The following is a 56,698-nucleotide window of genomic DNA, read 5'->3' as shown; positions in this document are numbered from 1 at the left end:
TGCCGACACCGGAGTCCTCCGTCCGAGGGGTGGTGACAGGCGCCCAGTCCTCACCGACCACACCGTTGTCCAGCACACGAATGCGCCCGTGTCCTTGGGAGACCTCCTGCCCTGGAAGGTCGATCAGATGGGGGGATTCGAAGACGGCTTCTGGAGCGAAGAGGTCGGAGGCGAGCAGGACGGTGTTCGCGGCGGCATAACGACCGAGGCGCTCGGCCAGTTCGGTGCGCCACCTGTCGGCCGACTCCGATGAGACCTTCGGAACTCGGTCGTCCAGCGCCAGGCTGAAACGTCCCAGGATGTCACGCACCAGTACGGTGTCATACCCCTGGGCCGCCGTCGCTCTGGCCACGGCCAGGGCGACGGGCCAGGCATCGTCAAAACGGACGGTGGTGTCAGGGGTGGTCACTGGATGGCTCCGGTAATGAGCGCCTGCTGATGCAGGGTGAGGATCTGCGTGGCGGCTGCCTTGCGCTGGGTCATGATTGTCGTGCTGAGCGATGGGGCCTTCAGATAACGGTCGGCGACGTCCCAACTGGCGAAGGGGGCGGAAGAGGTCAGCACAGCACCAAGTGTGCTACCTGTCCGGCCTCGGAGCAGAGTCGCCACGTCGGACCAGATGCCGGGCAGGTGGCCGTGCCTCGTATGGTTGCCACCGGTGTCAACGGTCCATGGGTAGTGGGAGGGTCTGCCTCTGGCGTCGATCATCGTGGCGTTGAGGTAGCGCAGGAGAAGGCTCTTCAGCGCGCACTCCACCGCGAATCCGTAGTGATGGTCGGCGTTGGGGAGCCGTTTGTCGTCATGCAGGTAGACCGCGTCCCGGTAGTGGCGCAGAGCGGCGTGAGCGTAGTCGTCTTGGGCAGAGGACGGGGGCACGCTCGGATCTTATTCACTGTTTTCGCAGGGCAGAGATGTTTGCCCTGGGGGAGGTGACACCTGGCGGGATGGCCGATATAGGACGTTCCCGGGAAATTCGGGAAAAACCAGTGGGTTGTGGGTACTCCCTTGGGGAGTGTGATTCGGCCCTCGCGGTTGGATCGTGCGCAAAAGGCGCGGCGGCATTTGCTGGGGAAGTGCTTGCCGCCGCGCCCCCGTCGTCCTAGGGCCTGTTTTGCGGATCTCTACGCCTACCGCGGTCGTCCAGGCGGCCCCCCGCCGCGTTGTCGCCCCACCCCATGAAAACGCTCCGCAGGCTCCGCGTTTGCCGCGGGGGCCCGGGGAGAATCTGTCGCCCATAACTCCGTTATGAGCTCCCCCTCCGCCTCGCGGGGCATCCACCTGGACGATCCTCGCCACGGCGAAGATCCACAAAACAGGCCCTAGCTCCCCGGCGTCGTCCGCAGTCTGATCGCGTCGAGTTGCTCATCGGCCATGGCGGGGACGGAGAGCGGGCGGGCGGTCTCGGCGCGCAGGCCGTCGAGGAAGAACGACAGGCAACGCCGCCAGGCCTGGGGCGCGACCCCCATCGACTCGCGGATCACCTGGGACATGGCCCAGACCAGCAGGGGCAGGTCCCGCATCTCGAAGTCCGCGCGCAGCGTGCCGCTCTCCTTGGCGCGTTCGACGACCTGACCGGCGAGTTCGAAACCTTGGTGGCAGGAGGCGAGCACCCCCTCGCTCAGCGGCAGCCGCCGGGCCATCGCGTCGTTCAGCCCCTGGTCCTCGGCCTGGAGCGCGAACAGCCCCTCAAGGAAGCCGGTGAAGCCGCGCCACGGGTCGGGGTCGGCCATCGCCGCCGCGGCGATGCGTTCCAGGGCGGCCAGCCGTTCGGGGAGGATCGCGTCGAAGAACGCCTCCCGGGTGGGGAAGTGGTTGTAGAGCGTGCCGATGCTGACCTCGGCCCTGCGGGCGATCTCCTCAAGCGGCGCGTCGAGCCCGCGCTCGCCGAACACCTGCTTGGCGGCTGCCAGCAACCTGTCGCGGTTGCGTACGGCGTCGGCACGCAGCGGCCTCGCCGGCCGGGCTTGAAGCGCCATGTGTCGTCAGTCCCCTCGAAGCGCGGATCCCACGAAAAGTCGAGGGAAGCCTCGATTTCATGGTACCTTCGCAAGAAATTGAGGCTTCCCTCAACTTCTAACCTGAGGGTTCCCTCAACCTGTCTGGGGAAGGAAGGCGCAGCCATGTCCGCTTCACGTGGAGTCGCGGTCGTCATCGGAGTGGGGCCCGGTCTCGGCATGTCCATCGCGCACCGGCTCGGCCGCGAGGGCCACCCCGTCGTCCTGGTGTCCAGAAGCGACGCCAGACACGCCGGATATGTCTCCTCGCTCGCCGACGCCGGGATCAGGGCCGAGGCGTTCGCCGCCGACGTGCGCGACCACGACCGCCTGCTGTCCGTCCTGGACACGGTCGTCGAACGGCACGGTCCCGTCGGGATGGTCTACTACGGGCCGGGTTCGACCGACCCCGAGTCCCACCCCGTCCCGATCCTCCAGGCCGGGCCGGAGGACGTCCGGCGGGCGATGGAGTGGGCCTACCCCGCCGTCGAGGTGGCCCGGCGAGTCCTGCCCGGCATGATCGAACGCGGTGAGGGCGGCCTGCTGTTCGCCACCGGGCTCAGCGCCGTCATGCCGATGCCCGCCCTCGGCAACCTGGCGATCCTGTCGGCGGCCCTGCGCACCTACGCGGTGACCCTCAACGCGGCCCTGACCGAGACGGGGGTCTACGCGGGCTGCCTGGTCATCGGCGGTGTCGTCGAACGCGGCGACATCCACGGGATGGTCTCCTCCCAGCCGGAGCGGTACGGCCCCGTGGCGGGCATGACCCTCGACCCCGAGGCGCTCGCCGACGCCGCCTGGGAGATGTACGCGACCCGGGGCCGCGCCGAGGCGACCTTCAGCGTCTTCGGCTGACGGGAACCGCCCGGCGGGGGACACTTTGCCTACGCCACGGGGCCGTACCGGGGCGGGCACGGCGACGACGGGGGAGCGCGATGGCGGTTCAGGTGGCGGTCTGCGGTCCCGGCGACTGCACGCCCCAGGAGGAGGCCGACGCGCGCGAGGTCGGCAGGCTGCTGGCCGAGCGGGGCGCGGTGGTGGTCTGCGGCGGCTACGGAGGCGTGATGGCCGCCGTCGCGGCGGGGGCGCGGTCGGCCGGTGGGACGGTCGTCGGCATCCTGTCCAGGGCCGACCGGTGGCAGGCCAACCCCGACCTGAGCGTCGTGATCCCCACCGGCCTCGGCGAGGCGCGCAACGCCGTCGTCGTCAACTCGGGGGACGCCGTGATCGTCGTCGGCGGCTCGTGGGGCACGCTGTCCGAGCTGGCCCTGACCATGCGCGGGGGACGCGCCCCGGTGGTCCAGCTCGGCGGCTGGCGCGTCCTCGACCGCGACGGCGCCCCGCTGCCCGGCGTACGGCACGCCACCTCACCCGGGCAGGCCCTTGAGCTGACCGGGTTGTGGCCGTGAGGGTTCCTACGGAGTGAAGGGGAACCGGATGTCGCCGGGCTGCAGGAAGGGCATCTTCTTCTGCAGCGCCTGTTCGAGCTGCTGGACGCAGTCCTGCTGCGCGGCGACGGTGCCCGCTCCCGCGCGGCAGTTGGCGTAGGCCGAGAGCTCGTCACTGAGATAGAGCTGCATCGCCGCCATCGACAGGGAGATCGGCAGCGCCAGGGCCGACAGGACGATCCCGGCGACGGCCGTACCGGTCGGCTTGGAGACCGAACGCAGGGCGGGGATCGCACGGATCGAGACGACCAGCGCGAATATCGACATGACAAGGCCGGCGAGAGGGAGCAGGAACGTCATCACCACGGAGGCGAACGCGAGCCACAGCGCCCTGCGCCCCGCGCTTTCCGCAGGCCGTGCCTGGACGGGTGACGTCAACGGACCTCCTTGCGTCGTACGAGCGCACAGGCCGATACCCTTGCAGCGGCGTGAGTCCCGTCCGAAAGGAGTGCGTCGGTGTCATCCCAGGCCGCTCGGCTTGTGGTCCTCGTATCCGGTTCTGGAACCAACCTACAGGCCCTGCTGGACGCTTCGGCCGATGAGGCGTACGGGGCCCGGATCGTCGCGGTCGGAGCCGACCGGCACGGCATCGAAGGACTGGCCCGCGCCGAGCGCGCGGGAGTGCCGACCTTCGTGGAGCGGCTGCCCGACCACGAGGACCGGGCCGCGTGGGACAGGGCGATCGCCGAGAGGATCGCCGAGCACCGGCCCGACCTGGTGATCCTCGCCGGGTTCATGAAGATCCTCGGTGAGCCGTCCACGACCTCCTTCACCATGGTCAACACCCATCCCGCGCTGCTGCCGTCCTTCCCCGGCGCCCACGGTGTCCGCGACGCCCTCGCCTACGGCGTCCGCGTCACCGGCTGCACGGTGATCCTGGCCGACGCCGGGGTGGACAGCGGGCCGATCGTCGCCCAGGAGGCGGTGGCCGTGCTCGACGGCGACGACGAGGAGACGCTGCACGAGCGCATCAAGGTCGTCGAGCGGAGGCTGCTCGTCGAGACCGTCGGCAGGCTGGCCCGGGAGGGCTGGACGGTGACCGGACGGACCGTACGTCTCGGACGATCTGGCGGATGAGCCGGACGGCCGGAAAATCTGAACAAAACAGGAGGACCACGAAGTGACCCGCATCGCCATCAGGCGCGCGTTGATCGCGGTGTATGACAAGAGCGGGCTGGAGGAGCTGGCCCGCGGACTCGACGCCGCAGGCGTGGAGATCGTCTCCACCGGCGGCACCGCCGCGACGATCGCCTCGTTCGGTGTTCCCGTCACCCCGGTCGAGTCGCTCACCGGGTTCCCCGAGTGCCTGGACGGCCGCGTCAAGACCCTGCACCCGAGGGTGCACGCGGGCCTGCTGGCCGACAGCGGCAACCCGGCCCACGTCAAGCAGCTCGAAGAGCTGGAGATCGAGCCGTTCGAGCTCGTCGTGGTCAACCTGTACCCGTTCCAGGAGACCGTCGCCTCCGGTGCCTCCGACGCCGAGTGCGTCGAGCAGATCGACATCGGCGGTCCCGCGATGATCCGCGCCGCGGCCAAGAACCACGGCACCGCCGCGGTCGTGGTGGACCCGGCCGTCTACGGCGACGTGCTCGCCGCGGTCGCGGCCGGCGGTTTCACCGTCACCGAGCGCCGTCGTCTCGCCGCCTCCGCCTACGCCCACACCGCCGCCTACGACACGGCGGTCGCCTCCTGGTTCGCCAACGTCTACGCCGCGGAGGAGGGCGCCTGGCCCACCTACATGGGCGCGGCCTGGACGCTCAGGACGCCGCTGCGCTACGGCGAGAACCCGCACCAGGGCGCGGCCCTCTACTCCGGTCAGCGGGACGGCCTGGCCAACGCCGAGCAGCTGCACGGCAAGGAGATGTCGTACAACAACTACCTCGACGCCGACGCCGCCTGGCGGGCCGCGTGGGACTTCGCCGAGCCCGCCGTCGCGATCATCAAGCACCAGAACCCCTGCGGCATCGCGGTCGGCGCCGACGTCGCCGAGGCGCACCGCAAGGCGCACGCCTGCGACCCGGTCTCCGCCTACGGCGGGGTGATCGCGGTCAACGGGGAGGTCACCGAGGAGCTCGCCGGGCAGATCGCCGAGGTGTTCACCGAGGTCGTGGTGGCCCCGTCGTTCACTCCCGAGGCGCTGACGCTGCTCACCGCGAAGAAGAGCATCCGTCTGCTGGCCTGCCCGAAGGGGCCGGACAACAAGGCCGAGTTCCGCCGGATCGACGGCGGCCTGCTGGTGCAGACGACCGACAGGGTGGACGCCCCCGGTGACGACCCCGCCACCTGGGAGCTCAAGGCGGGGGCGGCGGCCTCGCCGGAGGTCCTGGCCGACCTGGCCTTCGCCTGGCGGGCCAGCCGTTCGGTGAAGTCGAACGCGATCCTGCTGGCCTCCGGCGGCGCGAGCGTCGGCGTCGGCATGGGGCAGGTCAACCGGGTCGACTCGGCACGGCTGGCCGTCGCCCGCGCCGGTGAGCGCGCCAAGGGGTCGGTCGCGGCCTCCGACGCGTACTTCCCGTTCGCTGACGGCCTCGAACTGCTCGTCGCCGCCGGGATCACCGCGGTCGTCGAGCCGGGCGGTTCCATCCGCGACCCCGAGGTGATCGCCGCGGCCGAGGCCGCCGGGATCACGCTCTACTTCACCGGCACCCGGCACTTCTTCCACTAGTCTCAAGATCTTCCCAGGTCGTACGGCTGCCGCCATCCGTGGGGCAGCCGTGCACCAGAGACAGGAACGTGGCGGGACGGACAGGATTTTTCGGCTAAAAAGGGTTTAAAGCCCGGTTAAGGTGAAGCATCTCGTCCATCGCGCCCGTGGAGACTCCCATGCCCCTTCTCGGCTCCTTCCTGAACGCCTTCGTGATCATGAATGGGTTCTGGCAGAGCCCCGTGCTCCTCGTCATCGTGGCCCTCGGGGCCGCCTACCTGGGAGCCAAGGCTGTGGAGTACATCCCCTTCACCCGCCGCATCATCGAGCGCAGGCAAGCGAGCCGCGGCTGAACTTCATGGAAGGATTGGCGCCATGAGCGCGCAGATTCTGGACGGCAAGGCCACCGCGGCCAAGATCAAGGCAGACCTCGCGGCCAGGGTGGCCGTGCTGAGGGAGCGTGGCGTCACCCCGGGCCTGGGCACCGTCCTGGTCGGCGACGACCCCGGCAGCCAGATCTACGTGGCGGGAAAGCACCGTGACTGCGCCGAGGTCGGCATCTCCTCCATCCGCAGGGACCTGCCCGCCACCGCGACGCAGGCCGAGGTCGAGGCCGTCATCGACGAGCTCAACGCCTCGCCCGAGTGCACCGGCTACATCGTCCAGCTCCCGCTTCCCCGGCACCTGGACGCCCTGGCCCTGATCGAGCGGATGGACCCGGCGAAGGACGCCGACGGCCTGCACCCGATCAACCTGGGCCGTCTCGTGCACATGGTCGACGCGCCGCTGCCCTGCACCCCGCACGGCATCGTCCTGCTGCTGCGGGAGTACGGCGTGCCGCTCAAGGGCGCCGAGGTCGCCGTGGTCGGGCGCGGCATCACCGTGGGCCGTTCCCTGGGCCTGCTGCTGACCCGCAGGTCGGAGAACGCGACCGTCACCCTGTGCCACACCGGCACCCAGGACCTGGCCGCCCACGTCAGGCGCGCCGACATCGTCGTCGCCGCCGCGGGTGTGCCCCACCTGATCACCGCCGACATGGTCAAGCCCGGCGCCGCCGTACTCGACGTCGGGGTCTCCCGGGTCGACGGGAAGATCGCCGGTGACGTCGCCCCCGAGGTCGGCGAGGTCGCGGGCTTCCTGACCCCCAACCCCGGCGGTGTCGGCCCGATGACCAGGGCGCTGCTGCTCAGCAACGTCGTCGAGGCCGCGGAACGTCAGGTCCAGGGCACCCAGGGCCCACTGTGACGACGTGGCCCCGCACGTCGCCGACCCGCGCGAGCGCCTGCCGTTCGACGACGTGGTCGCGTCGCCGGTGCCGCACCACCTGGAGGACCGGGGGCCGGCCGAACTGCGGCGGGTGCTCGGGCCCGGCGGCCGGCTGATCGCGTCGACCACCCCTTCGTGGCCTACACGATCCAGGGCCCCCGGCCCGACCACCTCGCGACCACCGGCTACTCCTTCGACCGGACGCTCGGCGGGCGGACCGTCCCGATGGGGTTCCGGCGCAAACCGTTGCACGCGGTGACCGAGGCCTTCACGAACGCCGGGTTCCGGCTCTCCGTCATTCGGTGAGCCGCAGCCCGGCCCGGCCGCCCGTGAGCTGTTCCCCGAAGGCTTCCACTTCTTCGTCGCCGAGGTGCCGGGCTCCGGCGAACAGCCGGTCACGGGTTCGGTTCGGAACCGCACGGCTGTGGCGCGGCCTCGGGGGTGTGGTTCGCACGCGGCCTGGCCACCAGCGCGTACGCCAGCCAGGAGCCGATGCGGGCCAGGGCGATTCCGCCGGTCATCGCGATGGCGCCGGCGCCGCCGAGCGAGGCCAGCGGGGCGAACAGGGCGCCGAACAGGAAGCCCGTGCTGCCGAGCAACGCGGCGGCCGTGCCCGCGTTGGCCGGATGACGGACCAGCGCGAGCGCCGTCGCGTTCGGTGAGGCCAGTCCGCCCGACATGATCGTGAAGAACAGCGAGGTCAGGAACACCCAGAGCGGCGCGTGCAGCGCCGCGGCGACGGCCGTACCGACACCGGTCACGACGGCGACCAGCGCCTCGGGCACGAGCAGCCGCTCCGGTGTGAAGCGGCGCAGGAGCAGGGCGTTGAACCAGCCGCCCAGGATCAGGCCGACCGAGTTGATCCCGAAGATCAGGGAGAACACCTGCGGGCTCACGCCGTAGCCGTCCTCGATCACGAACGCGCTGAACGAGATGTAGATGAACAGCGCGATGCTGCCGATGCTCGACCCCAGGGTGCAGCCGACGAACAGCCGGTCGCCCGCCACCGCGGAGAAGCCCTCCCGTACCCGGGCCATGCCCCCCGAGTGGCGGTGCTCGGGGCGGAGCGTCTCGGGCAGGGTGAACGCCACGAGCAGCAGCACCGCGGAGATCGCGGCCAGGAAGACGAACAGGCCGCGCCAGTCGACGACGTACAGCAGCTGCCCGCCGATGACCGGGGCGACGATCGGTGCGAATCCGCCGATCAGCATCAGCAGCGACATGATGCGGGCCATCTGCCGGCCCTCGTACAGGTCGCGGACCATGGCCTCGACCACGACCATCCCGGCCGATCCGGCCAGTCCCTGCACCAGGCGCAGCACGATGAGCGTCTCGATCGACGGCGCCGCCGCGCACAGCAACGACGCCGCCGTGTACGTCACCACCCCGGCGAACAGCGGGCGCCTGCGGCCGATCCGGTCGCTGAGCGGGCCGATGAACAGCTGGCCGACGGCCAGGCCGATCATGCAGGCCGAGATGCTCCACTGGGCGGCGCCGTCGGAGGCCCCGAGCTGGCGGGCCAGCACGGGCAACGCGGGCAGGTAGAGGTCGATCGACAGCGGGCCGAACGTCGACAGTGCTCCGAGGGTGAAGAGCAGCCTGCGGGTCCGGGCGATCGGAGGCGGGACGGCCGGTGGGCCGTCCGCGCTCACGTGTGACCCACCGGGTGGCCTCGCCTGGACGCGGTCACCGGGTGGCTTTCCCCCGAATGTGTGCCTGCGCTCACCGGCGCGACCGCCGCTGTCGTCGCTGCTGGTCGAGCAGCATCCTCGCCCGAGGATCGACGAAGGCGCGCAGCGCCGAACCGGTGAGGTTCAGCAGGAACACGAACAGGGCGATGGTCAGGCCGGGGAAGATCACCATGGTCGGGTGGGTCTGCAGGTAGGTACGCCCGTCGGCGACCATGTTTCCCCAGGTGGCGGTAGGTGGTGAGATGCCGAGACCGAGGAAGCTGAGCGAACCGTCGATGAGCATGGCGCCCGCCGACAGCAGCACGCACTGCACGACGGCCAGCGGCAGGGTGTTCGGCAGGATGTGCACGCCCAGGGTCTTCCACGGCCCCATGCCGGACACCCTGGCCGCCTTCACGTAGGTGCGGGTGGTCAGGCCGAGCACACGGCTGCGGATGATCCGGGCCGTGTACGGGGTGAAGATGATCGTCACGGCGAGCAGTTCGCTCATCATGCCGGGACCGACCACGACCGCGAACACGATCGCCAGGATGATCGACGGGAACGCCATCCAGGCGTCCACGACCCGCATGATCACCGTGCCCGCCCGCGCGAAGTAGCCCGCGACCAGGCCGATGAACGTGCCGAGCCCGACCGAGCACAGCGTGATCAGCATGGTCATCCCGATGGAGACCCGACCGGCGGAGGCCCACCTGGCGAACAGGTCGCGGCCGTACTTGTCGGTGCCCATCAGGTGTTCACCCGACGGCGGCAGCAACCGGTTCACCGGGTCGGCGGCGTTCGGGTCGGGCAGGAACGGCGGGAGCACCATGACCACCAGGGTGATCAGGATCAGCAGCCCGCCCGTCACGATCAGCGTGGGGTTTCGCCGGACGAACGAGCGGACCCGGGTGGGGGCTGTCACGGTCGGCGCGGTGGCGAGGTCGGCGGTCACGACACCCGCACCTTCGGGTCGATCAGCGCGTAGGCGAGATCGACCAGCAGGTTCATCAGCACGAACAGGAACGCGATGAACATGACACCCCCCTGGATGAGCGGGAAGTCCCGGGCGTAGACGGCGCCGAGCAGTGTGGTGCCGAGGCCCGGGATGATGAAGATGCTCTCGATCACCACCACGCCGCCGATCAGCGAGGCGAAGTTCAGGCCCACCGTGGTGAGGACCGGCAGCATGGAGTTGGGCAGCACGTGCTTCAGCATGATCCGCCGTTCGCCGACGCCCTTGGCCCGCGCGGTACGCAGGTAGAGCTGGGTCAGCTCACCGAGCACGCTCTCCTCCATGGTGATGGTGAGGAAGGCGGTCTGCCCGACGACGAGCACCGCGACCGGCAACGCCAGCTGGGTGATCGCGGTCGCCGGGTCCTCGAACAGCGGGGTGTAGCCGCCGGTCGGGAACCAGCCGAAGGTGAGCGCGAACAGGTAGACCGCCAGTAGCGCGAGCCAGAACTCCGGCAGGGCCAGCCCGAACTGGGTGGCCCGGTTGACGAGCCGGGCCACCCGGTTGTGCGGCGCCACAGTGACCCAGGTGACGATCAGCACGGTGAGGATGAAGCTGATCACCGTGCTCAGGATGGCCAGGGTCAGCGTGGGTGCGATGTTGTCGAAGATCATCTGCAGGACCGGGAGGTTGTACTTGATCGACGTACCGAAGTCACCGCTCAGCACGTTGCCCAGCCAGTGCAGATACTGCTCGTACAGCGGTCCGGTCAGGCCGAGGTCCTGGCGAAGCCGTTCGAGTTGCTCCGGGCTGGCCTTGGTGCCCAGGAGCACCGCGGCCGGGTCACCCGGGATCGAGCGCAGCAGGAAGAACAGTGCGGTGCCGACCACGAACAGCACGATCACCAGATCGCGCAACCGGCGCAGAATGACCCCCAGCATCAGGTGCTACCTCGCCAGCCAGGTGTTGGCGAACTCCAGGCCCCAGCCGTCATAGCCCTGCACCTTCGGGTTGTAGGCCACGTAGGACCTGGCGTGGTAGAGCGTCAGCGTGGGCAGGTTCTGCGAGGTGAACTCCTGGATCTTGTCGATCGCCTGCTTCTGCTCCTCCGGCGTCTTGGCCGCGTTGTACGCGGTCAGCAGGGGCGCGAGCTTGTCCCTCGGGTAACCCATGTTGTCCATGCCCTGGACGTTGTCGCTGTAGGACGGGACGGGCGGGTTGGCGTCGTCCATCAGCGCGAGCACGTCCCAGCTGTTCGGCTGGTTGTTCTTGCGGCCGATCAGGGTGGCGAAGTCGTAGCTCTCGACGGTCGCGTTGATCCCGATCTTCTTCAGCGAGTCCTGGATGATGACCAGGGCGTCCTTGAACTGCGGGAACTCGTCCGTGGTGATCATGCGGATGGTCTGGCCGGGGCGCAGGCCCGCGGCGGCGAACATCTGCTTGGCCTTCTCCGGGTCGTGCTGGTCCCACTTGGCCTTGCCGGCCTCGGAGTACATGGCCTTGTTGGTCTGGGTGGCGAACGCGCCGTTGCTGGGCAGCACCAGGTCGGGCACGCCCTGCGAGTCCATGATCGCCTTCTTGTCGACGAGCATGTTCATCGCGTCCCTGGCCTCGGGCTTGGAGAAGATCGAGCCGGAGTTGTGGTTGAGCGCGATGTACTGGACGTTCGCGGCGCCCTCGACGCCGATCTTGAGGTTGGGGTTCTGCTTGATCTGGTCGTACTGGTCGTAGGACGGCTCGGAGACGTCGAGCAGCCCGGTCTGCAGGCTGTTGAACGCGGCGTCGCGGTCGGCGATCACCTTGTAGGTGATGGTGTCCAGGTAGGCGCCCTTGGCTCCGGCGTACCCGCTGGACTCACCGGCCGGCGGCTTGTACTTGTCGTTGCGCTCCAGCACGATCTCCTGGCCCGCCGTCCAGGTCTTCAGCTTGTACGGCCCGGTGCCGATCGAGTGGTCCTGGGGGATTCCGGTGGCTCCGGCGGCGGCCACGTCGGCGGCCCTGCGGATGCCGCTGCCGTGGCTGGAGGCCATGAGGGCGACGAGGTTGAACGGCGCCTTCATGGAGAACACCACGGTGCCCTCGTCGGGCGCGGTGATCTCCTTGAGCACCGGCTTGAGCGAGCCCGCGTAGCTGCCCTTCTCCACCCAGTAGCGCATGGAGGCCACCACGTCCGCCGAGGTCAGCGGCGAGCCGTCGGAGAACTGGACGCCCTTGCGCAGGGTGAAGGTGTAGGTCAGGCCGTCATCACTCTTCTTGTAAGATTCGGCCAGCACGGGCTGGGGCTGGTAGTTGGCGTCGATGGCGACCAGAGACTCGAAGATCTCGTGCCCGAGATAGCTGGTTCCTGCGTTGCTGTTCTGCACCGTGTCCAGCGATCCAGGGTCCTGGGCGAGGCGGACGGTCAGGTTGCCGCCTCGCGCGGGCTGTCCCGCGTCGCTCTGTGCAGCCGGGGTGGCCGGGGTGGATGGGGACTTTGTGGCAGTGCCGCAAGCCGAGAGCAAGAGCCCTGCCGTGACGAGGGCGATGATCTTGGGTTTGCGACGTTGTCCGGTGCGATCCATTGCGGCTCCTCGCGCCTGTTTCCGCGGGTCGGTGGCGGAGAACGTAACCCGGCCCGCCCGTCCAAGATAGGCGTCGATGTCGGCTTTTATGTCACTCATGCGAAATCAGCCAACCTGTGCCCATGAGTGTGGACAGACGCCGTTCCCGATCGGCACACTGTGCCCACAGCCTTGTTAAGCGGCAGCTTTGAGGTGCAGAATCCCCGACCCGAGGTCAGGTTGGCCGACGGAAAGGATGACACCCATGTCACTACTCGAGATAGACCGCCTCTCCGTTGGAGTACTTTCCGACGAGGTGACCACCGACCTGGTCCACGAACTCACCCTCAGCCTTGATTCCGGACAGACCCTGTGCGTCGTCGGCGAGTCCGGCAGCGGCAAGACCGTCACCGTGCTGTCCATCATCCGCCTGCTGGAGTTCGTCGCCCCGGTGCGGACCACCGGCGCGGTCCGGCTCGACGACGTCGACCTGACCTCACTGAACGCGACGCAGATGCGGTCGTTCCGCGGCCGGCGGATCGGAATGGTGTTCCAGGAGGCGCTCGACTCGCTGAACCCGGCGCAGCGGATCGGTGTGCAGCTCGGCGAGGCCTACTGGTCGGCCGACGCCGCCTCACGTCGTGGTGACCTTCGTGCGCAGGGGCAGGCCAGGGCGCTTGAGCTGCTGGGGGAGGTGGGGTTCCCCGACCCCGAGCGGGTGGCGAACCTGTACCCGCACCAGCTCTCCGGCGGGATGCAGCAGCGGGTGATGATCGCCATGGCGCTGATGTCCAGCCCTGATCTTCTGCTGGCCGACGAGCCCACGACCGCGTTGGACGTGACCACCCAGGCCGAGATCCTGCGCCTGTTCCGTACGGTGCAGCAGGAACACCAGATGGCGTGCGTGTTCATCACCCACGACATGGGTGTGGCGGCGGAGATCGCCGACCGGATCGCGGTGATGTACGCGGGCCGCCTGGTCGAGGTCGGGCCCGCGGCGGAGGTGCTCAGCTCGCCCAGGCACCGCTACACGCGGGCCCTGGTCGAGTGCGTGCCGCAGGTGGGTGTGCGCCACACCCGGGGCATGCCGTCCATCGTCGGCTCCGTCCCCGAGGCGGGCGCCAAGCTCCCCGGCTGCCGGTTCGCCCCACGCTGCTCGCACGCGGGGGACCGCTGCCGCTCCGAGGAACCGCCGCTGGCCCTCGTCACCGTTCCGGTGGAGGAGGTCAAGCGTGTGGAGCGTTCCGAAACGGCCGTGGTGGAGCGGCAGGCCGAGGTCGCCTGCTGGAACCCCGGCGCCGGCCCGGTCGCCCTGCCCCCGCCCGTCGTCACGGCCACCGAGGCCGGGGCCGAGGCGCGGACCGAACCGCTCCTGGTGATCGACGACGTCCGCCGGGAGTTCGTCACCCGCAGCGGCCGCGCCGGCGGCCTGCTGAGGCTGCGCCGCCGCGAGCGCATGCCCGCCGTCGACGGGGTCAGCCTGGACATCCGGCCGGGCGAGTTCTTCGGTCTGGTCGGCGAGTCGGGCAGCGGCAAGACGACCCTCGGGCAGATCGTCTCGGCACTCGACCACCCTACCGAGGGCACGATCACCGTGGACGGCCAGCGGCACACCTCACGTGGCCTGGAAGGCGACGTCAGGGCCTTCCGCCGTACCGTGCAGCTGGTCTTCCAGGACCCGCAGAGCTCGCTGGACCCGCGCCACACCGTGGGCCGGATCATCGCCGAGCCGCTGCGCGAGCTGACCGACCTGCGCGGCGCCGACCTGCGCCGCCGGGTGGAGCGCCTGATCGACGAGGTCGGCCTGCCCAAGGCGATCATCGACAAGCTCCCCGGGCAGATCTCCGGCGGGCAGCGCCAGCGGGTCGCCATCGCGCGTGCCCTCGCCCCCGAGCCCCGGCTCATCGTGGCCGACGAGCCCACCTCCGCGCTCGACGTCTCGGTGCAGGGACAGGTGATGAACCTCCTGCTGGACCTGCGCCGCGAGCACAACCTGAGCTACCTGTTCATCACCCACAACCTGAGCCTGATCCTCTCGGTCGCCGACCGGGTCGGGGTGATGAAGAACGGCAGGCTGATCGAGGTCGCCACCCCCGAGAAGCTCGCCACGGAGCCGCAGCACGACTACACCCGTACCCTGCTGGCGGCCAACCCGGGCATCACCCCCTCTTCCCCGGCTTCGCCGGAAGCCTCCCCGGCTTCGCCGGAAGCCTCCCCGGCTTCGCCGGAAGCCTCCTCGGTTTCACCGGAAGCCGAGGGCACCGCAAGTTCGCGTCAGTGACACTGGGAGCCGCCATGCCGTCTGTGTCGTCCATCTCGTCTGTGTCATCCACCTCGGTCTCTCCCGTCTCGTTCCCGACCCACAGCTTCGACGACCCCCTCATCGGCGACGGGGCCCCCGGTTTCGCCATCGGGTCGTTCGCCGACCTGGCGCCCTGGTCGTCCGCGCCCTACCCGCACCGGCACGAGTTCTACGAACTGGTGTGCGTGACCGGCGGCACGGGCACCCACGTGATCGACTTCGTGCCGTACAAGGTCACCCCGATGACGATGTACTTCGTCGCCCCAGGTCAGGTGCAGTTCTGGGAGGGCCACACCCCTCTTGAGGGATACATCGTCACCTTCGTCGAGGAGTTCCTGGTTCCCCAGTACGGGGACCGGGTCTCCCCGCGTCGGTCCCTGGCGCTCGACCCGCTGGGCACCGGGCACGCCCTGCACCTGGCCCCCGAGGAGGTCGAGCCGGTCACCACGCTGCTGGCCGCGCTGGTCAGGGAGTACCAGCGTCCCGGCGGCACCGACGTCTCGGTGCTCCAGGCGTACCTGCACATCCTGCTGGTCGAGATGCGCAGGTTCAGCCGGGGCGCGGACGTCCGTACCGTCGAGGAGGACAGCGGCACCGCGCTGGCCCGCCGCTACCTGCGGCTGGTGAGCGAGGAACTGCCGTACGAGCAGAGTGTCAGCGGCTACGCCAGCCGGATCGGGGTGACCCCCAAGCACCTGGCGGACGTGGTCAAACGCACCACGGGCAAGCGGCCCGCGGAGATCATCCGGGCCGCGCTGACCGTCGAGGCCAAGCGGCTGCTCAGGCACACCGACCTGACCGTCGCCCAGGTCTCCCAGCGGTTGCTGTTCGACAACCCGTCGTACTTCGGCCGCTTCTTCAAGCGCGAGACCGGAACGAGCCCGGGAGAGTTCCGCAGGCGCGCCGGCGCCGCGGATTACCTCCGTTCAGTGACAGGGCCGCCGACCTGACGAGCTATATGTGCCGCGACCTGCTGCCTAGCGTTAAGTCATGGAATCCTCAGTTGTGGGCATTAGGGCGCGGTTCGCCGAACGCCGCGTCGAGCAGCTACGTTCGTTGATCACCGAGGACCTGGTGACCGCGTGGATCCACGATCCTGAGGCGGTTCACCGGGAGCCGCTGAGTCTGCTGGCGAACTTCCTCGGCCAGCGGGCCGCGACCGAGCGCCTGTCCGTCTACGAACAGACCAGGCGCGAGGTCTGGCGGCTGGTCCGCCCTCCGGCGCGGCGCGGCGAGACCTACCGGCTCGCCGACCGGCGGGAGTTCACCAGCCTCAACGAGGCACGTGAGGCGGGCCTGCGGCGCGAGCTGTTCGACGTCTTCGGCTGGGGAGAGCCCTCACAGGACGCGATCGACGGGCCGGAGCTGCGGCACGAGGGACCGGTCCTGCTCGGTTACGCCGACCGGGTGAGCGCGGCCCCCGGCGACCGGATCACGTTCATGGTCAGCGCCGAACAGGTCGCCGAGTACACCACCGAACTGGTCCGGGTGCGGCACACCGACGACAACCCGGAAAGCCCCGGTGTCCGGATCGAGCAGGTGCCCGACGTCTGGCAGGGCCGCCACACCGGCCGGGAACAGCGGGTACGGCTCGGCTCGCACATCGCCGTCCGCGACCCGCACGGCGCGACCACGGGCGCGGACGGCTTCACCGTCGCCGCCTACATCTACCCGACCTGCGTGACAGGCAGGCCGCAGGTCGTGGTGTCCCGCTGGGAGGAGGGCCCGCGTGGTTACGCGCTCGGCCTGGACGAGACCGGACGGCTGACCCTCTGGCTCGGCGACGGCTCCGGCGAGAGCGCGGTCCACGCCGAGACCCCCCTCCCCCTGCACCGCTGGTACGGCGTCGCCGCCTCCTACGACCCGGAGACCGGGCGCGCCACACTGGTCGCCCGGCCGCTGGTGACCGGGGTGAACAGCCGGGTGAGCCCGATCGTGGTCGACGACCGGCCCCAGGTGACCGAGCAGGACGTCGAGGGCGGTTTCGCCCCGGCCGAGCACGGTGACCTGCTGTTCGCGGCCCGCACCCCCGAGGACGACCACTACAACGGCAAGATCGAACGGCCCGGCGTGTGGCCGTACCCGCTGGCCAGGGCCGCGCTGGTGGTCGCGGTCTCCGACGACCACGACGCCCCGCTGCGCTGGTCCTTCGAGCCGGGGGAGACCGCGGCGTCGCTGGTCGTGCCGTGCGTCGGTCGTCCCGGCCTGGACGGCAGGCTGGTGAACCTGCCGGTGCGCGGGGTGACCGGGCGTCACTTCACCGGCCGGATCGAGCACTACGCCGCCGACCCGCGCGGATACGCCGCGATCCACTTCCACGAGGACTCCCTCGCCGACGCCGGATGGGAGCCGAGCCACGAGTTCACCGTCCCCGACGACCTGCCGAGCGGCGTCTACGCCCTGCAGGTCACGGCGGCCGACGGCTCCTGCGAGCGGGGCATCCCGTTCGTGGTGCGTCCCCGCCCGGGAACCTCCACCGGCAGGCTCGCCCTGCTCCTGCCGACCGCGACCTACCTGGCCTACTCCAACGAGCGCGGCCTCGGCCACGTGCCGGTCGTCCCCGACGGCACGGTGTTCCTCGAACACCGCTACGACCTGGGGCACTCGGCCTACGCGAGGTACACCGACGGCAGCGGCGTGAGCTACATCTCGTGGAGCCGCCCGATCCTCACCCTGGCGCCGGGCTTCCGCGTCCACCTGTCGCCGTTCATGCTGGCCTCCGACCTGTATTTCCTGGACTGGCTCACCGAGCTCGGCTACTCCTTCGACGTCATCACCGACCACGACCTGCACGCCGAGGGCGTGGACCTGCTGCGCCCCTACGCCGGGGTGATCAGCGGCAGCCACCCGGAGTACGCCACCGAGCAGATGATCGACGCCATCGAGACGTACGTCGACGGCGGCGGCAACTTCGCCTACCTGGGCGGCAACGGCTACTACTGGGTGGTCTCCTTCCACCCCGAGCTGCCGCACGTGATGGAGCTGCGCCGCGGTGAGAACGGCACCAGGAGCTGGCAGGCCCAGACCGGCGAGCACCACCACGCCACCACCGGTGAGCGCGGCGGCCTGTGGATGAACCGCAGCCGCCCGCCGCAGAAGGTGTTCGGCGTCGGCTTCAGCGCCCAGGGCAGCGGCCCCTCCGGCCGCTACCGGATCGGCCCCGACGCCGTGCCGGAGGACCTGAAGCACCTGCTGGACGGCGTGCCCGAGGTGTTCGGCGACTCCGGGCTGGACGGCGGAGGCTCGGCCGGCGGCGAGATCGACCGCTACGACCTCTCGCTGGGCAGCCCGCCCGAGGCGGTCGTGCTGGCCACCTCAGAGGGACTGCTCGACGGCTACCAGTTCGCCGTGGAGGAGCTGAGCGGCACGCACCCGGGCCACGGCGGATCGGAGGATCCCGAGGTCCGCTCCGACATCGTCTACTTCCACACCCGTGGCGGCGGCTCCGTGTTCGCCACGGGCTCGATCTCCTACAGCGGTGGGCTTTCGGCCCACGGCTACGACAACGGGATCTCCAGGATCACCCGCAACGTTCTCGACCACTGGCTGGGTAAGAAGAATGATTGAGTCGCTCTCGGTCGACCGGATGGTCGCCATCCCGATGCGGGACGGCACCGTCCTGCGCGCCGACATCTACCGTCCGGTCGGGCAGCGCTGCCCCGCCCTGATCTTCCGCACGCCGTACGACCGCACGGGCCTGGGCATGTACGGCACGCTCGCCCTGCGGGCGGCCTCCAGCGGCTTCGCCGTCGTGATGCAGGACACCCGGGGCCGGGGCGCCTCGGGGGGCCGGTTCACACCGTTCGTCCACGAACGCGAGGACGGCTACGACTCGATCGACTGGGTCGCCTCCCAGTCCTGGTGCGACGGCAACGTGGGCATGTTCGGCGGCTCCTACGACGGGGTGACCCAGTGGCAGGCCGCCATGTCCGGGCACCCGGCGCTGAAGGCGATCGCCCCGAACGTCACGGCCTCCAGCTACCACCACGGCTGGGTCTACCGGGGTGGCGCGTTCCAGCTCAGCTTCAGCCTGGGCTGGACGCTCTCGCTCGCCGCGCACAACGCCGCCCGTGACCCCTCGGTCTCCGGCGAGGTGCGCGGGGCGCTGACCGACGCCCTGGACGACCTGCAGGACACGGTGCTGACGCTGCCCCTGGACAAGCACCCCTACCTCGACGGTGTCGCGCCGTACTACCGGGAGTGGCTCAAGCACCCCACCTACGACGAGTTCTGGGAGCGGCTCGACGTCTCCCGCGCCTACCCCCAGATCAACGTGGCCGCGTTCAACATGGGCGGCTGGTACGACACCTTCCTCGGCGGCACCCTGGCGAACTTCGCGGGCATGCGCGCCGAGGGCGGCGAGGCGGTACGCGACCGGCAGCGGCTGCTCGTCGGGCCGTGGCCGCACGAGGGCCTGTTCAGCGGCAACCCGGTCGGCTCGTGGAACTTCGGCGGACGCTCGACCGGAGGCGCCCTCGACGTGGACGGCCTGCAGCTTCGCTGGTTCGACCGGTGGCTGCGCGACGGCGGCGACTCGGCAGGGGAGGACCCGCCGGTTCTGCTGTACGCCATGGGGGCCGGTCAGTGGCGGGTCGCCGACTCCTGGCCGCTGCCGGGCACCGACTACCAGGACTGGTACCTGCACAGCGGCGGCCGGGCCAACACGCTGCACGGCGACGGACGCCTGTCCAGGGACAGCCCCGGTGCGGAGCAGCCGCCGGACAGCTACGTCTACAACCCGCGCAACCCGGTCCCCACGCTGGGCGGCTCGTTGTGCTGCAGCCCGGTGCACACCAAGGGTGGCGTCTACGACCAGCGTCCGATCGAGGAGCGCGAGGACGTGCTCGTCTACACCAGCGAGCCGCTCGGCGAGCCGCTGGACGTCACCGGCCCGGTCTCGGTGGTACTGCACGCCAGCACCTCCGCGCTGGACACCGACTGGACCGCCAAGCTGGTCGACGTCGGCCCCTGCGGCTACGCCCGCAACATCACCGACGGCATCCTGCGCGCCAGCCACCGTGACCCGAAGGCCGGGCTGAACCCGGTCGTCCCGGGAGAGATCGTGGAGTACCACCTCGACCTCGGCGCGACCAGCAACGTGTTCCAGCCGGGGCACCGCATCCGGGTGGAGATCTCCAGCAGCAACTTCCCGCACTTCGACCGCAACCCCAACACCGGTGAGCTGCCCGGCAGGTCCACCGAGATGATCAGCGCGTTGCAGAACATCCATCACGCGGGCCTCAACCTCTCCCGTGTCGTGCTGCCGGTCGTCAGCCCGGAGGCGACGCGTCCCTACCACACGGAGCACTGATGTCCATCAACGAATTCCGCCGGCTCGGCCGTACCGGGCTGGAGATCAGCTCGGTCGGCTTCGGCAGCTGGGTCACCGGCGGCCCGGGGCTGATGGGCTGGGGCTCCCAGTCCGACGAGGACTCGATCGCCGCCATCCACCGCGCCGTGGCGGGCGGGGTGAACTGGGTGGACACGGCGGCGGTGTACGGCTTCGGCCACTCGGAGACGGTCGTCGGCCGCGCCGTGGCCGCGCTGCCCGCCGCCGACCGGCCGCTGCTGTTCACCAAGTGCGGCCTGGTCTGGGACGAGAACGGCGTGGAGAGCCAGAACCTCACCCCGGAGTCGATCCGGCGTGAGTGCGAGGACTCGCTGCGCCGCCTGGGCGTCGACCACGTCGACCTGTACCAGATCCACGCCCCCGACCCGCAGGGCCCGCCCATCGAGGAGTCCTGGGGCACCGTGCTCGAACTGGTGAAGGAGGGCAAGGTCCGGCACGCCGGGGTGTCCAACTTCGACGTCGAGCTGCTGGAACGGTGCGAGGCGGTCGGTCCCGTCGAGACCCTCCAGCCGCCGCTCTCGCTGATCCACCGTGACTCGGCGGCCGACGTGATCCCGTGGTGCGCCGAGCACGACACCGGAGTGATCGTCTACAGCCCGATGGCGGCCGGTCTGCTGACCGGCACGTTCACCGCCGAGCGGGCCGCCGCGCTGCCGTCCGACGACTGGCGCTCGCGCAACGACGAGTACAGGGAGCCGGCCCTGTCGCGCAACCTGGCGCTCCAGGAGGCGCTGCGGCCGATCGCGGAGCGCCACGGGGTGCCGGTCGGCGCGGTGGCGGCGGCCTGGACGACGACGGTGCCGGGGGTGACGGCGGCGATCGTCGGCGCCCGTAACCCGGGACAGGTGGACGGCTGGCTGCCCGCCGGATCGCTCAGCCTCACCCGGGAGGACCTGGCCGAGCTGGTGGCGGCGCTGCGGGAGACCGGTGCGGGGAGGGGTCCCGTCCCGGAGGCCTAGATGTGAACGGAAGCGGGCCGGGCGGAGTCTCTCCGCCCGGCCCGTTCTCGTCCCCGGCCCGCTCCGGGTGACGTCCCATGAACGGGCGTGGGCCGGGTGGAGAGTCTCCACCCGGCCCACGCCGCCCCCCAACCGATCAGGTGTGGCGCGGCACGTTCTCGTCCGAGGCGTAGGACGGGTTCAGCGACAGCGCGATGAACGTGAACGGGCGGTTCACGTAGTTGAACCCGAGCGGGCAGTGCCGGGTGCCCGCGGGGATGAACACCGAGCCGGTCGTGTTGACCGTGTGCCGCTCGCCCTCGATGTCGAGGTACAGCTCCGCGCCGAGGTCGTGGATGTTGTCGGGGTCGTTGCCCATCCAGATGAGGACCTCGTCGTAGGTGTGCTCGTGGTCGTTGACCCAGTGCACCTGCTCCGTCGTCGGGTTGATCCAGCTGTAGGCCATGTGGACCGTGCTGAGGTCCACATCGATGGAGCGCATCAGTCCGAAGGGGTCGCCGATGTTGGCCGGACGCTCGCCGCCCGCGGCGGCGCCCTCGTTCACCAGGTCGTCGGCGCAGTCCCGCATGTGATGGACGAACAGGTGATCGTACTTGCCCATGCCTCTCCTCGCTCCTTCACGTCAAGCGGTCGTTTCCGCACTTGAATGGTGCTTCTTGGGGCATAGGCGGAAAAAGACACTTATGACAGCGCTCATGTCACTGAACCTGTCATCAAGGGAACGATCCGGTCGTCAGTACCGGGCTCCGCGGCCGGAAAGGGCCATGAGATGAGCGCGAATCCGCTGGTCAGCGCGTTGGGCCGGTTCGCGGGCGAACGCGGGGGCCGGTCAGGAGATCGTCACTGAGCGGCCGACGCTCGCCGTGGTCTGTCACTTTTTGCCGGTTTCTGGCGGGCCGTGCCGTCCCGGCCGTGAAGGGCCGCGCGGGCCCGGTCCGAAGGTCACGCGGGACGCGGTCACGCCGCCCCGAAGAAGGCTGCGGACATGACGGAGCACGGTGTGCCGGAGGGAGGCACACCGTACGCTCGTGCCGACGGAACACCCTGCCCCAGACCCGGGGGCGGGACACCGGTCGCGGGCTAGGAGGCCCGGCGGTTGGCCGTCGTGGTCGCGGGTTGCGGCTCCGGAGGACCCGCCGCGCGTTGCGGCGGCACCACCGGAGTCGGCCTGACCAGACCGAGGGCGACCACTTCGTTGGCCAGCCGCGTTCGGCGGTTGGTGCCCTCGGGTATCCGGAACTTCTGGTACAGCCGCAGCAGATGCTGTTTGACCGCGGCCTCGGTCACCACCAGGTCGTCGGCGATCTCCCGCGCGGTCGCGGGAGCGACGAACGCCTCGTCGGAGAGGGCTGGACGGCACAGTGATGTCAGCACGTCCACCTCCCGGCGAGTCAGCTCGGGCGCCGCTGCGCGGCGCAGTTCGACCTCTGGGGCGAAGTCCTCGCGCGGGACCCCGCCTATCCTGCCCCTCGCGGCGCCGAAGGAGACGACGTCGCCGTCGTCGAGCACCCTTCTCGCGATCGGCCTGCCGTTAACCCGTGTGCCGTTGCGGGACAGGCCCAGATCAACGACATACAGGTAGGGGCCGCGCCGGACGAATTCCGCGTGCAGCCGGGAAACACTTGGATCGTTGAGCCGGATGTCTACTCCCCGGCCACGCCCGATCGTCGTGATCTCGGGGCGCAACGGGACAACCTCGCCTGTGTCCTCGATGCGTATGAACGGCCCCTCCACGGCAGTTCCTCCCCAGGTAGCCCGCCGTAACTATTCCTACAGCTGCGGCTTACCCAAACGAGGGGAAGGGGAATCGCCTTTGCCGTGAGGAGAATCCCACGTGAAATTGGCCTTGACCTCTTGGGAAGGTTTGTCCTGCTCACAGGTAGACTTCGCTGGAAGAAAAGCGGAGGAAACAGTCATGGCGGACAAGCCCACAAAAGGTCTCGCAGATGTCGTAGCCGCGTCCACGGCGCTCAGCGACATCGACGGACAGGCCGGTCGTCTCTTCTACCGCGGTTACGACATCCACGATCTCGCGGGCCGTACGACCTTCGAGGAGACCGCGCACCTGCTCCAGCACGGCAGCCTCCCGACCAGGGAGCAACTCGCCGACTACGGCGCCGAACTCGTCAGGGGGCGCACGCTCGGCGCGCTCGCCGAGGCGAACATCCCGGAGATCGCGGACAAGCAGGCTCCCATGGAGGCGCTGCGCACGCTGGTCTCGCTGGCCTCGGGCGACGATCCGGACAAGGATTCCAACAGCCCGGAGGCCAACCTTCGCAAGGCGGCCAGGCTCACCGCCCAGCAGCCGATCCTGGTGGCCCGCTACCACGCGGCCAGGACCGGCGCCGAGATCCCCGAGCCCGACCCCGAGTTGAGCGTCGCCGCCAACTTCCTGCTCCAGATCACCGGCCGGGTCCCCGACCCGCACGCCGTCGAGATCTTCGACACCTGCCTGGTCCTGCACGCCGACCACACCATGAACGCCTCGACCTTCGCCGCCCGCGTCTGCGCCGCGACGCTCTCGGACATGCACTCGGCCATCGTGGCGGCCATCGGCACCCTGAAGGGCCCCCTGCACGGAGGCGCGAACGAGCAGGTCATGCGCACCCTTGAGGCGCTGGACCCGGCCTCGGTCGCCCAGTCCGTGCGTGACAGGCTCGCCGCCCACGAGAAGATCATGGGCTTCGGGCACCGGGTCTACAAGACGGAGGACCCGCGCGCGACGCACCTGCGCAGGATGTCGCGGGAGCTCGCCGAGGCCTCCGGCGACGACACCTACTACCGGATGTCCAAGGAGATGGAGGAGGTCGTCTTCGAGACGAAGGGCCTCTACCCGAACGTGGACTTCTACGCGGCGACCGTTTACCACTATCTCGGTATCCCGACCGACCTGTTCACTCCCGTCTTCTCGGTCAGTCGCATGTCAGGATGGACCGCACATGTCATCGAACAACACGCGGACAACCGTCTGATTCGCCCGGACAGTGAGTACGTCGGCGAGCGTGACCAGAAGTGGAAGCCGATCGACGAGCGATGAGCCGGACACGGGAAACGCAGGAGAACGGGCGCGGAGGCGAACGGTGAACGCGGGCGGTGTCCCCAGGGAACGGTGGGGACCGTACCCCGTGGTCCTGGCCGGCGCGGTTCTCGCGGTGGTCTTCGCCGTGCTGGCCGACCCCGAGTGGGGAGGTTTCGCCCTCGGCGCCGTCATGGCGCTGGGCGCGCTGCTGCGCCTGGGCGGGGGAGGGCGGCTCGCCGTACGCCGCAAGGCGACCGACGCCGTCACCTTGGCGATCTTCGGCATCGCGCTGATGGTGGGATCGCTGTTGTTGCAGTATCCGTGGCTCATGCCGCGATATGGCAGATGACAGGGGGCGTCGCAGGGCGGTCAAACCCGTCCGATAGCCTCAACGGCCAGTGAGCCTCAAGGACTGTCTGGCCAGTGTTAGTTCAGAAGGGGAACCACACGCATGCCCAAGATCAAGGTAGAGGGTCCCGTCGTCGAGCTTGACGGCGACGAGATGACCCGGATCATCTGGCAGTTCATCAAGGACCAGCTGATCCTTCCCTACCTGGACGTCGACCTGAAGTACTACGACCTCGGGATCGAGCACCGTGATGCGACCGACGACCAGGTGACGATCGACGCCGCCAACGCGATCAAGCAGTACGGCGTCGGCGTCAAGTGCGCCACGATCACTCCGGACGAGGCCCGGGTCGAGGAGTTCGGCCTCAAGAAGATGTGGAAGTCCCCGAACGGGACGATCCGTAACATCCTCGGCGGTGTCATCTTCCGCGAGCCGATCATCATGTCCAACGTGCCGAGGCTCGTGCCCGGCTGGACCAAGCCGATCGTCGTCGGCCGTCACGCCTTCGGTGACCAGTACCGCGCCACCGACCTGAAGGTCCCCGGCGAGGGCACGCTGACCCTCACCTTCACCCCGAAGGACGGCTCCGAGCCGATCGAGCTCGACGTCTACGACTTCCCCGGCGGCGGTGTCGCGCTGGCCATGTACAACCTGGACGAGTCGATCCGCGACTTCGCGCGGGCGTCCATGCGGTACGGCCTGGCCCGCAACTACCCGGTCTACCTCTCCACGAAGAACACGATCCTCAAGGCCTACGACGGCCGCTTCAAGGACATCTTCGCCGAGGTCTACGAGACCGAGTTCAAGGCCGAGTTCGAGGCCGCGGGCATCACCTACGAGCACCGTCTGATCGACGACATGGTCGCCGCGGCGCTCAAGTGGGAGGGCGGCTACGTCTGGGCCTGCAAGAACTACGACGGTGACGTCCAGTCCGACACCGTCGCCCAGGGCTTCGGCTCGCTGGGCCTGATGACCTCCGTCCTGCTGACCCCCGACGGCCGCACCGTCGAGGCCGAGGCGGCTCACGGCACCGTGACCCGTCACTACCGTCAGCACCAGAAGGGCAACCCCACCTCCACCAACCCGATCGCCTCGATCTTCGCGTGGACCCGGGGCCTGGCCCACCGCGGCAAGCTCGACAACACCCCCGCGGTGATCGACTTCGCCGAGAAGCTGGAGCAGGTCTGCGTCGAGACCGTCGAGGGCGGTCAGATGACCAAGGACCTCGCCCTCCTGGTCGGCGGCGACGCCAAGTGGCTGACCACCCAGGACTTCCTGGGGGCGCTGGACGAGAACCTCAAGAGGAAGATGGCCTGAGAGGTCGTTCCTCACGCGGAGGGGTCGCCGTCACGGCGGCCCCTCTCGTTCTTCCGTGCCACGAACGCGCAGGAAGCGGTCCCCGTGCCGGGAAACCCGAGGCCGCGCTCACGGCTCGGTCAGGTCGCCGAGCACGATCGAGTCCCCGTCCGGCAGCCCGGCGATCCGGTGCAGCCGTCCGGTGATCGCGTCGACCCTGAAGAAGCCGAGCAGGTCCCCGGTCCGCCTGTCGGTCAGCTTGACGACGACCTCGCGGACGTTCGCCCAGCCGACGACCTCGGCGGAGGTGGGGTCGCCCAGCGAGGGCATCGGCAGGTCCTTGAAGACCTTCCTGGTCCTGGCGTCGATGACGTGCAGGCGGTCGCTGTCGTCCCCGCCCGGTTTGACGGCGGCGGTGAACCTCCCGCTCGGCGAGTCACGCCAGACCCGGTAGGTCTGCCGCATCCAGTCGGCCGCCTTCTCCGCGGCCGTCGCCTGGCCCGCGGGCAGCGACGTCGTGGCGCCGGTGGCGAAGTCGGTCCGCAGCCGCCGTCCGTTCAGTTCGACGACGAAGAAGCCGCCGTCGCGCGAGACGCTCACCCCGGTCCCCGTCTCGGTGTCGGAGGGGGCCAGGACCGGCGACAGGTACTTCTTCTCGCCGCTGCTCAGGTCGTGGGCGACGTAACGGCCCTCCGCGGCGCTGAGATAGGCGATACGCCGCCCGTCCCCGCTGACCGCGGGTGACAGGCTCCAGTAGCTCCAGTCGTCGCCGTGCGCCAGATGCTGGGCCGCGTCGGGCACCTTCACGGTGGACTCGCAGTGGCCGGGACGCTCGCACTCGACCGACTCAAGCGCGGGACGGCCCTCGTCGCCCCCGGCCAGCTTCAGCGTCCAGCCCGCACAGGTGACCTTCCCCGCCCGGGAGGGTGCGGGCCTGCCGTCGGTCGAGGCGCCGTCGTCGGGACACTTGTCCGGTACGGCGTAGCGGATCGTGAACGACGTACGGGGGGTCTGCCAGGCCTGCGGGCCGGGACCCACGGCCGACCCCACCCCGGCCGAGGCGATCTGGTTGCTCTCACCGAGCGCGGAGTTCCACACCTGCCCCTGCTGCAGGGTGAAGGCGATGAGACCCACCGGGATCAGGCCCGCGACCGTGGTCAGGAGCACCCCCCGGACGCGGCGGCGGCGCAGCGCCCGCACGGACCTGACGGCGAGGTCGGGGACCGACGCCTCGGCCGCCGTGGCGGCCAGCCTGGTGGTCAGCCGCTTGGCGTCGCCCTTGGCCAGGGTGGTCACCGCCTCGGAGACCTCCGTCTCCACGGCCTCCCGGGACAGGCCCAGGGCGGTGGCCACCTCCTCGGGGGTCCTGCCGTCGTGCAGGCACGCCACGGCGATCACCCGCCGGACCGGCGGGAGCCGCAGCAGGGCCGTGGCCCTCGTCGTGACGGGCCGCCGCAGATAGCGGCGGTACATCGTGATCTGGGCGTGAACGGTGGGGTTCTCCCAGAGGGTCGGGGGCCAGCTCAGCCCGACGGAGCGCAGGGACCACAGGACGAGCCGCAAGGCCTGGTCGTGGCTACCGGTCAGGAGCAGGGCCGTACCGACCAGGAGACGCTGATCGCGCTGGATGAAGTCGCGATAACCCGTGTATCGGCGCATCAAGGATTGGCTCCGCTTTGACTGAAGGAACGGTCAACGGTAGCGATCTAAGCGCGTGCCGCGCCATCTTGGGGTGGTTTGTCGGTAATCGGGCAGGTCGGCGTGTCCAGATGACCCGCCACAGACCGTACAAGACGGAGATGGGGGCGCGGGGTCGTAAAGTTTGGCTGGTCGGGGAGTCACCGGATCGTGAGGACGATGATGCCGCAGATCGCGCCGCTGGGGGCGGGGGAACCGCACCAGCTTGGGCAGTTCCGCATTGTCGGCCGGATCGGGGAGGGCGGCCAGGGGATCGTCTACCTGGGCGAGACCCCCGAGGGGGAACGGGCGGCGATCAAGCTGCTGCACGTGAAGTTCTCCGGCGACACGATCGCCAGGTCCCGCTTCGCCAGGGAGGCGCGAGCCGCCCGCCGGGTCGCCTCCTTCTGCACGGCGGGCGTGATCGACGTCGACCTGGACGGCGACACCCCCTACATCGCCAGCGAGTACATCGAGGGCAGGTCGCTGCGGGAGGTCGTCGAGGCCGAGGGGCCGCTGCGCGGCACCGCGCTGCAGCGCCTGGCCGTCGGCACCGCGACCGCCCTGACCGCCATCCACCAGGCCGCGATCGTGCACCGCGACTTCAAGCCGGACAACGTGCTCATCGCCGCCGACGGGCCCAGGGTCGTCGACTTCGGCATCGCCCGCGTCATCGACTCGACCGGCACGATCACCAGCAGGGCCATCGGCACCCCCGCCTACATGGCCCCGGAGCAGGTCTCCGGGGGCGACGTCGGGCCGCACACGGACGTCTTCGCGTGGGGGGCGACCATCGCCTTCGCCGCGACGGGCGAGACGGCGTTCGCGGGCGGTTCGATCGCGGTGGTGCTCAACCGCATCCTCAACCACGAGGTCGACCTCGGCGACCTGCCCGAGCCGCTGCGCGGCGTGGCCGCGGCGGCGCTGTCCAAGGCGCCCGGCGAGCGCCCCTCCGCCGACCAGATCCTGCTGCGCCTGCTCGGCCACCCGGAGACCGTCAACGCCTCGCCCGCGGTGCTCAACGAGGGGGCGCAGGTCGCGGGCCCCGAGGACGCCACCAACCCCATCAGGATGCCCGTCTCCGAGTCGCCGCCGACCGTGCAGATCCCGCGCCCCCCGCAGCCCTCGCTCTCCCAGATCTCCCGCCCGCGGATCCCGTCGGCCGAGCACCCCCAGGCTGAGCGCCCCCAGCCCGAACGCCCCCAGACCGAGTGGTCCCAGACTGAGCGCCCCCAGGCCGAGCGGTCCCAGCCTGAGTGGTCCCAGGCCGAGCGGTTCCCGGTGTACGGCGAGCGGCCGGCCCAGCATCAGACAGGGCCGGCGCAGCCCGCCTACGGCCCGTCCGGGGGGTACGCCGAGCAGCCGCCGAACTGGCAGGCGACGGTCGCGAACCAGGCCTCCTCCCCGGAGCCCCGGCGGCGTTCGCGGGGACGCTGGATCGCGGCGGCGGTGGCCGTCCTGCTGGTCGCGGGAGCGGGCGCGGTCGCCTACTTCTCGGGCTGGCTGCCGGGGCTGGCCGGACGCGTCCAGCAGTCGACCCTGACCCCGGTCACGCCGAGCCCGAAGACCTTCTCCTCGGTCGTGGACAAGGCGGCGAGCACCCACCGGCTGACCATCGGCATGCGTGACTTCCTGCCCGGCGTCGCGCTGAACAACGAAGGCACCTGGCAGGGGTTCGAGGTTGATCTGGCGACCGCGATCGCCAAGAAGCTCGACGTGCCGGCGAGCGGGATCACCTTCAGGGGCACCTCCCGCGAGGAACGGCCGAAGCTGCTGGCCTCAGGGGACCTCGACCTGGTCATCTCGACCTACTCGATCAACAAGACGGACGCCGTCACCTTCGCCGGTCCGTACTACGTGGCGCACGTGGACGTGCTCGTCAAGGGAGGTTCGGCGATCTCCTCCGTGGCGGACCTCGAAGGCCGCAAGCTCTGCCAGCCGGGGGCGAGCGCCTCGGTCGGTGCCCTGCAGGACGTGGTCAAGCGCCTGGACCTGGTCGCCGCGAGCACCTACACCGAGTGCATGAACATGCTGCTGGCCGGGGACGTGGACGCGATCCCCGGCGACGACCTGGTGCTGGCGGGCTTCGCCGACCGCGAGAGCATCCGCTACAAGGTGGTCGGGCTCAAACTCACCGACGAGCGCTACGCGGTGGCCCTGCGCAAGGGCGACCAGCGCACCTGCAAGGCGGTCCAGGGCGCGATCGTGAGCCTCTACCGCGACGGCACCATCAGCAGGCTGCTCGACCGTCACTTCTCCAAGGTGGACTTCTCCACCAGGGAGGACACCCTTCCCGCGATGGCCGGGTGCGGCTGAGGTCAGCCCTGTCCGGCCGACTTCTCGATCTCGGCCGCGGTCTCCTCGGCCCAGTCGTGCAGCAGACGGGTCTGCCGGATGCCCAGATCAAGGGCGTACCGTCCGAAACCGGGCTTGCGCCAGACGGAGGCCTTGGCGCGGATGGCCTCAAGCTCGGCCATTTTGGCGGCGAGCACCTCGGCCTGCCCGCGCAGCAGCGCGACGGCCTCGTGCGGTTCGATCGTGGGCAGCAGGAAGGCGCGCAGCGCCGTCTCACTGCGGTGCATGCGTGAGGGCTGTTCGTCCAGCATCCACGCGCGCAGCTCCGCCGAGCCCTCCTTGGTGATCGCGTAGCTCTTCCTGCCGCGCGGTCCGGCCTCCTCGACCGTGACCAGTCCCTCGGCGGCCATCTTGTTCAGCTCGGGATAGATCTGGCTGTGCCGGGCCTGCCAGGCGTTGCTGATCGAACTCTCGAAGAGCTTGGTCAGGTCGTAGCCGCTTGAGGGTCCCGCGGCGGTCAACAGGCCCAGGAGCGCGATCCGGAGAGACATGCCCTCATCATAGCTACGCATTGACATGTCAGGACTGACACGTCACTATCAACATGTGTCTACCGACGTATTGAATCCTCCCGTGGAGACCCGGCCCGCGAAGAACGGGCTGTTGCTGCTCGCCGTACTCGGCGGCATGTTCCTGGCCATGCTCGACCAGACGATCGTGGGAACGGCGCTACCCCGGATCGTCCAGGAACTCGGCGGCGCAGGCCTGTACACCTGGGTCGTGACCGCCTACCTGCTGACCTCGACGATCACCGTCCCCCTGTACGGCAGGCTGTCGGACACCTACGGCCGCAAGCCCCTGCTGCTGACCGGGGTCACGCTCTTCCTGGTCGGTTCCGCGCTGTGCGGCGCGGCGCAGGACATGGGTCAGCTCATCGCCTTCCGCGCCCTGCAGGGACTGGGGGCCGGGGCGCTGCTGCCGCTGTCCCTCGCGCTGGTCGCCGACCTGTTCCCGCCCGGCAGGAGCGGCCGGGTGCAGGGCGCCCTGGGCGGGGTGATGGCGTTGAGCTACATCGCCGGGCCCTTCCTCGGCGGACTGTTCACCGACCAGGCGAGCTGGCGCTGGGCCTTCCTGGTCAACCTGCCCATCGGCGTCGCCCTCATCGCGATCATCGTCGCCAGGCTGCCGCACACCGCCGGGCAGGGACGGGGCACCCGTCCCGACTACCTCGGCATCGCCGTCTTCAGCGTGGCGATCAGCGTGCTGCTCATCGGCCTGACCGAGAAGGGGATCGACGGGCACACCTGGACCAGCGCTCCCGTGCTGTGGCCCGTCCTGGGCTCCGTCGCGCTGCTGGCGCTGTTCGTCCTCGTCGAGAGCCGGGCCCAGGCGCCGATCATCCCGCTCGAACTGTTCCGCGTCCGCACCTACGCCCTGGCCAACGTCGCCTCCTTCTTCACCGCGTTCTGCCTGTACGCCGGGGTGGTCTTCCTGCCGCGCTACTTCCAGGAGTCCGTCGGCCTGAGCGCGACCGAGTCAGGCCTGCGCATCTACCCGCTCATGCTCGGGATGGTCGTGGGCAGCGCGGGCACCGGCCTGCTCATCACCAGGAGCATGCGTTACCGGCCGTGGCTGATCTGCGGGGCGTTCCTCATCGCGGCCGGGGCCCTGCTGTGCTCCGGGATCACCGCCGGGACCTCGGGTGTCCTGCTCGCCGGATGGATGGCGCTGCTCGGCCTCGGCATGGGGCCGATGTTGTCCGGCCTGACCGTCGCGGTGCAGTTCGCGGTTCCGCCCAGGTTCATCGGCACCGCGAGCGCCAACCTGACCTTCTTCCGGCAGATCGGCGGCTCGGTCGCCCTGGCCCTGGCCGGAACGCTCTACGCCTCCGTCGTCAGGCAGGAGGCGCCCCTGCGCGGACTGAGCGCGGCGCACGCGGCGGCGACCGCGAACGTCGTCCCCTGGCTCGCCGTCAGCGGGGCCGTCGTGGCGCTGATCGCCCTGATCGCGCTGCCCTCCGGCCGGATCAAGGTACTCGCCGCGAGGTCGGCGACCGTCGACGGGTAACATCCGAACGTCGCAATTCATCCTACGAGTGGGGGAAGGTCATGGCCCAGACTCCCGTAAAGGTCACCGTCACCGGCGCCGCCGGTCAGATCGGCTACGCGCTGCTGTTCCGCATCGCGTCGGGCCAGTTGCTGGGCGCCGACGTCCCGGTCAAGCTGAGCCTGCTGGAGATCCCGCAGGCGGTCAAGGCCGCCGAGGGCACCGCGATGGAGCTCGACGACTGCGCCTTCCCGCTGCTGAGCGGCATCGAGGTCACCGACGACGCCAACAAGGCCTTCGACGGCGCCAGCGTCGCCCTGCTGGTCGGCGCCCGCCCCCGTACGGCGGGCATGGAGCGCGGCGACCTGCTGCAGGCCAACGGCGGCATCTTCGGCCCGCAGGGCAAGGCCATCAACGACAACGCGGCCGACGACATCCGTGTCCTGGTCGTGGGCAACCCGGCCAACACCAACGCCCTCATCGCCCAGCAGCACGCCCCCGACGTCCCGGCCGAGCGCTTCACCGCGATGACCCGCCTCGACCACAACCGCGCGCTGTCCCAGCTCGCCGCCAAGCTCCAGGTCCCGGTCACCGAGATCAAGAAGATGACCATCTGGGGCAACCACTCCGCCACGCAGTACCCCGACCTCTACCACGCCGAGGTCGGTGGCAAGATCGCCGCCGAGCAGGTGGACGAGGCCTGGCTGCGCGACACCTTCATCCCGACCGTCGCCAAGCGCGGCGCCGCGATCATCGAGGCCCGGGGCGCCTCCTCGGCGGCCTCCGCCGCCAACGCCGCGATCGACCACGTCTACGACTGGGTCAACGGCTCCGAGTGGACCTCCGCCGCCATCCCCTCCGACGGCTCCTACGGCGTGCCCGAGGGCCTCATCTCCTCCTTCCCCGTCATCTCCCGTGACGGCAGGTGGGAGATCGTCCAGGGTCTGGAGATCGACGCCTTCTCCCGCGAGCGCATCGACGCCTCGGTGCGCGAGCTTGAGGAGGAGCGCGCCGCCGTACGCGAGCTCGGTCTCATCTGATCCGAGCGGTCGCGTTCCGCACGCGAGAGGGGGTCCCGGTCCGCCGGGGCCCCCTCTCGCGTCTCCCCGGGTGAACCGGTTCAGGTCTCCAGAGCGTCGGCGGGCGGCGTGTCAGCATGCCCCGGGAGGGTGTCTCGCGTTGAATGACCACTGACGTTCGGGGGATCGGTGTTCACAGCGTATGGTGCGGGGCGTTTTGTCGCCGCAGTTGTAGGTTTTGCCCTTTTCGCGGCTTTCGTAATGCCGGGGGCGGCTCAGGCGGAGAACAGGGGAGAAAGACCCGGTGGAGCGGACCTTTCGGTACGGATCCACGCCCTACCGGGAGTGGCGCAACCAGGGCAACCACTGTCCTACCGGGTGGAGGTGCACAACGCGGGCCCGGAGGACGCGGTGCTTCCCCTCCTCGTCGTACGGCTACCGCACGGCGTGGACGTCCTCAGCGTCAACGTCGCCGAATGCGTGCCGGGCAGGACGACCAACGAGGTGATCTGCCCCTCCCAGCAGGACGTCCTGGCCGGGACCGACGGCGGGGTGACCATCAGCGGCATCGTCAGGACCGGCGCGCACGGCCCGCTGACCGCCACCGCCGCCCTCACCTCCGAGGTGATCGACGCCGACGAGACGAACAACTCGGCCCGGCTCACCACCCAGGTCGACGAGGGCGCCGACCTGGCCGTACGGCTGGCGCGCAAGACCCGGCAGGGCCGCCTGGTGACGATGGACGCCGTGGTCCACAACCGGGGTCCCAGAACCGTCAGGGACGCCTCCGTCTTCCTGCGCACCGTCAAGGCGCGCTTCCTGTCGGCCGAGGGGGCGCGCTGCCACGCGTACGCGGGCTACGTCGGCTGCGCGCTGGGCGCGGTCGGCTCGGGCAGCCGGATCAACCTCAGACTCGCCTTCCGCGCCAGAAGAACGGCCCCCAAGGCCAGGGCGACGGTCTACTCCTCCCACGTGGGAGACCGCCGCCCGGCGAACAACATGGCGCGCATCAGGTTGTGACTCTTTGCTCCGCCTGGCGGCGTCGCGGGCTGTGTCTCTTTGCTCCGCCTGGCGGCGTCGCGGGGCTTGGGCGCTTCGGGTCGGTGTCTTCCCTCGTCACTCCGTCGCTGCGCTCCTGCGTTCCTCAGTCCAGACACCGACGCGCCCAAGCCGGGCCTCTTTGCGACGCCTGGCGGCGTCGCGGGCTTGGGCGCCCTGAGTCGGTGCTTTCCCTCGTCGTTCGTCCGCTTCGCTCCCTCACTCCTCAGTCCAAGCACCGACGCGCCCAAGCCGACACCCCTCACACACGGCACCGGTAAGGCCAAGATCAAACCCCTCGCACCCGGTGCGGGGGAGGAGCTGTGGTCAGGGGGTCTGTAGGGCGGTCCAGGCGTCGGTGACTATTTCCTTGAGGGTCGGGTGCTCGGGCTTCCAGCCGAGGTCGCGTTGGATCTTCTCGGAGGAGGCGACGAGTACGGCCGGGTCACCTGGCCTGCGGTCGAGTTCGACGGCGGGGATCGGGTGGCCGGTGACCTCGCGGCAGACCGACAGCACCTCGCGGACGGAGAAGCCGGTGCCGCTGCCCAGGTTGTAGATCCTGTGCTCGCCGGGGGAGCAGGCGTTCAGCGCCAGCAGGTGCGCCCTGGCCAGGTCGGCGACGTGGACGTAGTCGCGCACGCATGTCCCGTCGGGCGTGGGGTAGTCCGTGCCGAACAGGCTGACCGTCTCGCGCCCGCCGAGCGCGACGGCGAGGACGTTAGGGATCAGGTGGGTCTCCACGGTGTGCCGTTCGCGGTAGGTTCGCCCGTCCGGCGCGGTGTAGGCGCCGCCCACGTTGAAGTAGCGCAGGCTCACCGCGGCCAGGCCGTACAGGCCGGCGAAGGCGGTCAGGGCCGTGTCGACCGCGAGCTTGGAGGCGCCGTAGGGGTTGGTCGGCCGGGTCGGGTCGGTCTCCAGGATGGGGGAGCGCTCCGGCTCGCCGTACGTCGCGGCGGTGGAGGAGAAGACGATCCGGCCGACTCCGGCGGCCCGCATGGCGTCGAGCAGGGCGAGGGTGCCGCCGAGGTTGTGCCCCCAGTACAGGCCGGGCTTGTCGACGGACTCGCCGACCAGGGACCTGGCCGCGAAGTGCAGGACACCGTCCACGCCGGTCAGCACGCCGGAGGCGTCGGTGATCGACCCCTGGACGAACCGCGCGCCGGAGGGGACCGCGTCGGCGTGACCGGTGGAGAGGTCGTCGAGCACGACGACCTCGTGGCCCGCCTCGACGAGCTGCGCCGCCACGACGCTCCCGATATATCCGGCACCACCGGTGACCAGCAGCTTCACAAGACCTCCTGTTTGATGATGTGGGTATGTGTTTATTTTTGTGAGGACGGTGCCAGCATATGCTTGCACCTCAAATATCGGCCACAGTCGGAACGGGCGGCGGCCATGACGGAGACAATCTCGTGAACAACGTCCTGGCGAACGCGGCCCTGGTCCTGGTCTTCATCCTGGTCGGGGGTTTCTTCGCGGCGGCGGAGATGGCGATGGTCTCCCTCAGGGAGAGCCAGGTTCGCAGGCTGGAGACCCGGGGGCGCAGGGGCGCCAGGGCCGCCAGACTCGCCCACGACCCGAACCGCTTCCTGTCCGCGGTCCAGATCGGCGTGACCGTGGCGACCATGCTCTCGGCGGCCTTCGGCGCCGACACCCTCGCCAGGGAGTTCCAGCCGGTCGTGGCCGGCTGGGGGGTGCCCACGGCGGTCGCGGCCCCGCTGGCCCTGGTGCTGGTGACGCTGGCGATCTCCTACTTCTCGCTGGTGCTCGGCGAACTGGTGCCCAAGCGGATCGCCAGACAGCGGGCCGAGGGCATCTCGCTGCTGGTCGCGCCCTTCCTCGACCGGGTCGCCGCGCTGTCGCGCCCGGTCATCTGGGCGCTGTCCACCTCGACCGACGTCGTGGTCAGGACGCTGGGCGGCGACCCGGAGGCCGACCGCGAGGAGATCACGACCGAGGAACTGCGCGACATGGTCGTCGGCCACCACGAGCTGACCCAGGACGAGCGCGACCTGATCGCGGAGGTCTTCGCCGCGGCCAAGCGCCAGCTCCGCGAGGTGATGCTGCCGCGCACCGAGGTCGAGTTCATGGCGGTCGACACCCCGCTGGCCGAGGCCGCGGTGCTGGCCGCGGCGATGCCGCACTCCCGCTTCCCCGTCTACCGCGACTCCTACGACGACGTCGTGGGGTTCGTGCACATCAGGGACCTGCTCGACCCGGTGCTGACCGGGTCCATCGAGCCGATCAGCGAACTGGTGCCGATCCGCCCGGTCAAGCTCGTCCCCACCAGCAAACGTGTCCTGACCACGCTGTCGGAGATGCGCGGGGAGGGGCACCACCTGGCGATCGTGATCGACGAGTACGGTGGGACGGCGGGCATCGTCACGCTTGAGGACCTGGTCGAGGAACTGGTCGGCGACATCCGTGACGAGCACGACGTCCAGCACAAGCGGGTGGCGCTGCCCGCGGGGGAGGTCGAGCTGGACGGCCTGGCCAACCTCGACATGGTCGAGGCGGAGACCGGCATCAGGCTCCCCGACGGGCCGTACGAGACACTCGCCGGGTTCGTCATGGCCGCCCTGGGACACCTGCCCTCGACGGGAGAGCGAGTCGAGATCCCCGGGTTCGAGCTGTCGGTCACCGGAATGGACGGCCGCAGAGCGTCAAGAATCCGGATAAAGCGTCGAGCGCCCGCGTCCGGCGCACCGAACACTCCCGACAGCTGACACAATTACCAGCTATGGCCAGTCCCCGTGTCCTCTCCGGAATCCAGCCCACCGCAGACTCCTTCCACCTGGGCAACTACCTCGGCGCGGTGCGTCAGTACGTCGCCATGCAGGAGGGGTTCGACGCCTTCTACTGCGTCGTCGACCTGCACGCGATCACGGTGGACTACCAGCCCGAGGACCTGCGCAGGCGCAGCAGGATCGCCGCCGCCCAGCTGTTCGCTGCGGGTCTCGACCCCGAGCGCTCGACGGTCTTCGTGCAGAGCCACGTCCGTGAGCACACCGAGCTGGCCTGGGTGCTGATCTGCCTCACCGGCATGGGTGAGGCGGCCAGGATGACCCAGTTCAAGGACAAGTCCGCCCGCTACGGCGAGGGCTCGGCCAGCGTCGGCCTGTTCACCTACCCCATCCTGCAGGCGGCCGACATCCTGCTCTACCAGGCCGACCAGGTCCCGGTCGGAGCCGACCAGAAGCAGCACCTCGAACTCACCCGCGACCTGGCCCAGCGCTTCAACCACCGCTTCGGCGAGACCTTCACGCTGCCCAAGCCGCACATCGTCAAGGACGTCGAGAAGATCACCGACCTGCAGGACCCGACGGCGAAGATGTCCAAGTCGTCCTCCTCGCCCGGCGGCATCCTCGACCTGCTCGAACAGCCGGGGCCGCTGCGCAAGAAGGTCATGCGCGCCGTCACCGACACCGGTTCCGAGGTCCTGGCCGACGACGAGAACAAGCCCGGCGTCACCAACCTGCTGCGCATCCAGTCGGCCCTGACCGGCACGCCGATCCCCGAGCTTGAGGCCCGCTACGCCGGGCAGGGCTACGGCACGTTCAAGAAGGACGTCGCCGAGGCCGTGGTCGACACCTTCACCCCGATCAGGGAGCGCACCGAGAAGCTGCTCGCCGACGAGGCCGAGCTCGACCGGATGCTCGCCGTCGGCGCCGCACGGGCCCGCGCGGTCGCCGCGGAGACCATGGCCAAGGTCCGCGACCGGGTGGGGTTCCTGCCCACCGTCTGACGCCTCCCGCCCCGGGCCGTACGTTCCACGTAGTCATACGTACGGCCCGGCGGTATTTGGGTAGGTGACGCGCGTGACAAGCGTGCGAGAGCGGATCGTCGCGATCCGTGAGCGGGGCAGGGCGACGATCGCCTCGGAGCGGATCAGGCGTCCCTGGTTCGACCATCTGATCAGAACCGTGCAGCGTTACCAGCTCCAGTCGGGTGACCGGCTGGCCGGAGCGGTGACCTACTTCGCCTTCCTGTCGTTCTTCCCGATCATCGCGCTGGCCTTCGCGGTCTTCGGCTACTTCCTCTCCGTACGGCCGGACGCCATCGCGACGTTGCAGCAGGCCATCGACCAGTACCTCCCCGGGCTGGCCGACCAGCTGCCGATCAAGCAGATCGCCGACTCCCGCGGCAGCGCCGGGGTCATCGGCCTGTTCGGTCTGCTCTACGCGGGGCTCGGCGCGATCGACGCGCTGCGCGGCGCGCTCCGCGAGATGTCGATGACCGCCGAACCCCCGCTCAACTTCCTCCTGGCCAAGCTCAGGGACCTGGCCGCCTTCGTCCTGGTCGGCGTCACGATGATCGCCTCCGTGCTGGTCGGCGGAGTCGCCACCCAGGCGGGCGGGTTCGTCGCGGAGAAGCTGGGCCTGTCCGCCTCGATCGCGGGGAGCTGGTCACTGTGGCTGCTCGGCGTGGCGGTCGGCCTGCTCGCCGACACCGTTCTCTTCGTGATCGTCCTGCGCTGGATGGGCCGGTCGCGGCAGCCGTTCGGGGTGGTCGTGCGGGGCGCGCTGCTGGGCGCGGTCGGCTTCGGCATCCTGAAGCAGCTGGCCGCGCTGATCCTGTCGCGGACCCTCAACAACCCCATCTACGGGGTGTTCGCGGTGATGGTCGGCCTGCTGATCTGGATCAACCTCTCCGCCAGGGTGATCCTCTACGCGGCCGCCTGGACGGAGACCGCGAGGCTCGGCCCGCCGCCGGACCCGACCCCCATCCCCGACGCGGGCGCGCTGGGCGGGGAGCCGGCCTGAGGGCTCAGCCCGCCTCCGCCTCCGCGTCCGGGGACCGGCAGACCGTCCGCTCCGAGGTGAGCGGGCACGGTATGGTCCCCGAACGGGTCACGACCACGACCTTGACGCCCGGCGGGACGGCGAGGGTGTAGTCGGCCCGGCAGGGCGGGGAGGGCGCCCACGGCGGGCCGTAGCCGGGGCAGTCGAGGTCGACCCGCAGCGTCTTGCCCTTCTCCCACACCTCCCGCATCGTGCGGGAGACCTGGGTCGAGGTGAGCTTCTGCCGCACCGTGAGCCTGCCCGCCGTACCGGGGGTGACGCTGACGCCAACCGGGCCGGTGGCGTCCACGATGACCCAGGGGGCGGCCAGCGAGTAGACCTTCGTGCTCTCGCCGTCCGAGGTCCCCCGGCTTTCGATGAGGGAGGAGCCGAAGGATCCGGGGTAGACGAAGTCGTAGGCGCGGGGCAGCTCGATCTGGCCCCAGGTCGTGACGGCGAGCCCGAGTACGAGGGCGACGCTGAGCGCCCCGCCGACGACGATCCAGGCGGCCCTGACACCGGTTCGCATGCCTGTCCTTCCTCAGATCTTCAGAAATCGCAGTACGGCGAGCACCCGTCGGTGGTCCTTGTCCGCACCGGAGAGGTCGAGCTTGGTGAAGATGTTGTTGATGTGCTTGCCGACGGCGCTCTCGGAGACGACGAGGGCCTCGGCGATCCCGGCGTTCGAACGCCCCTCGGCGATCAGCGCGAGTACCTCGTACTCCCTGCGGGTCAGCCGGTCCAGCGGGTCGCTGCGCCCGCGCAGCAGGAGCTGGGCGACCACCTCGGGGTCGAGCGCGGTGCCGCCCTCGGCGACCCGGCGCAGCGCGTCCACGAACTCGGCGACGTCGGCGACCCGGTCCTTCAGCAGGTAACCGACGCCGCTGGTCGCGGTGGACAGCAACTGGGTGGCGTAACGCTCCTCGACGTACTGCGACAGCACGAGGATCGGCAGCCCGGGATGCTGCCTGCGCAGCACCAGCGCCGCGCGCAGTCCCTCGTCGGTGTGCGAGGGCGGCATGCGCACGTCGGTGACGACGAGGTCGGGGGTGTGCTCGTCCACCGCGCGCAGCAGCGCGGCGGCGTCGGCGACCGCCGCGACGACCTCGATGCCGACACCGGCGAGCAGGCGGACGAGCCCCTCCCTGAGCAGCACCGAATCCTCGGCCAGGATCACTCGCATGGCAACTCCACCGTGATGGTCGTGGGCCCGCCGTCCGGGCTGTGGATGCTCAGTCTCCCGTCCACGGAGCCGACCCGCTGGGCCAGGCCGCGCAGACCGGTGCCACCGTCCTGGCGGGCACCGCCCCGGCCGTCGTCGTGGACGCTCACGTGCAACAGCCGGTCGCGGCGCAGCACCCTGACCTCCGCCCTGGAGGCCCGCGCGTGCTTGGCGATGTTGGTGAGCGCCTCGGAGACCACGAAGAAGGCCACCGCCTCGATGGTCGGGGAGACCCGTTCCTCCACCTCGACCTGCAGCTTGACCGGGACCGGGGCGCGGGCGGCGACCCCGGAGAGCGCCGCGTCGAGCCCCTGGTCGTTGAGCACCGCGGGATGCAGGCCGCGCACCAGGTCGCGCAGCTCCTTGAGCGCCTGCTTGGCCTCCTCGTGCGCCTGGACGATCACCTCGTGGGCGGGGGCGGGCAGGTCGGTGAGGGTGGTGCGGGCTATGCCCAGGTTCATCGCCAGCGACACCAGTCGCTGCTGCGCGCCGTCGTGCAGGTCCCTCTCCAGACGGCGGCGTTCGGCGTCCGCCGCGTCGACCACCTCGGCACGGCTCTCCCGCAGGCTCTCCACCCGCTGGGCCAGCAGGTCGCTCCTGCTCGGGCCGAGCAGCGCCTCGGCGGCGATCAGGTCGAGGGCCGTGATCCCGCGCGCCACCCACGGCACGGTGACGAAGAGCGCCAGCGCGATCACGATGGGCGGCATCATGTACCACTCACCGCCCGCCCGCCAGATCTGGACGGTCGTGGGGAGCGCGACCAGGCAGGCGGCCCAGCCGCAGACGACCCCGAGGAAGCCGACCAGGCCGATCAGCGGCGCCAGCAGGTGGTAGCCGAGTTGCCGCCACGTGCCGCCGTCCCTGGCCGCGCGCACCAGCAGCTTCAACGGGTTGCGGGTGCCGAAGCGGCGGTGCGTCCTGGGGATGTCCACGCCGAGGAACGCCTGGAAACGGGCCCGTTGCAGGTGGGTGAGCAGCGGTACGGCCCAGACGAGCAGCAGCAACGCCGCGATCGGGACCACCACGGTCCACACCAGCACGATCGAGGCCACGACCAGGCCGATGACCACGCCGGAGGACAGCAGGGCGATCGGCAGTCCCGTCACCACGTGGATGGTGCGCAGCCAGGTGAGTGCCGACCAGTGGGCGCGGGCCCAGGCCCGAACCCGGTCCCAGGGGGTGAGCACCTCGTTCATGGCATCAAAGGTATGGACTGGCCGTGCTTGTGTGACATGGGCGAGGTATCCCGGAAAAAGGTGAGGGTAACTCCACCCCGGCGAGGCTCAGGAGGACCTGCTCCGGGAACGTCTGCGCAGGCCGTACACCAGCAGGACGCCGCCGCCGAGCAGACCCGCGCCGAGCCCGTAGACGGCGGGGGAGAGGCCGCCGTTCCCGGCCGGTGCGGCGTCGGCCCTCGGGGCGGTCGAGCGTGCCACCTGGGGCGTCCTCGGTACGGCCTGGCCGGTCGGCGTCGGGGCGGCCTCGGGGAGCGGGTCGACGAGCGTGCCGACCGGCGTGACCCTGCTCCTGGCGGCGAACCCCCAGTCGAGCAGGTCGGCCACCTCGTTCCAGAAGTAGCCGTCGTGCCGCATGATCGTCACGATGATCGTGTGGCCGTCACGCCTGGCCGCGCCGACGAAGCTGCCCAGGGCCTTGGACGTCCAGCCGTTCTTGACGCCGATCATGCCCTTGTAGCGCCACAGCAGCTTGTTGTGGTTGCCGATCTCGTAGTAGCCCTTGGGGGCGGGGAACCTCCCGGTCTTCGTGCTGGTGTAGCGCTGGAAGTCGCGGTTGGCCAGCCCGGCGCGGGCGATCAGCGCCAGGTCGTACGCCGAACTGCTCTGCCCGGGTTTGTCGAGGCCGCTCGGCGTCTTGGCCACGGTGTCGTAGGCCTGCAGGCGCCTGGCCTCGGCGTTCATCTCCCTGAGGGTCTTGGCGAGGCCGCCGTTGGTCTCGGCGAGCGCCATCGCGCAGTCGTTGCCCGAGACCAGCAGCAACGCCTTGAAGAGGTCGTCCACGGTGTACAGGGGTTTGGAGACAAGGCCGACGGCGCTGCCCTCCTCGTTCACCGCGCGGCTGCTCGGCTTGACCTTCATGTTCTTGTCGAGCTTGGGGATCAGGGTGAGCGCCGTCAGCGTCTTGAGCGTGCTCGCCGGGAGGTAGCGTCCGTGCGGGTCCTTGGCGGCGAGCACCTCCCCGGTCTCCGCGTCGGCGACCACGTAGGACTTCGCGGCGGTCTTCGGCGGCGCCTTCACCCCGGAGGGGGCGACGATGCCCCGGGTGCCGAGCGCGGCGCCGCCGACGGGCGCCCTGCCGGCGGAGTGCGTGGTGCCGCCGACCGGCTCGTTGTCGGCGTGTGCGGGAAGCCCGAGCAGAGCGTTCGCCGCCAGCAGCACCCCGACGGGCGCGACGTGTCTCATCCCCATAGTGATCACAGGGTAGCTTCGTACTGATTCGCATCATGTACACGACGCCCTGATCAGGGGCGCAATGGTGCGACGGAGTACTGAACGCATGCAAATGTCGCGAAAGATCGCCGGTTTCTTGGTAGCCGTCGCGGTTTTCATGATCTTCGAGTGGATAAATCTCGGTTTCAACCTCGCCGACGGCCACCCAACGGCCTTCTACGTCGTGCACGGCGTCCTGATCGGGGTCAACATCCTCCTGGGAATCGCCCTCGGGGTGATCGGGCTACGCGGGCTCGCAAAGCGCCCGTAGGGTCCTGTCGTGCAGGTCGGCGGCCTCCTGCGGGGAGTCCCCGATGCTGGTGAAGCCGAGCTTGCCGTACCTGTGGATCGCGCCGAGCAGGTGCAACACGTTCCCGGTACGGCTGTCGCGGTCGAAGCCGAGCCCGCTGTCGTTGACGAACTTGACGACATCGGCGGGCGTACGGCCGAGCAGGCCGTCCGAGGCACAGTTGTCCGTGGCCACGTAGTACTTGGGGCGGTCGCCGCTCACCAGCCCGGTCTGCCCGCCGGAGGAGGCGCCGGTGGTCAGCAGCGCGGCCCCGAACGGGTGGGTGGTGCCGCCGAGACGCAGGTTGATCTCACACAGCAGCGCGCGGTACCCGGCGTCGGTCTTGATGGCGAAGAAGTCGACACCGAACAGCCCGACCACACCGCGTCCGGCGAGCGCCCTGGCGATCCGGTCCGCGCACTCCTGGACCTCGGCGCGGTAGTCGGCCGCGGCGGGGAAGACGCAGCCCTTGTAGACGTCGCCGTTCTGGCCGCCCAGGATCTGCTCGTGCGTGGCGACCACGTGGCAGGAACCGCCCGGGGTGATCATGGCCAGGGCGCTCGGGGAGCGCAGCGGGCGCTCCTCGATGAACTCCTCAAGCACCGCGCCCCGCTCGGCGATCTTCTCGGCGAAGGTCACCCATGTCTCGTCGGGGGCGGAGAAGCTCGTCGGGCTCGCGCTGAGCGGCCCGTCCCCCCTGGTCACGACGGCGTTGCCCAGCCCCGAGTAGCTGTTGTTGAGCTTGACCATCAGCCGGGCCGCGGGATTCAGCGCGCGGGCCGCGTGCTCGACCTCGCTCAGCGAGCGCAGGTCGGAGAATCCCCGTGCCACCGGCACCCCGGCCGCCTCGGCGAGCGTACGGCTCCCGCTCTTCGACCCGAAGGAGGCCAGTCTGCTCGCGGGCCCGTAGATGGGCAGGTTCAACAGCGCCGAGAGCCGCTCCTCGTGCTCGCTGACGATGAACGGCACCATCCAGGCGTCGGCCGTACGGTCGAGGGCCGTGCGGATCCTCGCCAGCAGGTCGGGGCGGCGCAACAGGGACTCGGTGAGTTGGGTCGCTCCCGTATCACCCAAATTGATCATATGTAACCGCGAACGAGCCTCAGCGGGGTCGTCAAGGAAGCTCAGGTAGTAGTCAACCGTTGCGGCGTCCACCGGCGCCGAGGAGAGGTAGACGACCTCGACACCCGGGCGCCGGAGTGTGAGCAGGAAGAACAACATGCGTTCCTCGTAGCAGTAGGCGCCCGTGATCCTGCGGAGTTCGTCCTGGGGAAGCGACAGTGAAGGGACGATCACTATGGTCCCTTCGTCCGGTTCAAAGATGCTCAATCCGGAATGCTTCTCCCCGAACGGGATGCAAGTGATCATAGGCGGAGTTAAACATGCATTCCTCCCCTTTGCATCACTCCGTCGGGTTCTATGACTGGTACCTGAGGACACGGAAATTGGCAGCCCTTCGACGTTTCAAACCCCCACAAACCTGCCACTACCCCCAGAACAGTCGCCCTCCCCACTCCCCACCCCAAACATCGCCACCCACGACGGCTGGAAGCCCCCGATCGAGAACACCCCGGGAGGTCCCCTCGCCGATGCGACCCTCGCCCCGTGAGCGCCGACGAGGTCCGCCCCGCCCCTTCACGCACAGGGTTTGATCTTGGCTTTCTCGATGCCAGGTGTGAGGAGTGTCGGCTTGGGCGCGTCGGCGCTTGGACTGAGGAACGCAGGAGCGCAGCGACGGAGTGACGAGGGAAAGCGCCGACCCGGAGCGCCCAAGCCCGCGACGCCGCAGGCGGCGCAAGGAGACACAGCCCGCGACGCCGAAGGCGGCGCCAAACGTCTAGTCAATCCGGGCCATCATCCCTGGTCCAAGTGGGTCAGGAGATGTGAATGGAGAGCATGGGGCGGCAAAACATTTGGCCGAGATGACGGCGAGGTGTGTCCGAGGGGAGATAAAGTCGAAGTCATCGTCAACACGCCGGTGGACTCTGACCGGCCTGCCGCTTTCGTGCTGGCGGTCCATCGGTCCGCGCCGGAACGGCTCTGGGCACCCCCTCAGGCTTGTCGGTGCGGTGATCGTTTTGTCGACTGCCCCATGATTCACGTGATTGAGGGCAGTGGCACGGTGCGTCGGGACCCAGAGCTGGCAGGCGCGGATAGGACGGTGACCAATGCGGGGGCATAATCTGCGGGGGGAACTGGACGTGTTCCTCGCCGAGACCGGGCAGGAGCTGATCGGTTTCCGGCGTGACCTGCACATGCATCCCGAACTGGCGTTCGCCGAGTACCGGACGACCCAGCGCGTCGCCGACCGGCTGATCGCGGCCGGTCTCACGCCCTCGGTGCTGCCGCGCGGTACCGGTCTGATCTGCGAGGTCGGCAGCGGCGACGGGCCGACCGTCGCGTTGCGGGCCGACATCGACGCGCTTCCCGTGCCGGATGAGAAGGACGTTCCCTACAGTTCGACGGTTCCCGGGGTGTGCCACGCCTGTGGGCACGACGTGCACACCACGGTTCTGCTCGGCACCTCCCTCTTCCTGGCCAGGCAGGCCGAGGCGGGTCTGCTGCCCGGCAGGGTCCGGCTGATCTTCCAGCCCGCGGAGGAGCTTCCCGGCGGCGCGCTTGAGGTCATGGCGGCGGGCGGCATCAGCGGTGTGGACCGCATCTTCGGCCTGCACTGCGACCCCCGGGTCGACGTCGGCAAGGTCGGTCTGAAGACGGGGCCGATCACCTCCGCCTGCGACAAGGTCTTCATCAGGGTCAGCGGTCCCGGCGGGCACACGGCCAGGCCGCATCTGACCGCCGACCTGGTCTTCGCCCTGGCCAAGATCCTGACCGAGCTGCCCGCGGCGCTATCGCGCAGGATCGACCCGCGTTCCTCGCTGAGCCTGGTCTGGGGCCGGGTCGAGGCGGGTTCCGTGGCCAACGCCATTCCCGACGAGGGGCTGGCCGAGGGCACCGTGCGCTGCCTGGACGAGCAGGCGTGGCACGCGGCCCCCGACATGATCAAGGCCCTGCTGGAGTCCGTCGCGGGCGCCTACGGTGTCGAGGCCCGGATGGACTACGTCAGAGGTGTGCCGCCGGTCGTCAACGACGAGGTCAGCGTGCAGATGCTGGCCGAGGCGGCGGGGGGCGTGCTGGGCGAGGGTTCGGCCGAGCCGACGCAGCAGAGCCTGGGGGGCGAGGACTTCGGCTGGTACCTCGAGTCGATCCCCGGGGCCTTCGCCAGGCTGGGCACCCGTACGCCGGGGACGCCGCATCCGGGTGACATCCACCAGGGCACCTTCGACGTCGACGAGTCCTGCATCGCGGCCGGGGTGCGTTTCCTCGCGGCCACGGCGCTGACCGCCCTGTGGGAGGGGCAGCGGCCCAGCGCGAGCGAGCACGTGGCGGGGGCCATCGCCTGAGGCGTCGTCGCCCGAAGCGCCGCCGTATGAGTGCCTTCGCCTGAAGTGACGTCCCCTGAAGCGCCGTCCCGGGCGCCGGTCACCGGCGTCTGGGTGGCCGCCGGTGACCGGAGTAGGTGAAACCCGGACGGATCACCCGTGGGCCTCCGCATGGAAGACGGTGCCCTACCGTGACGCTACCGTGACGACACCCGAAGCTACCGTTCGGTAGGATCGGCCGTCCCTGTGGGTCACGAGGTGGCGTGAGCTGCATAACAGACCTGTTGCGGACTGGTGTGCTGGTTTGGTCAACCCTGGTCAACCAACTATCTTCCGTGCAGGGTTGCCGTGCGTCTCCTCGCGCGTGCACTGAACGCGAAGGGGGTCCATCTTGCTTCGGAACCGGTTCGGCAGGCTGACCGCGGCGGTGGTCGCGGGAGGCATGCTCATGGGGGCTGCCGCGTGCGGGGGAAGCGAGGAGCCGGCGACGTCGGCCAAGCCCGACGCCAGCGCGAGTGGCGCTCCGCAGGAGAAGGGACCGAAGGTCGGCCTGGCGTACGACATCGGCGGTCGCGGTGACCAGTCCTTCAACGACGCCGCGGCCGCGGGCCTCGACAAGGCCAAGACCGAACTGAGCCTGGCCGACACCAAGGAGCTCGAAGCGGGCAGCGGCGAGACCGAGGCGGCCAAGGAGGAGCGGCTCAGGCTGCTCGCCCAGGGCGGTTACAACCCCGTCATCGCCATCGGTTTCGCCTACTCGGCCTCGCTGAAGAAGGTCGCCGCCGAGTTCCCCAACGTGCAGTTCGCGATCGTCGACGACGCCGCGGCCACCGGCCCCAACATCTCCAACCTGCTCTTCGCCGAGCAGGAGGGCTCCTACCTCGTCGGTGCCGCCGCGGCGCTGAAGTCGAAGAAGGAGCACATCGGTTTCGTCGGCGGTGTCCAGGTGCCGCTGATCCAGAAGTTCCAGGCCGGTTTCTACGCCGGGGCGAAGAAGATCAAGCCTGACGTCCAGATCGACGTCAAGTACCTCACCCAGCCGCCGGACTTCACCGGCTTCAACGACCCGGCCAAGGGCAAGACCGCCGCGCAGGGCATGTTCGACGCGGGCGCCGACGTGGTCTACCACGCCGCGGGCGGTTCCGGTGGCGGCGTGTTCGAGGCGGCCAAGTCCGCCAAGGGGCTGGCCATCGGCGTCGACTCCGACCAGGCGAAGACCGCCGCGCCCGAGGTGCAGGGCGTGATCATGACCTCCATGATCAAGAAGGTCGACGTCGCCGTCTTCGACTTCCTCAAGGGCTTCACCTCCAACTCGCTGAAGCCGGGCACCACGGTCTACGACCTCAAGGCGGGCGGTGTCGACTACTCGACCACCGGCGGCCAGGTCGACGACATCAAGGCCCAGCTCGACGAGCTCAAGCAGAAGATCGTCTCCGGCGAGATCGTCGTCCCCGACAAGACCTCCTGATCCACGACCTCGAAGGGCCCGGCGGATTCCTCCCCGGGCCCTTTGGGTAACGTCCAGCGTTGCGCTTTCACCACCGTGGCCATCCGTACGGAGGGGGCCGTCATCAGCACCTCGACACCGGCCGTCGAGCTTGAGGGGATCACCAAACGGTTCCCCGGCGTCGTGGCCAACCGCGACATCTCCCTGTCCGTCCAGCAAGGCCACGTGCACGCCGTCGTCGGCGAGAACGGCGCGGGCAAGTCCACCCTCATGAAGATCCTGTACGGCATGCAGCGTCCGGACGAGGGTGAGATCCGGGTCAACGGCACGGGCGTGACCTTCAAATCTCCCTCCGACGCCATCGCCGTGGGCATCGGCATGGTCCACCAGCACTTCATGCTCGCCGACAACCTGACCGTTCTGGAGAACGTGATCCTCGGCAGCGAGCCCCGCGTCGGCGGGATCGCCATCGACTTCGGCGCCGCGCGCCGCAGGATCAGGCAGATCTCCGACTCCTACGGCCTGGGCGTCGATCCGGACGCCATGATCGAGGACCTGGGCGTCGGCGCGCGGCAGCGCGTGGAGATCCTCAAGGTCCTCTACCGGGGAGCCCGCATCCTCATCCTCGACGAGCCGACCGCGGTGCTCGTGCCGCAGGAGGTGGACGAGCTCTTCGAGAATCTGCGCGACCTGGTCCGTGAGGGCCTGACGATCATCTTCATCTCCCACAAGCTGGACGAGGTGCTCTCGGTCGCCGACGCCGTCACCGTCATCAGGCGCGGCACGACCGTCGCCGAGGTGAACCCCGCGGACGTCACCGCCAGGCAGCTGGCCGAGCTGATGGTCGGCAGCGAGCTGCCCAGCCCGGAGACGCGCGAGTCGACCGTCACCGACGAGGTCGCGCTCTCGGTGCGGGACCTGACGGTCCGCACGCCCGACGGCAGGGTCCTCATCGAGGGGATCGGCTTCGACATCCACAAGGGCGAGGTGCTCGGCATCGCGGGCGTCGAGGGCAACGGCCAGGCGGAGCTGGTCGAGGCCGTCATGGGGATGCGCCAGGCGGAGGGGGAGATCCTCCTCGGTGGCCAGGACATCTCCGCCTGGACGACGCTGCGCCGCCGTGAGGCGGGCATCGGCTACATCCCCGAGGACCGGCACCGGCACGGCCTGCTGCTTGAGGCGCCGCTCTGGGAGAACAGGATCCTCGGCCACCAGACACGGCGGCCGAACGCCAGGGGACCCTGGATCGACCGCGCGGGCGCCCGCGAGGACACCCGGCGCATCGTCGAGCAGTACGACGTCCGTACGCCGGGGATCGACGTGGAGGCCGCGTCCCTCTCCGGAGGCAACCAGCAGAAGCTGATCGTCGGCAGGGAGATGAGCGGGGAGCCGGTCTTCCTGATCGCCTCCCACCCGACGCGGGGGGTGGACGTCGGGGCGCAGGCCGCGATCTGGGACCACCTGCGGGCCGCCCGCGCGGCCGGGCTGGCCGTACTGCTGATCTCGGCGGACCTGGACGAGCTGATCGGCCTGTCCGACACGCTGAAGGTGATCCTGCGCGGGCGGCTGGTCGCCGACGTCGATCCGGCGACGGTCACGCCCGAGCTGCTGGGATCGGCCATGACGGGCGCGGGGGAGGCGGCATGAGCGACGGTACGGCCGGCGGCCGGGAGGCGGGGTCCACCTTCGCCGACAGGCTGATGGGCCGGGTCAAGCTGGGTGGTCTGCTCTCGCTGGCCGCGCCGGTCCTGGCCATCGTGTTCGCGGGCCTGATCACCTCGGTCATCCTGCTGGTCACCGGAGCCCCGCCGATCGAGACGATGGGCACGATGGTCGACTACGGCCTGCAGCCCAGGCCGCTGACGCTGGCGTTGAACCTCGCCTCCGGCTACTACCTGTCCGCGCTGGCCGTGGCGATCGGGTTCAGGATGAACCTGTTCAACATCGGCGTCGACGGACAGTACCGGCTGGCGGCGCTCATCGCGGCGGCCGTCGGCGGCGCGATCACCCTGCCCGCCCCGCTGCACGTCGCCGCGATCCTGCTGGTGGCCGTGCTGGTCGGCGCGGGCTGGGCGTCGATCGCCGCGGTGCTCAAGGTCAGGCGCGGCGTCAGCGAGGTCATCTCCACGATCATGCTGAACGCCATCGCGACCGCCCTGGGCTCCTGGCTGCTCAACAAGGACCGGCTCGCGGTCGAGGTCGCGGGCAGCAACAACATCGGCACCCAGCCGCTCGGCCCCTCCGCCCAGGTCCCCGGCATCCCGCTCATCCCGGGGAGCCCGCTGAAGGTGGACGGCCTGATCATCCTGGCGGCCGTCATGGGCCTGCTCTACTACGTGGTGCTCAACCGGACCCGGTTCGGCTTCGACCTGCGCGCCACCGGGCGCTCGGAGCCGGCGGCCGTGGCCAGCGGCGTCAACGTCAAGCGGATGATCTTCACCACGATGATCATTTCCGGCGCGGTCGCGGGCCTGGCGGGCATGCCGAACCTGCTCGGCGAGTCCTACAGCTACAGCCTGAACTTCCCGCCGGGGCTTGGGTTCACCGGCATCGCCATCGCGCTGCTCGGCCGCAACAACCCCGTGGGCATCGCCTTCGGCGCGGCGCTGTGGGCCTTCCTCGACACCTCGTCGAACATCCTGCAGATCCACGACATCTCCCCGGAGATCGTCGAGATCATGAAGGGCACGATCGTCCTGTCGGTGATCGTCGCCTACGAGCTGGTCCACCGCTACCGGATCTCGGCGGGACAGCGCAGGGTCAGCAAGGAGCTGTCCGGCGGACCCAAGGTCCAGGCCGAAGGAGCGTCGGCATGAGCGAAGGCGGTCTCACCCTGGCCAAGGCTCCCGTCGTGGAGCCGCCCAGGCCGCGCAGGTTCAGGGTCACCTGGCCGGTCCTGCTGTCCGCCTTCGGTGCCCTGGTCGTGCTGCTCTCGGTCACCAGGGCGGTCACCGGCGCCGCCGACCTCACCTCGGCGGGGGCGATCAACGCCGCCGTCGCGCTGGCGGTCCCGATCGGCCTGGCCGGTCTCGGCGGCCTGTGGTCGGAGCGGGCGGGCGTGGTCAACATCGGCCTTGAGGGCATGATGGTCATGGGCACCTGGTGCGGTGCCTGGGGGGCGCTCCACTTCGGCAACCCGTGGGCGGGTGTGCTCGCCGGGGCGATCGGCGGTGCCCTGGGCGGCCTGCTGCACGCGGTCGCGACCGTGACGTTCGGGGTCGACCACATCATCTCCGGTGTCGCGATCAACATCCTGGGTGTGGGCGTCACCGAGTTCCTCTCCAAGATCACTTTCGCGGAGATGCCGGGTGGCGGCGACTCCCAGTCGCCCCCCGTGCCCAAGCCCGGCATCGTGAGCGTGCCCGGGATCGGGGACGGCCTGGCCGCCCTTGAGTCCGGCCACTGGTTCCTGGTCTCCGACCTGGCGGGCATCGTGCGGGGCCTGCTGACGAACGTCTCGTTGTTCACGGTCCTGGCGATCGCGCTGGTCCCGCTGAGCTACTACGTGCTGTGGCGTACGGCCTTCGGCCTGCGGCTGCGTTCCTGCGGTGAGCGCCCGGTCGCGGCGGAGTCGCTGGGCGTCAACGTCTACTTCCACAAGTACGCCGCGGTGCTCGTCTCCGGCGCCCTGGCCGGTCTCGGCGGGGCCTTCCTCTCGCTGGTGGCCGCGACCGCCTACCGGGAGGGGCAGACCGGAGGCCGGGGCTTCATCGGCCTGGCCGCGATGATCTTCGGTAACTGGCGTCCCGGCGGCCTGGCCGCGGGCGCGACGCTGTTCGGCTACACCGACGCGCTCCAGCTCCGCCGGGGTGGGGAGTCGGTGCACGCGCTGCTGCTCGTGGTGGCGATCCTCGTCGCCGCCGCGGCCGTCTACCAGCTCGTCGCCCAGCGGCGCACCCGGGCCGCGGTGATCAGCGGGATCGCGGCGGTCGCGGTCTTCGTGGTGTTCGCGCTGACCAGCACCATCCCCTCGGAGTTCACCTCGGTCGCACCGCACGTCACCACGCTGCTGGTGCTCTCGCTGGCCGCCCAGCGGTTGCGCCCGCCCGCCGCCGACGGCGTGCCGTACCGCAGGGGGCAGGCGAAGTGAGCGGGGAGAACGTGGACTGGCCGTCCCTCAGGCGGGAGGCCGTACGGGTGATGGCCCACGCCTACGCCCCCTACTCGAAGTTCCCCGTCGGCGCCGCGGCCCTGGTCGACGACGGGAGGGTCGTCTCCGGCTGCAACGTGGAGAACGCCTCCTACGGCCTGGGCCTGTGCGCCGAGTGCGGCCTGGTCAGCGCCCTCCAGGCGAGCGGGGGTGGCAGGCTGGTCGCCTTCACCTGCGTGGACGGCCGTGGGGAGCTGCTCATGCCGTGCGGCAGGTGCAGGCAGCTGCTGCTGGAGTTCGGCGGCCCCGGCCTGCTCGTGGAGACCGTGGACGGTCCCAGAACGCTGGCCGAGATCCTGCCGTACGCGTTCGGGCCGGACGACCTGGACCGGGGAGACTGAGGAATGGACGCCGTCGACGTCATCGTCACCAAGCGGGACGGCCGTGAGCTGTCGACCGGGCAGATCGACTGGGTGCTTGACGCCTACACCCGGGGCGTGGTCGCCGACGAGCAGATGTCCGCGCTGGCGATGGCCATCCTGCTCAACGGCATGAACCGGCGGGAGATCGCCGACTGGACCCAGGCCATGATCCGCTCCGGCTCCAGGATGGACTGGTCGGGGCTGCCGGGCCGTACGACGGACAAGCACTCGACCGGCGGCGTCGGAGACAAGATCACGCTGCCGCTGGCGCCGCTGGTCGCCGCGTGCGGCGGCTACGTCCCCCAGCTCTCCGGGCGGGGGCTGGGGCACACCGGGGGCACGCTGGACAAGCTGGAGTCGATCCCCGGCTGGCGCGCCTCGCTGTCGGGCCGGGAGATGCTCGGGGTGCTCGGCGAGACCGGCGCGGTCGTCTGCGCGGCGGGGGAGGGGCTCGCCCCGGCGGACAGGAAGCTGTACGCGCTGCGCGACGTGACCGGCACCGTGGAGTCGATCCCGCTGATCGCCTCCTCGATCATGTCGAAGAAGATCGCGGAGGGCACCGGGGCGCTGGTGCTGGACGTGAAGGTCGGCTCGGGCGCCTTCATGAAGACCGTGGAGCGGGCCCGCGAGCTGGCCACGACCATGGTCGAGCTGGGCACGGACGCCGGGGTGCGCACCGTGGCGCTGCTCACCGCGATGGACCGGCCGCTGGGCAGGACCGTGGGCAACGCGCTTGAGGTGGCCGAGTCCGTGGAGGTGCTCGCGGGCGGCGGCCCGGCGGACGTGGTGGAGCTGACGCTGCGGCTGGCCCACGAGATGCTCCAGGCGGCGGGGATCGACGGCGACCCGGAGCGGGCGCTGCGGGACGGCTCCGCGATGGACGTCTGGCGCCGCATGATCGCCGCCCAGGGCGGCGACCCCGACGCCCCGCTGCCCAGGGCCGCGGAGACCCTTGAGGTGACCGCCCCCGAATCCGGCGTGCTGACCGGCCTCGACGCCTACGGTGTCGGCCTGGCCGCCTGGCGGCTCGGCGCGGGCAGGGAGCGCAAGGAGGACCCGGTCTCCTTCGGCGCGGGCGTCGTGCTGCACGCGGGCCTGGGTGAGACCGTACGGCGGGGGCAGCCGCTGATGACGCTGCACGCCGACGACGCCTCCCGTTTCGAGCGGGCGCTGGCCGCGCTCGACGGCGCCTACGTCATCGCCGAAGGGGGAGCCGCCGAGGCGCTGCCCCTGGTGATCGACCGGATCACGGCCTGAGCGCAGGTCTCAGCCGCCCAGCCTGAGGAGCCTGTCGACCAGGGAACGGGCGTGGTCGGGGCCGACCGGACGGTTGAAGAACATCGCGTGGTAGTACAGGGGCGCGATGATGACCTCCATCAGTTCGAGCAGTGTGGGAGGGCGCTCCCCGCGCTCGGCGGCCCTGTCGAGCATGCCCTCAAGCTGCACCGCCCGGTCGACCAGGTAGGTCGCGCCCTCGGGGCCGCGTGAGCCGATCATGGCCGCGCGCAGGTAGAGGTTGCCCAGCGGCCCCGCGACGTCCTCGGCCACCTGGAGCGCGTAGGCCTCCAGATCGCCGCGGAGCGTGCCCGTGTCGGGCACCGGGGACCCCTGGGACAGGCGTTCGACCACCACGTCGTCCACCAGCGCGTTGAGCGTGCCCCAGCGCCGGTAGATCGTGGCCTGGTGCACGCCGGACCGTTCGGCCACCACGGCGATGCTCAGGTCGTCCCAGCGGTCCTCGCGCAGCAGGTCGAGCACCGCCTCGTGCACGGCCGTCCTGACCTTCGCGGTGCGCCCTCCCGGTCGCTGTACAGGTTGCATGAGAACAGCCTAATGCGAACCGTCTTGCTTTAGCGTCGAGCGCGCGCTACTTTGAAGCGAAATTACTCGCATTAAGGAGTTCGGGGTGCGTCCTCTCGTCTTCACGGAAGACACCACGTTCTGGTACGAGACACTGCGCATGTTCGGCCACATCGCCTACGGCGGCGCCGACTTCGGCGAGGTCGTCACGACCTCCCAGCGCATCACCGAGAGCGACTACGACAGCTGGCACGACGAGTGGCTGGCCACGGCGGACCGGGTGGCCGCGGAGGCGGAGCGCTCGCTGGCCGCTGGGCACCGGATCAGCGCCGCCGACGGCTTCCTGCGCGCGTCCAACTACTACCGCGCGGCCGAGTTCTTCCTGCACGGCGACCCGTCGGACCCGCGCCTCGCGGTCGCCTACGCACGGCAGGTGGCGGCCTTCAGGGAGTTCGCCGCGGTCCATGACATCGAGCCGGTCGAGATCCCCTACGAGGGGACCACGCTGCCCGGCTACTTCTATCGTGGCAGCGGGGGCGCCACGGTCGTCATGCACAACGGCTTCGACGGCAGCGTGGAGGAGATGCACTTCTTCGGGGCGGCGGCGCTGCGGGAACGCGGCTTCAACGTGCTGACCTTCGACGGCCCCGGGCAGCCGGGCGCCATCAGGAAGGGCCTGGTCTTCCGGCCCGACTGGGAGAACGTGGTCGGCCCGGTGCTCGACTGGCTTGAGGCCAGGCCGTACGTGGACGGGGAGCGGGTCGCGCTGCTCGGGGCGAGCATGGGGGGCCTGCTGGCGCCGCGCGCGGCGGCGTTCGAGCCCAGGGTCAGGGCGCTCGTCGCCTTCGACGGCGTCTACGACATGGGCGTCGTCATCGCCGAGAGGTTCGGCGGCGACAGGGAGGCGGCCAGGCGGGCCCTCGACGACCCGGAGGCCGACACGTTCATGCGCGGGCTGATGGAGCGGGACGCGGTCACGCGCTGGGCCGTCGGCCACGGCACCTGGGTGACGGGCACCTCGCCGAGCGGCTACGCCAGGGCGATGCTCGACGACTACCACCTGGGCGACGGCGTCGCCAAGCGGATCGCCTGCCCGACGCTCGTCTGCTCCGCCCCCGACGACTTCGCGTTCAGGGGGCAGCCCGAGACGCTGTACGCCCACCTGACCTGCGACAAGACGCTCATCGAGTTCCACGAGGCCGAGGGGGCCGACGCGCACTGCCAGTCGGGCGCCCAGCGCCTGGCGATGGCCCGCATCGGCGACTGGCTGGAGAGGACGTTCCGATGAGGAAGATGCTGCCGGTTCTGCTGTGGGACGTGCTTCCCGCGATCGCCGCCTACTACGCGCTGCGCCTGCTGGGCCTGAGCGAGTACGCCGCGCTGCTGGCCGCCACCTGTGTGGGCGCGCTGCGCGTGGTCTACGTGGGTGTCAGGGAACGCAGGCTGGACGGCTTCGCCGCGTGCACGGGCCTGGTGTTCGCGCTCGGTCTCGGCCTCTCCTTCCTCACCGGGGACGAGCGGTTCATGCTGGTCGTCAAGTCGGTGACCACGACGGTCCTCGGACTCGTCCTGATCGGCACCTGCCTGGCCGGGCGTCCGGCGGCCTTCGGGATCGCCAAGCGCCTCGGCGCGGAGGACGAGGCGACCGCCGCCCGCTGGGACAGGCTCTACACCGATCTGGCGGCCTTCCGGCGGATCTACTTCGTGATGACGCTGACCTGGGCGTTCGCCCTGCTGGTCGAGTCGGCCGTGCGGATCCCGCTGGTCTACCTGCTACCGGTGGACGTCATGGCGGGTCTGTCCACGCTGCTGCTGGTCGGCACGCTACTGCTGCTCGGCGTGTGGTCCGCCTGGTACGGCGGTCGCGCGGAACGGGTGATCACCTCCTCCCGTTCCTGAACACCACGAGAGCGCGGCCCGTGACCACGGACCGCGCTTCTCCGGACGTAGGAGATCAGACCTCCGCGGGGCGTGACTCCGCGGTCAGGGCGCGCATCAGCACGGCCCGGTGGGTCGGCAGGGCCTCCTTGTGGCGCGCGCGGCCCTCGTCGGTGATGCGGACGAACACCCCGCGCCGGTCGGCCTCGCACATGTTCCTGCAGACCAGGCCCGCCTTCTCCAGTCGCGCGATCAGCCGCGAACACGCGCTCTGGCTCAGGTGGACGGCGTCGGCGACCTCCTGGACGCGGTATTTGTCACGGCCGCCCTCGACCATGCGCTCCAGGACCTCGAACTCGCTCATCCCGAGCCGGTGGCGCTCGGAGAGCTCACGTTCCAGCGCGCACGAGGCCGCGGCGTGCCTGGCCAGCACATCTCGCCACAGGTGCACGACGGAGTCCTCGTTCATGTCGCGGAGCATACCATCCTCAGTCAACTAATGCACGCGAATTAAGTTTGCTTGCATTAGATGCGTCTGCATGTATGGTTGTCCGCATGATCTCCTCCACGGAAGAGCGCTGGGACGCGCGCCTCTGGGCAGCGCTCGCGGTGCTCTGCGCCGTCATCTTCCTCGACGCCCTCGACGTCTCGATGGTGGGAGTCGCGCTGCCGTCCATCCAGGCCGACCTGGGTCTTTCCACCTCCGCCCTGCAGTGGGTGGTCAGCGGCTACGTGCTCGGATACGGCGGGCTGCTGCTCCTCGGCGGCCGCACCGCCGACCTCCTCGGCAGGCGCAAGGTCTTCCTGGCCGCGCTCGCCGTCTTCGTGTTCGCCTCCCTCCTCGGCGGCCTGGTCAACGACGGCACGATGCTGATCGCCGCCCGGTTCGTCAAGGGCGTCAGCGCCGCCTTCACCGCCCCCGCCGCGCTGTCCATCATCACCACGACCTTCGCCGAGGGCCCCGCCCGCAACCGGGCCCTGAGCGTCTTCACGGCCTCCGGCGCCAGCGGATTCTCGCTGGGCCTGGTCATCTCCGGCTTCCTGACCGAACTCGGCTGGCGCTGGACGTTCC

The 56,698-nt window shown here is 69.9% G+C and carries 53 protein-coding genes (2 of these 53 only partly in view); 33 read left to right on the top strand and 20 right to left on the bottom strand.

The features are described 5' to 3' along the window. The 3 genes from ABZ463_RS04435 to ABZ463_RS04425 form a co-directional block, all read right to left on the bottom strand. Positions 1-409 carry the beginning of an AAA family ATPase gene (locus ABZ463_RS04435; protein WP_362772871.1) on the bottom strand. It extends 932 nt beyond the left edge of the window, so the window shows 409 of its 1,341 coding nt (coding positions 1-409); it begins with the start codon at positions 407-409; its stop codon lies beyond the left edge, outside the window. After that, entirely contained in the window at positions 406-876 is a 471-nt protein-coding gene (locus ABZ463_RS04430) for a hypothetical protein (protein ID WP_362772868.1), read from the bottom strand. Before ABZ463_RS04430 ends, ABZ463_RS04435 begins: the two co-directional genes overlap by 4 nt. A 443-nt stretch (positions 877-1,319) precedes the next feature. Next, complete coding sequence (locus ABZ463_RS04425; protein WP_362772865.1) at positions 1,320-1,976, bottom strand: helix-turn-helix domain-containing protein; 657 nt, start codon at positions 1,974-1,976, stop codon at positions 1,320-1,322. Between the two features lie 144 nt (positions 1,977-2,120). Here ABZ463_RS04425 and ABZ463_RS04420 point away from each other — a divergent pair, with 144 nt between their 5' ends. Beyond that, positions 2,121-2,849: an SDR family NAD(P)-dependent oxidoreductase gene (locus ABZ463_RS04420; RefSeq protein ID WP_362772862.1), complete on the top strand. Its 729-nt coding sequence runs from the start codon at positions 2,121-2,123 to the stop codon at positions 2,847-2,849. 80 nt (positions 2,850-2,929) lie between these two features. Further along, entirely contained in the window at positions 2,930-3,403 is a 474-nt protein-coding gene (locus tag ABZ463_RS04415; protein ID WP_352010085.1) for a TIGR00725 family protein, read from the top strand. 6 nt (positions 3,404-3,409) lie between these two features. Here the strand turns inward: ABZ463_RS04415 and ABZ463_RS04410 are convergent, their stop codons facing one another. Beyond that, entirely contained in the window at positions 3,410-3,820 is a 411-nt protein-coding gene (locus ABZ463_RS04410) for a hypothetical protein (RefSeq protein ID WP_352010084.1), read from the bottom strand. Positions 3,821-3,898: 78 nt separating this feature from the next. On the opposite strand from ABZ463_RS04410, the gene purN reads away from it, so the two are divergent. The 5 genes from purN to ABZ463_RS04385 all read left to right on the top strand — a co-directional run bounded on the left by purN (position 3,899) and on the right by ABZ463_RS04385 (position 7,658). Then, on the top strand, positions 3,899-4,519 hold the full coding sequence (gene purN, locus ABZ463_RS04405) for a phosphoribosylglycinamide formyltransferase (protein WP_352010083.1): 621 nt from the start codon (positions 3,899-3,901) through the stop codon (positions 4,517-4,519). A gap of 43 nt (positions 4,520-4,562) precedes the next feature. Next, positions 4,563-6,107: a bifunctional phosphoribosylaminoimidazolecarboxamide formyltransferase/IMP cyclohydrolase gene (gene purH, locus ABZ463_RS04400; protein ID WP_352010082.1), complete on the top strand. Its 1,545-nt coding sequence runs from the start codon at positions 4,563-4,565 to the stop codon at positions 6,105-6,107. Between the two features lie 158 nt (positions 6,108-6,265). After that, positions 6,266-6,439, top strand: coding sequence for a hypothetical protein (locus ABZ463_RS04395; RefSeq protein WP_352010081.1), 174 nt, complete (start codon positions 6,266-6,268; stop codon positions 6,437-6,439). A gap of 22 nt (positions 6,440-6,461) precedes the next feature. Further along, a complete protein-coding gene (locus ABZ463_RS04390) occupies positions 6,462-7,331 on the top strand; it encodes a bifunctional methylenetetrahydrofolate dehydrogenase/methenyltetrahydrofolate cyclohydrolase (RefSeq protein WP_352010080.1) in 870 nt (289 codons plus the stop codon). Positions 7,332-7,487: 156 nt separating this feature from the next. Then, positions 7,488-7,658 carry a hypothetical protein gene (locus tag ABZ463_RS04385; RefSeq protein ID WP_362772855.1) on the top strand — a complete coding sequence of 57 codons (171 nt, stop codon included), beginning with the start codon at positions 7,488-7,490 and terminating at the stop codon, positions 7,656-7,658. A gap of 89 nt (positions 7,659-7,747) precedes the next feature. On the opposite strand, the gene ABZ463_RS04380 is transcribed toward ABZ463_RS04385, so the two are convergent. The 4 genes from ABZ463_RS04380 to ABZ463_RS04365 form a co-directional block, all read right to left on the bottom strand. Further along, positions 7,748-9,004: a multidrug effflux MFS transporter gene (locus ABZ463_RS04380; protein ID WP_362772852.1), complete on the bottom strand. Its 1,257-nt coding sequence runs from the start codon at positions 9,002-9,004 to the stop codon at positions 7,748-7,750. 70 nt (positions 9,005-9,074) lie between these two features. Further along, positions 9,075-9,977, bottom strand: a complete 903-nt coding sequence (locus tag ABZ463_RS04375) for an ABC transporter permease (protein WP_352010077.1) — start codon at positions 9,975-9,977, stop codon at positions 9,075-9,077. Next, positions 9,974-10,918 carry an ABC transporter permease gene (locus ABZ463_RS04370; RefSeq protein WP_352010076.1) on the bottom strand — a complete coding sequence of 315 codons (945 nt, stop codon included), beginning with the start codon at positions 10,916-10,918 and terminating at the stop codon, positions 9,974-9,976. The genes ABZ463_RS04375 and ABZ463_RS04370 overlap by 4 nt, the downstream gene beginning before the upstream one ends. A gap of 6 nt (positions 10,919-10,924) precedes the next feature. Beyond that, positions 10,925-12,340 (bottom strand): ABC transporter substrate-binding protein, encoded by a 1,416-nt coding sequence (locus tag ABZ463_RS04365; protein WP_362772848.1) that lies wholly within the window; start codon positions 12,338-12,340, stop codon positions 10,925-10,927. A gap of 442 nt (positions 12,341-12,782) precedes the next feature. Here ABZ463_RS04365 and ABZ463_RS04360 point away from each other — a divergent pair, with 442 nt between their 5' ends. From ABZ463_RS04360 to ABZ463_RS04340, 5 genes are read left to right on the top strand one after another with little or no spacing between them, the layout of a single operon-like run. Further along, positions 12,783-14,798 carry an ABC transporter ATP-binding protein gene (locus ABZ463_RS04360; protein WP_362772845.1) on the top strand — a complete coding sequence of 672 codons (2,016 nt, stop codon included), beginning with the start codon at positions 12,783-12,785 and terminating at the stop codon, positions 14,796-14,798. Between the two features lie 41 nt (positions 14,799-14,839). Continuing rightward, complete coding sequence (locus ABZ463_RS04355) at positions 14,840-15,769, top strand: helix-turn-helix transcriptional regulator (protein WP_352010073.1); 930 nt, start codon at positions 14,840-14,842, stop codon at positions 15,767-15,769. Between the two features lie 40 nt (positions 15,770-15,809). Next, positions 15,810-18,386, top strand: coding sequence for a N,N-dimethylformamidase beta subunit family domain-containing protein (locus ABZ463_RS04350; RefSeq protein ID WP_362772842.1), 2,577 nt, complete (start codon positions 15,810-15,812; stop codon positions 18,384-18,386). Then, on the top strand, positions 18,379-20,130 hold the full coding sequence (locus ABZ463_RS04345) for a CocE/NonD family hydrolase (protein WP_362772839.1): 1,752 nt from the start codon (positions 18,379-18,381) through the stop codon (positions 20,128-20,130). Before ABZ463_RS04350 ends, ABZ463_RS04345 begins: the two co-directional genes overlap by 8 nt. Next, on the top strand, positions 20,130-21,128 hold the full coding sequence (locus ABZ463_RS04340; RefSeq protein WP_352010070.1) for an aldo/keto reductase: 999 nt from the start codon (positions 20,130-20,132) through the stop codon (positions 21,126-21,128). The genes ABZ463_RS04345 and ABZ463_RS04340 overlap by 1 nt, the downstream gene beginning before the upstream one ends. 136 nt (positions 21,129-21,264) lie before the next feature. Here ABZ463_RS04340 and ABZ463_RS04335 read toward each other — a convergent pair whose 3' ends face one another. Beyond that, the gene (locus ABZ463_RS04335) at positions 21,265-21,729 is read right to left on the bottom strand and encodes a hypothetical protein (protein WP_352010069.1); all 465 of its coding nucleotides are present in this window, start codon (positions 21,727-21,729) and stop codon (positions 21,265-21,267) included. A 479-nt stretch (positions 21,730-22,208) separates the two neighbouring features. Then, entirely contained in the window at positions 22,209-22,862 is a 654-nt protein-coding gene (locus tag ABZ463_RS04330) for an FHA domain-containing protein (RefSeq protein ID WP_352010068.1), read from the bottom strand. A gap of 181 nt (positions 22,863-23,043) precedes the next feature. Here ABZ463_RS04330 and ABZ463_RS04325 point away from each other — a divergent pair, with 181 nt between their 5' ends. The 3 genes from ABZ463_RS04325 to ABZ463_RS04315 all read left to right on the top strand — a co-directional run bounded on the left by ABZ463_RS04325 (position 23,044) and on the right by ABZ463_RS04315 (position 25,813). Then, on the top strand, positions 23,044-24,165 hold the full coding sequence (locus ABZ463_RS04325) for a citrate/2-methylcitrate synthase (RefSeq protein WP_352010067.1): 1,122 nt from the start codon (positions 23,044-23,046) through the stop codon (positions 24,163-24,165). Between the two features lie 43 nt (positions 24,166-24,208). Further along, positions 24,209-24,496, top strand: a complete 288-nt coding sequence (locus tag ABZ463_RS04320) for a DUF3017 domain-containing protein (protein WP_352010066.1) — start codon at positions 24,209-24,211, stop codon at positions 24,494-24,496. 102 nt (positions 24,497-24,598) lie between these two features. Beyond that, a complete protein-coding gene (locus tag ABZ463_RS04315) occupies positions 24,599-25,813 on the top strand; it encodes an NADP-dependent isocitrate dehydrogenase (RefSeq protein WP_352010065.1) in 1,215 nt (404 codons plus the stop codon). 108 nt (positions 25,814-25,921) lie between these two features. Here the strand turns inward: ABZ463_RS04315 and ABZ463_RS04310 are convergent, their stop codons facing one another. After that, a complete protein-coding gene (locus ABZ463_RS04310) occupies positions 25,922-27,451 on the bottom strand; it encodes a hypothetical protein (protein WP_352010064.1) in 1,530 nt (509 codons plus the stop codon). A 198-nt stretch (positions 27,452-27,649) separates the two neighbouring features. Between ABZ463_RS04310 and ABZ463_RS04305 the strand changes: the two genes are divergently transcribed. Continuing rightward, positions 27,650-29,785 carry a transporter substrate-binding domain-containing protein gene (locus ABZ463_RS04305; protein WP_362772831.1) on the top strand — a complete coding sequence of 712 codons (2,136 nt, stop codon included), beginning with the start codon at positions 27,650-27,652 and terminating at the stop codon, positions 29,783-29,785. A gap of 2 nt (positions 29,786-29,787) precedes the next feature. Here ABZ463_RS04305 and ABZ463_RS04300 read toward each other — a convergent pair whose 3' ends face one another. Continuing rightward, complete coding sequence (locus tag ABZ463_RS04300) at positions 29,788-30,315, bottom strand: PadR family transcriptional regulator (RefSeq protein WP_352010062.1); 528 nt, start codon at positions 30,313-30,315, stop codon at positions 29,788-29,790. A gap of 55 nt (positions 30,316-30,370) precedes the next feature. Between ABZ463_RS04300 and ABZ463_RS04295 the strand changes: the two genes are divergently transcribed. The 3 genes from ABZ463_RS04295 (at position 30,371) to ABZ463_RS04285 (ending at position 33,849) form a co-directional block, all read left to right on the top strand. Continuing rightward, positions 30,371-31,831: an MDR family MFS transporter gene (locus ABZ463_RS04295; RefSeq protein ID WP_352010061.1), complete on the top strand. Its 1,461-nt coding sequence runs from the start codon at positions 30,371-30,373 to the stop codon at positions 31,829-31,831. Between the two features lie 41 nt (positions 31,832-31,872). Next, positions 31,873-32,850 carry a malate dehydrogenase gene (locus ABZ463_RS04290; protein WP_352010060.1) on the top strand — a complete coding sequence of 326 codons (978 nt, stop codon included), beginning with the start codon at positions 31,873-31,875 and terminating at the stop codon, positions 32,848-32,850. Between the two features lie 240 nt (positions 32,851-33,090). Continuing rightward, positions 33,091-33,849, top strand: coding sequence for a hypothetical protein (locus tag ABZ463_RS04285; RefSeq protein ID WP_362772826.1), 759 nt, complete (start codon positions 33,091-33,093; stop codon positions 33,847-33,849). Between the two features lie 345 nt (positions 33,850-34,194). Here ABZ463_RS04285 and galE read toward each other — a convergent pair whose 3' ends face one another. Next, positions 34,195-35,157 carry a UDP-glucose 4-epimerase GalE gene (gene galE, locus ABZ463_RS04280; RefSeq protein ID WP_352010058.1) on the bottom strand — a complete coding sequence of 321 codons (963 nt, stop codon included), beginning with the start codon at positions 35,155-35,157 and terminating at the stop codon, positions 34,195-34,197. A 122-nt stretch (positions 35,158-35,279) separates the two neighbouring features. Here galE and ABZ463_RS04275 point away from each other — a divergent pair, with 122 nt between their 5' ends. The 3 genes from ABZ463_RS04275 to ABZ463_RS04265 all read left to right on the top strand — a co-directional run bounded on the left by ABZ463_RS04275 (position 35,280) and on the right by ABZ463_RS04265 (position 38,630). After that, complete coding sequence (locus ABZ463_RS04275; RefSeq protein WP_352010057.1) at positions 35,280-36,593, top strand: hemolysin family protein; 1,314 nt, start codon at positions 35,280-35,282, stop codon at positions 36,591-36,593. Between the two features lie 14 nt (positions 36,594-36,607). Continuing rightward, on the top strand, positions 36,608-37,612 hold the full coding sequence (trpS, locus tag ABZ463_RS04270; protein ID WP_352010056.1) for a tryptophan--tRNA ligase: 1,005 nt from the start codon (positions 36,608-36,610) through the stop codon (positions 37,610-37,612). Positions 37,613-37,685: 73 nt separating this feature from the next. Further along, positions 37,686-38,630 (top strand): YihY/virulence factor BrkB family protein, encoded by a 945-nt coding sequence (locus tag ABZ463_RS04265; protein ID WP_352010055.1) that lies wholly within the window; start codon positions 37,686-37,688, stop codon positions 38,628-38,630. Between the two features lie 4 nt (positions 38,631-38,634). Here ABZ463_RS04265 and ABZ463_RS04260 read toward each other — a convergent pair whose 3' ends face one another. The 4 genes from ABZ463_RS04260 to ABZ463_RS04245 form a co-directional block, all read right to left on the bottom strand. Next, positions 38,635-39,177 (bottom strand): hypothetical protein, encoded by a 543-nt coding sequence (locus ABZ463_RS04260; protein WP_352010054.1) that lies wholly within the window; start codon positions 39,175-39,177, stop codon positions 38,635-38,637. A 12-nt stretch (positions 39,178-39,189) separates the two neighbouring features. Beyond that, positions 39,190-39,831 (bottom strand): response regulator transcription factor, encoded by a 642-nt coding sequence (locus tag ABZ463_RS04255; protein ID WP_352010053.1) that lies wholly within the window; start codon positions 39,829-39,831, stop codon positions 39,190-39,192. Then, on the bottom strand, positions 39,822-41,066 hold the full coding sequence (locus ABZ463_RS04250) for a sensor histidine kinase (RefSeq protein ID WP_362772819.1): 1,245 nt from the start codon (positions 41,064-41,066) through the stop codon (positions 39,822-39,824). The genes ABZ463_RS04255 and ABZ463_RS04250 overlap by 10 nt, the downstream gene beginning before the upstream one ends. 87 nt (positions 41,067-41,153) lie before the next feature. Continuing rightward, positions 41,154-42,290, bottom strand: a complete 1,137-nt coding sequence (locus ABZ463_RS04245; RefSeq protein WP_362772816.1) for a D-alanyl-D-alanine carboxypeptidase — start codon at positions 42,288-42,290, stop codon at positions 41,154-41,156. A 94-nt stretch (positions 42,291-42,384) separates the two neighbouring features. Between ABZ463_RS04245 and ABZ463_RS04240 the strand changes: the two genes are divergently transcribed. Next, on the top strand, positions 42,385-42,588 hold the full coding sequence (locus ABZ463_RS04240; protein WP_362772813.1) for a hypothetical protein: 204 nt from the start codon (positions 42,385-42,387) through the stop codon (positions 42,586-42,588). Here ABZ463_RS04240 and ABZ463_RS04235 read toward each other — a convergent pair. Next, positions 42,562-43,902, bottom strand: coding sequence for a peptide ligase PGM1-related protein (locus ABZ463_RS04235; protein WP_362772810.1), 1,341 nt, complete (start codon positions 43,900-43,902; stop codon positions 42,562-42,564). The genes ABZ463_RS04240 and ABZ463_RS04235 overlap by 27 nt on opposite strands. Positions 43,903-44,774: 872 nt before the next feature. Between ABZ463_RS04235 and ABZ463_RS04230 the strand changes: the two genes are divergently transcribed. The 7 genes from ABZ463_RS04230 to ABZ463_RS04200 all read left to right on the top strand — a co-directional run bounded on the left by ABZ463_RS04230 (position 44,775) and on the right by ABZ463_RS04200 (position 53,205). Then, on the top strand, positions 44,775-46,010 hold the full coding sequence (locus ABZ463_RS04230) for an amidohydrolase (RefSeq protein WP_352010048.1): 1,236 nt from the start codon (positions 44,775-44,777) through the stop codon (positions 46,008-46,010). 370 nt (positions 46,011-46,380) lie between these two features. Then, positions 46,381-47,457, top strand: a complete 1,077-nt coding sequence (locus tag ABZ463_RS04225) for a BMP family ABC transporter substrate-binding protein (protein ID WP_352010047.1) — start codon at positions 46,381-46,383, stop codon at positions 47,455-47,457. Between the two features lie 75 nt (positions 47,458-47,532). Then, positions 47,533-49,083, top strand: coding sequence for an ABC transporter ATP-binding protein (locus tag ABZ463_RS04220; protein WP_362772805.1), 1,551 nt, complete (start codon positions 47,533-47,535; stop codon positions 49,081-49,083). Continuing rightward, on the top strand, positions 49,080-50,252 hold the full coding sequence (locus tag ABZ463_RS04215; RefSeq protein ID WP_362772802.1) for an ABC transporter permease: 1,173 nt from the start codon (positions 49,080-49,082) through the stop codon (positions 50,250-50,252). The genes ABZ463_RS04220 and ABZ463_RS04215 overlap by 4 nt, the downstream gene beginning before the upstream one ends. Continuing rightward, positions 50,249-51,526, top strand: coding sequence for an ABC transporter permease (locus ABZ463_RS04210; protein WP_352010044.1), 1,278 nt, complete (start codon positions 50,249-50,251; stop codon positions 51,524-51,526). Before ABZ463_RS04215 ends, ABZ463_RS04210 begins: the two co-directional genes overlap by 4 nt. Next, positions 51,523-51,927 (top strand): cytidine deaminase, encoded by a 405-nt coding sequence (locus tag ABZ463_RS04205; protein WP_352010043.1) that lies wholly within the window; start codon positions 51,523-51,525, stop codon positions 51,925-51,927. The genes ABZ463_RS04210 and ABZ463_RS04205 overlap by 4 nt, the downstream gene beginning before the upstream one ends. A gap of 3 nt (positions 51,928-51,930) precedes the next feature. Next, entirely contained in the window at positions 51,931-53,205 is a 1,275-nt protein-coding gene (locus tag ABZ463_RS04200; RefSeq protein WP_352010042.1) for a thymidine phosphorylase, read from the top strand. Positions 53,206-53,214: 9 nt separating this feature from the next. Here the strand turns inward: ABZ463_RS04200 and ABZ463_RS04195 are convergent, their stop codons facing one another. Next, positions 53,215-53,769: a TetR-like C-terminal domain-containing protein gene (locus ABZ463_RS04195; RefSeq protein ID WP_362772797.1), complete on the bottom strand. Its 555-nt coding sequence runs from the start codon at positions 53,767-53,769 to the stop codon at positions 53,215-53,217. An 85-nt stretch (positions 53,770-53,854) separates the two neighbouring features. On the opposite strand from ABZ463_RS04195, the gene ABZ463_RS04190 reads away from it, so the two are divergent. Further along, entirely contained in the window at positions 53,855-55,036 is a 1,182-nt protein-coding gene (locus tag ABZ463_RS04190; protein WP_362772794.1) for an alpha/beta fold hydrolase, read from the top strand. Beyond that, positions 55,033-55,647 (top strand): VC0807 family protein, encoded by a 615-nt coding sequence (locus tag ABZ463_RS04185; protein ID WP_352010039.1) that lies wholly within the window; start codon positions 55,033-55,035, stop codon positions 55,645-55,647. Before ABZ463_RS04190 ends, ABZ463_RS04185 begins: the two co-directional genes overlap by 4 nt. 55 nt (positions 55,648-55,702) lie before the next feature. On the opposite strand, the gene ABZ463_RS04180 is transcribed toward ABZ463_RS04185, so the two are convergent. Beyond that, entirely contained in the window at positions 55,703-56,095 is a 393-nt protein-coding gene (locus ABZ463_RS04180; protein WP_362772791.1) for a MarR family transcriptional regulator, read from the bottom strand. Positions 56,096-56,181: 86 nt separating this feature from the next. On the opposite strand from ABZ463_RS04180, the gene ABZ463_RS04175 reads away from it, so the two are divergent. Beyond that, positions 56,182-56,698: the 5' portion of an MFS transporter gene (locus ABZ463_RS04175; RefSeq protein WP_352010037.1), read on the top strand. Its footprint extends 923 nt past the window's final position; the window shows 517 of its 1,440 coding nt (coding positions 1-517); it begins with the start codon at positions 56,182-56,184; the stop codon falls past the right edge of the window.

This window comes from Streptosporangium sp. NPDC020145, from assembly GCF_040631275.1.
Lineage (GTDB): Bacteria > Actinomycetota > Actinomycetes > Streptosporangiales > Streptosporangiaceae > Streptosporangium.
This window is presented reverse-complemented; position numbering and strand designations above follow the sequence as displayed.

Bases quoted from the DNA above. Each gene is read 5' to 3' on its own strand.
- ABZ463_RS04230 (WP_352010048.1), top strand. From the start codon at position 44,775: ATGCGGGGGCATAATCTGCGGGGGGAACTGGACGTGTTCCTCGCCGAG.
- ABZ463_RS04300 (WP_352010062.1), bottom strand. From the start codon at position 30,315: ATGTCTCTCCGGATCGCGCTCCTGGGCCTGTTGACCGCCGCGGGACCC.
- ABZ463_RS04250 (WP_362772819.1), bottom strand. From the start codon at position 41,066: ATGAACGAGGTGCTCACCCCCTGGGACCGGGTTCGGGCCTGGGCCCGC.
- ABZ463_RS04240 (WP_362772813.1), top strand. From the start codon at position 42,385: ATGCAAATGTCGCGAAAGATCGCCGGTTTCTTGGTAGCCGTCGCGGTT.
- ABZ463_RS04185 (WP_352010039.1), top strand. From the start codon at position 55,033: ATGAGGAAGATGCTGCCGGTTCTGCTGTGGGACGTGCTTCCCGCGATC.
- ABZ463_RS04315 (WP_352010065.1), top strand. From the start codon at position 24,599: ATGCCCAAGATCAAGGTAGAGGGTCCCGTCGTCGAGCTTGACGGCGAC.
- ABZ463_RS04360 (WP_362772845.1), top strand. From the start codon at position 12,783: ATGTCACTACTCGAGATAGACCGCCTCTCCGTTGGAGTACTTTCCGAC.
- ABZ463_RS04420 (WP_362772862.1), top strand. From the start codon at position 2,121: ATGTCCGCTTCACGTGGAGTCGCGGTCGTCATCGGAGTGGGGCCCGGT.
- ABZ463_RS04310 (WP_352010064.1), bottom strand. From the start codon at position 27,451: ATGCGCCGATACACGGGTTATCGCGACTTCATCCAGCGCGATCAGCGT.
- ABZ463_RS04325 (WP_352010067.1), top strand. From the start codon at position 23,044: ATGGCGGACAAGCCCACAAAAGGTCTCGCAGATGTCGTAGCCGCGTCC.
- trpS (WP_352010056.1), top strand. From the start codon at position 36,608: ATGGCCAGTCCCCGTGTCCTCTCCGGAATCCAGCCCACCGCAGACTCC.
- ABZ463_RS04215 (WP_362772802.1), top strand. From the start codon at position 49,080: ATGAGCGACGGTACGGCCGGCGGCCGGGAGGCGGGGTCCACCTTCGCC.
- ABZ463_RS04345 (WP_362772839.1), top strand. From the start codon at position 18,379: ATGATTGAGTCGCTCTCGGTCGACCGGATGGTCGCCATCCCGATGCGG.
- ABZ463_RS04200 (WP_352010042.1), top strand. From the start codon at position 51,931: ATGGACGCCGTCGACGTCATCGTCACCAAGCGGGACGGCCGTGAGCTG.
- ABZ463_RS04390 (WP_352010080.1), top strand. From the start codon at position 6,462: ATGAGCGCGCAGATTCTGGACGGCAAGGCCACCGCGGCCAAGATCAAG.
- ABZ463_RS04335 (WP_352010069.1), bottom strand. From the start codon at position 21,729: ATGGGCAAGTACGATCACCTGTTCGTCCATCACATGCGGGACTGCGCC.
- ABZ463_RS04255 (WP_352010053.1), bottom strand. From the start codon at position 39,831: ATGCGAGTGATCCTGGCCGAGGATTCGGTGCTGCTCAGGGAGGGGCTC.
- ABZ463_RS04425 (WP_362772865.1), bottom strand. From the start codon at position 1,976: ATGGCGCTTCAAGCCCGGCCGGCGAGGCCGCTGCGTGCCGACGCCGTA.
- ABZ463_RS04285 (WP_362772826.1), top strand. From the start codon at position 33,091: ATGCCGGGGGCGGCTCAGGCGGAGAACAGGGGAGAAAGACCCGGTGGA.
- ABZ463_RS04195 (WP_362772797.1), bottom strand. From the start codon at position 53,769: ATGCAACCTGTACAGCGACCGGGAGGGCGCACCGCGAAGGTCAGGACG.
- ABZ463_RS04180 (WP_362772791.1), bottom strand. From the start codon at position 56,095: ATGAACGAGGACTCCGTCGTGCACCTGTGGCGAGATGTGCTGGCCAGG.
- ABZ463_RS04290 (WP_352010060.1), top strand. From the start codon at position 31,873: ATGGCCCAGACTCCCGTAAAGGTCACCGTCACCGGCGCCGCCGGTCAG.
- ABZ463_RS04350 (WP_362772842.1), top strand. From the start codon at position 15,810: ATGGAATCCTCAGTTGTGGGCATTAGGGCGCGGTTCGCCGAACGCCGC.
- ABZ463_RS04370 (WP_352010076.1), bottom strand. From the start codon at position 10,918: ATGCTGGGGGTCATTCTGCGCCGGTTGCGCGATCTGGTGATCGTGCTG.
- ABZ463_RS04210 (WP_352010044.1), top strand. From the start codon at position 50,249: ATGAGCGAAGGCGGTCTCACCCTGGCCAAGGCTCCCGTCGTGGAGCCG.
- ABZ463_RS04340 (WP_352010070.1), top strand. From the start codon at position 20,130: ATGTCCATCAACGAATTCCGCCGGCTCGGCCGTACCGGGCTGGAGATC.
- ABZ463_RS04245 (WP_362772816.1), bottom strand. From the start codon at position 42,290: ATGAGACACGTCGCGCCCGTCGGGGTGCTGCTGGCGGCGAACGCTCTG.
- ABZ463_RS04305 (WP_362772831.1), top strand. From the start codon at position 27,650: ATGATGCCGCAGATCGCGCCGCTGGGGGCGGGGGAACCGCACCAGCTT.
- ABZ463_RS04260 (WP_352010054.1), bottom strand. From the start codon at position 39,177: ATGCGAACCGGTGTCAGGGCCGCCTGGATCGTCGTCGGCGGGGCGCTC.
- ABZ463_RS04415 (WP_352010085.1), top strand. From the start codon at position 2,930: ATGGCGGTTCAGGTGGCGGTCTGCGGTCCCGGCGACTGCACGCCCCAG.
- ABZ463_RS04395 (WP_352010081.1), top strand. From the start codon at position 6,266: ATGCCCCTTCTCGGCTCCTTCCTGAACGCCTTCGTGATCATGAATGGG.